The following is a 47,630-nucleotide window of genomic DNA, read 5'->3' as shown; positions in this document are numbered from 1 at the left end:
CAATTCTTTCCTTAGGACGAGTGATCGGAAGTATCGAAAAAAAGGTTGGTGGAAGATCACGCTACTTCATCAATATCTCTATTGGAAGTTGGCCTTTCTTCATTTCTTCGGAAATGAATGAAGATTCTCCGAAAATATAATTTTACATTTCAGAATATTTTTTTGAGAAGATTTATCGGAGACGATTTTTTGATTTTAGATTTCTCTGAAAAAGAACTTTCTATTCTGTTTAGCAAGATCCGACAGATCCTATTCAAGCAAAGACGCCCGGTTTCATAAAAATACTTAAGAATTAATTAATTATCTAATATATCATTTATATTCAAGCCTGGAATCCATTTGTCTTATGGGTTCCATCGCAATAAGGCTTATTTGCAGAACCTCCGCATCGACAGAGATAAGCTTCGGTAACTCGATTGATTGTTCTTCCCGTTCCGGAGCAGGGCTCCAAACTTCCGGTAATTTTCAGAGGGCCGTTCCGAGTCGGCTTGACGATCAATTTTCCGTTTCTCATGGGAAGCGGGGTCGAATCCTGAGTTTTAGGTTCACCAGTCGCATGGAAATCGATTTGATTATGACTCGAATCACAAAAGGGTTTATTTTTGGAGGCCCCACATCTGCATAACGTTACGCGAAACCCTGGATCTTCTTGACCGGTGATTTCCAGATCCGCGTGAACTGCAAGAGGACCGTTCTCGCGAACTCGAAGCAAATTGATGATCGGCGCCTTTTCATTTTCCGACTCGGCAAGGGCCTCGTATCGAATCGCACCGGAAGGACAATTCAACGCTAAGTTTTGAATTTCTCCGATGCTCGCCTTATCAGGATAGATCCAATCTCCTTCTACATTCGGAACAAAAACATCGGGTCTACTAAGAACACAATTCCTAGAATGAATACATTTTTTTCCATCGAAGACTATGTTTGATTTTTTTCCTTTGACGATTTCCATTTTTAGACTCCTTCTTCCGAGCCTCAAAATCATAACTCAATTTTAGAATAAACCAAGCGGAATCATTTTCTAAAATTGATTTCCTCTTCCGGAGAATCGATTAAAAAAGAATACGCAGATTTCAGTACGGATTAGAATTCGGAGAATAGAGGATCGTTATGGGTTTGCTTTGGGGTTTTATCGGAGTTTTTATTTTTAGCCTTACTCTTCCGGCAACGAAGTTGACCGTTGGACATTTCGATCCGCTTTTCATCGGTTTGGGCCGAGCAGTTCTTGCGGGAATTCTTGCGATCCTTGCGTTGAAAATCACGAAAAACCCTCTTCTACCGATCGTGATTCTCCCTCGCTTGATTCTTGTTGCCTTAGGCGTTGTCATCGGTTTTCCCGTTTTTTCCGCGCTGGCTCTTCAACAGATTCCATCTTCACACGGCGCGGTGATCACCGGCATTCTTCCTCTTGCAACGGCGATCGCGGGAACCATTCTTGCAAAAGAATCGCAGACATTCCTATTTTGGATCGCAAGTTTTTTCGGCTCCGCAATCGTCATTTTTTATTCTTTTTGGAATCAGGAAGTTTCTCTTCGTTTCGGTGATCTTTTTCTTTTCCTCGCGGTTCTTTCCGCGGCGATCGGATACGCGGAAGGAGGAAGACTCTCGAAGGAACACGGAGGATGGAAAGTTATATCTTGGTCTCTTGTGGTTTCTTTACCTTTCGTAATTCTTATCTCCGCGTTTACATTTCAGAAAAACGATTTGGAAGCGCCGGCCTCCGCGTGGTTCGGTTTTTTATACACCGGAATTTTCAGTATGTTTCTAGGATTTTTCGCTTGGTACAAAGGTCTTGCAATGAGCGGAATCGGAAAGGTCGGACAGATTCAATTGATTCAACCGTTCCTCACCTTCCTTTTCTCCGCATGGATCCTATCCGAGAAGATCGACTCTTCGATGATTTTCGTCGGATTACTGGTAGGGTTCTCCATTTTTCTAGGAAGAATCCGCATCAAAAAGAAGAAAGTCGTCCTTCCGGAAACGAAATCGGATCTAATACTTTAGTACATTCTAATTCTTTAAACCTCTGTGGACATCCCGTGAGAAGTATCATCCGTTAAAATTTCAAAGGCCGCTTTTCGTCTTGAAGTCAGTTTTAAAGCGGAGACGTCCTCTTTTCTTTTCACGAAAATTTCCGCGTTTGCGATTTTGCTATTCAGACAATATTTCCATCCACCCGGAGGATTCCAATATTGAAGGCAAGCGAAGTCTTGACGATCCGCAAAGATTCTTCCCTTAATCGAAATTTCATCGGAGCTGGCTTCAAAATTCCAATCAAAGTAACGATACTTCGCGCGCCCGAATGCTCGGAGTGGATGATTGAGTTTATAATCTTTTCCTCGAAATCGAAAGACGATCGGAGTAATCGCCGGAGTCCAAATGGGACCGATCTTCAACTTCGCGGTCGCGAGTTCAAGAAAAGAATCCGCTTCTTCTTCGAATCCGACTACTTGTCCCCAAGCGTAACGATCCGTATGTTTCGATCCCCAGTTATGATTGTGACTTCCGATCCAATCTTGAAGTTGAATCTCTTCCGTTCCAAGTTTGAGTGTTCCCGAAATTCGAATCCAAGGATTTCCGACTAACACCTTCGCTTTTGGAAATCCCCCTTCGTATAGATTTTCGGGAAAAAGAAAAAGTGGCGGGCTTCCTCCGGAAATTTTCAGATCCCAGAAAAAATTCTCAGTGCCTTTTTTATTTCCTGCCTTTCCGTTCAGAAAAAAATCCGTCAGCTCGGAACCACCGATCGAAATCAAAAGAGGAGAAGACTGAAACGAACAAGAGGAGATCGGAAATTCCGATTTGGAAACGAAATGAGAATTTTTTTCTCCGTCAAAGTAGATCGCCCAAAGTTCTCCGATCGCTTTTTCAGGATATCCTTTGGGAGAAAAAATCGTATAACGTATCCAGACGGCTTTTGGAGAAGAAGGATGGTTCGCTCTTACAAACCAGCTTTCATAGTGACCACCTTTGTCGTTTGCCCTGAATCTTACGTGATTAAAATTGGATCCGATTCCGCCCATTTCTTTTTCCTCTAACTTTTCACGATTTCTTTTTAAGAATTTTGCGGTCTCTTTTCAAGAAAGAAACCCGGTTCTTATTAAACGAAACGCCTTTGTCTCTCAAGAAGAATTCCTTTTTTGAATTCGAATTTTTTCATTCGAAAGTTCGCACAAGCCACGTTTTACGCATCCAGATTTGATTCGAATCGTTCGATTTCGCGAATCCGGCCCTAACTTTTTTATCCGTTTCGATTCGCATTCTTCAGGTTATACGATCCGAATCAAGAACTAAGGAACGGAAACCGATCGAAAGTAGATTAAGGACGCATGATGAATATGGAATATTAGAAATAGGAAACTCGGAAGTAGCATATGCCAAATTTTATACTTCCAAGGAAAATAATAGCTGTCGATCATAAAGGCGATTCCGATCAGCCAAAACAAAGGAGTATAAGCCGGAGCGATAAAAATCGGATAACAACGGATAAACGACTGGTCCGAAAAATAAATCAACAGCATCCAGGAAGAAAAGTAAAGACCAATGCCGACTGTATACAAGAGAAGTCCGATTCTTCCTCTTTTCGAATTTATGTCGAGTTTCGCGAAGAGCGGGAGTGAAAAAAGAATCAGTCGAAAAATATTCTCACCGATCTGAATCAGAGCCGGAATATTGTGGTTGAATTCGCGAGGTTGATACTCAGGTGGCAACTTTGAAGTCAAAAGAACATTCCAGAAGAGAATGGGTAAAATCGGAACGTATCCGTTCGAGATCATATTTCTGATTCGATTCACTTTCAAGAATGTCCTGAATACAAAGTCCGTTTTCGAAAAGAATAAGATTGGAAGAATAAAAGGTCAATTACATAGCAAAAAAAAGATCGGAATTCCGTTTTCGATACTGAGATACTTGTTCTTCTTTTTGAAAACTTCGATGGATCGACAGTCCTCACCGTAAACCCGGTAGCACTCCGATGGTTTCTTTCGGATTTCCATTTGTATGAGCTTACTACGTTAACAAAGGATAGACGACTTTCGATCGGCTCGTGCGAAGGAGATCATTTCGTCACTTCGCAAGTTACGATCACTTGTCGTTTCGAAAACAAAATCCGGAAAGGTATCCATTCGTTAAATAGGATTGGTAAAACGTTTTTAGCGATTCTTATGGCCTTAGAAAGAGTTCAAGGGATTCTTACGAAAATTCGTATTCCGAGAGACGATTCACCTTCCTTTTTACGAAATGTGAAAACGGGATCCAATTGAGAATCCCATTCTTATTTTATGGATTTAATATATTCACTGAATTGAATGTATAAAATTAAAAATTTCCGTTTTCAGTTGAAAGAATCCTGGTTCTTCGTAAGGAAAATGTCCCGCACCTTCTAAAAGGACGAACTTCTTTTTCCCCGGAATCCGGCCAAAAAAATCTCGACTGAGTGCCAACGGAGTCCAAGGGTCGATTCCTGGATGCGCTAAAAGAATCGGACAAAGGAAAAAGGATTCCGGTTCCAACTTGGGCTGAAATTCCGTAATCGTCCTTAACCAACGAAAACTGACCTTCGCCCCGCCTGCATACGGATCTTCCGAGAATACTTTAGAAAAATCCGGATCGTTGGTAATAAGTTCCATCTTACTGAACCATCGAATCGGAACATAAAGATCGTTCGTGATCATACTCAGCCACGAGGTAAAGGGAGTTCCCAAAATTCTTAAAACACGATTGGTGGCAACGGCGTCTTGAACCTCGGTTTTTCTGAGGTCCGCGAGGGTCGTCACGATCAATCCTTGAACGTTTCCATTTTCGGCGGCCGCATGGTAGGCAAGCATACCTCCAATACTCAGACCAAAGAGTATGATTTTTTTCTCGGGTATTCTTTCTGATTCTATCAAGTCGCTTAACAATAGAACCCAGTCTTTGTATTCCATTGTAAAATCGGGATCTGTAAGGGTTAGGCCGAAGCCAGGTAAGTCCGGGGCCACCACCTCGCATCCAAAATCGTAAACTGGTTTCGCCAGAGAACCGAGAACGCGTCCGTTACCTCCTCCGCCATGAATGAGTATTATCTTACACTTCGACTTAGGATTCTCATATCGATCCAGATGAATCCTGAGTCGATTCCAGGCCCAGTATTCCTCCTTTGGGAGTTTACCATCTTTGACCTTTAAACTTTCCGGAAGAAATTTTTGGTATCTCTGCCAATGAGTTGTATTCAAATAACTTCCTCCTCTTTCGGAAGGAAACGTTCCACAATGACAAAAAGTAAGAATTCCCAAAAGGGCGATTTTCAGTTTCATACTTTTCAGGGTTTCCTAAAATCCCCTCCTTTGTATATCGGGAAAAGGATCGTCTTTATTTCTAAACTATACAGGTGTCAATTTTTATGTCCGAAAAAATAGAAAAACAATACAACACGATCATCGAAGCCTTTCTTGTTCGCTTTCTCAATGTGGAATATTCAAAGATTACGATCGGAGACATCGCGGAGGATTCCGGAATGACGAGGGCGAATTTTTACAGCTACTTCACTGGCAAAGAAGAACTTCTCTGGAAGACGTTCCGATCCGTATTTTTAGAAACCAACGAGAAGGTAAAAGAATTGGATGATAGAACGTTATTGTCCGATGGAAAGCCGCTCACATTCTATCTTTTTGAAAACGTAAAAAAAAATCGAGAATTCTACAGAAGAATTTTCCAGGAGAATATTCCATACGAATTTCATATTAAACTTTCCGATTTCTTATCGGAAGAATCTTACCGGACTCATTCAACGCTGAGAGATAGATACACGAATCCCTTATTTCCTTACCGTTACGTTTCGCATTATCTTTCCGGAGCCGTACTCGGTTTACTATCCCATCTTTTGAGAAACGACTTGGATTGGGATTCGGAAGCGATCTCGAATTGGTTTACTTCGCTCGCAGTACCAGGAATTTCCGATCAACTAAAAAGTGATTGAGGAAGAGCCCAGATTCTCAATCCGAAGAATTCATTCCGGTAATCTGAACTTTGGAAGTGAAAGGTTATAACGAACCGCGACAATACGAATGAGGACGACGAGAAAAACGGAAAAACCCGTATTCCAGTTTTCATTTATATTCAGATATTGTAATGCTACATAGAGAGTCGCTCCGGCAAGACAGGCGGTCGCATAGATTTCCTTTCTGAAAATAAGCGGGACCTCGTTGATCAGAGTGTCGCGAATTACTCCTCCGAAGATCGCGGAAACCATTCCTAAGATCACCGAGCCAAACGGGTTGACTCCGGCGAGTAGCGAAATTTTTGTCCCGATCACCGTATAAATACCGATACCGATCGAATCAAAGATGAAAATTTCTCGGCGAAAACGAACCCAATAGCGCGCAAAAAGAATCGTCAATACGAACCCAAAAAAGATCGCCCAGAGGACGTTTTGATCTCGAACCCATGCGACAGGATAATTTCCGAGCGTGATGTCGCGGAGCGTTCCTCCTCCGATCGCGGTAATGAATCCCGTAAAAAAGGCGCTGAAGATATCGTTGTGATGCCCCTTTTTTTCCGCCGCCGCCAAGGCTCCGGAAATCGCAAAAAAACCCACACCGATAAGTTCTATATAATATGATAAATCCATAATGTTTCTTAATTTTAGAATTGAATCCGGCGCTTCGTTTTAAATTTTTTAAAGAATTTCGTCTTTCTTTGTCAAGGCATTCCAAAGGAAACGTTCTTCCGATTTGGAAAATGAAACGAATGCAACCGAAATTCTATCTCGAACGGACTTGAAGTCCGAATTCAACCTTTTTTTCGATGAAATTCATTTCATCGGACCATGAGAATTCGAATCTTTCCGGCAAGGATGGATTCTCGAAAGAAAATTCTAAAACCGATGAAAAGGATCGGAGAGACTTTGAAATTCAAAAATTTTTTTTAGACGTCTTTTCAACCGGATAAATGTCGAATCAATTCCGAAAGGGTTCGAATGTCTCCGTCTTCTTTTTTTAAGTAGGATCTCCAACCGAGCGATTTCGGAACCACGACGTCGAGTTCGAATTTGTCTCCGCAATAAACCAGAGATTCGGGAGGAAGATTGACGAGCCTCATCGCTTCTTCGAAAATTTTCGGAGAAGGTTTTTCGTATCCAAATTCCGCGCTTACGATTACAGGATTCAAATGTTCTAATATCTTTTTAGAATTCAAAAGATTTCTGAGACGATGATCCCAGTTGGAAATAACTCCTAAACCCCAGCCTTCTCTTTTACAAAAGTCCTTGAGTTCCCAAAATCCCGGGTCAACTTCCCAGAGTTCCGGATCGGCAAATCGATTGTAAATGACAGGGAACGCCTGTTCCAGAGGAACACTTTCCGGAATTCTCAAGAGAAAGTCGTTTAATAATTCTTTCCACCACCCCGGAGTTCCGCCCGGATGAAACTGATATTTATCGCGATGATCGGGCGGAGCTTTTTCGTTCATCCGATGCCACGCTTCCGAGAATGCCTTTCGAAAAATTTCTCCGGCATTCTTTTCCTTTTTCAAGCCCGCGTCCAAGAGGATCTCAAGATAAGTTTCTCCCGCGGCTTTTTTTAAATGAAGAATGGTGTCTCCCACATCCAGAAATAAATATCGATTCTGATTCACAAGACTGAGTTTATGAGACCCGGTTGTTTTTGCATCCAGGTTTCGAAAGAGATTCTTCTAAAATCAAAAAGGACTTGTAAGAGAAATTCTAAAGTCCATTCTAAGAATCTATGTCAGGTTCAAACTTTTCCATTGGAATCTTTATCTTTCCGGGCGTCACACAACTTGACTTCACCGGTCCGTTCGAAGTGTTCTCGAGGATCCCGAAAGCAAAGGTATTCCTCTTTGCTCAAACGAAGGAAACGATCACTACGGAATCGGGAATGAAATTTATACCCGACTATGATTTCGCGAATTGTCCTGATCTGGATATTCTTCTCGTTCCGGGAGGTTCGGGAACGACGCACCTGATGGAAGATTCCGAAGTGTTAGAGTTTCTCAGAAAGAAAGCCGAGAATTCTAAATTTATCACTTCGGTTTGCACAGGTTCCTTGGTTCTTGCCGCGGCGGGACTTTTAGATGGTTATAAGGCGACTACGCACTGGCTTTCCTTGGATGTCTTAAAATTATTTCCAATTCAGATTTCGAGTGAACGTTTTGTAAAGGATCGGAATCGAATCACGGGTGGTGGCGTGACCGCGGGAATCGACTTTGCCCTTTTTCTCACTGCGGAGTTTTTCGGAACGGAACTTGCCGAAGAAATTCAATTGATGATAGAATACAATCCGGCGCCTCCTTTTACATCGGGCCATCCCACGACCGCAACTTCCCATCTCGTGGACAAGGTGAAGGGAAGTCGGGAGACAGCGCAGAATCGAAGAAAGGCGGCGGCGATTCGAGTTTTGGAATCTCGTTCTAAGTCGTAAGAACTCGGATTTTTCTGAGAAAAGGGGAAATGTGGGAACTCCCCCTTTTTTCCAATTCAAAGAAGAGCGTCCAGTTTCCGAGACGGCTTTCGCTTTTTCCTATCCTCTCCGTGATTCAAATTCCTTAGCAAAACGGCGATTCTAAGATTAAGAGACATAATTCTTCCCTCCACTTTGGAATGTGGGAGCTCTCACGTTTCTCTTTCACGAGAAAGTCTTGACTTTTAGTTACAAATAACGTTTTTTGTTATTTGTAACTAAAAGGAGAATCCAGATGAAACAAAAACAATTAGGTAAGAATGGCCCTCAGGTTTCGGAAGTCGGACTCGGATGTATGGGAATGTCGGACTTCTACGGGAACAAGGAGACAAGGGACCGAGCTGAAAGCATTCGGACGATTCACGCGGCCTTGGATGCAGGAATCAATCTTCTCAACACCGGAGATTTTTACGGAATCGGACACAACGAACTCCTCATCTCGGAAGCACTCAGGTCCACTTCTTCAAAACCTTTGATCAGCGTAAAATTCGGAGCGCTCCGAACTCCTCAAGGCGGTTTTAGCGGATACGATGCAAGACCGGCCGCGGTGAAAAACTTCGCGGCGTATTCTTTGGTTCGCTTGGGAGTCGATGTGATCGACATCTATCAGCCTTCTCGTGTGGATCCGAACGTTCCGATCGAAGAAACCGTTGGAGCGATTTCGGAACTCATAAAAGAAGGAAAGGTGCGTTTCTTAGGTCTTTCGGAAGCTTCTCCGGAAAATATAAGAAGGGCGCATAAAATTCATCCGGTGACGGCACTCGAGATAGAATATTCTTTGGCGACGAGGCTGATCGAAAAAGAAATTCTTTCCACTGCGAGAGAACTTGGCATCGGAATCGTTCCTTATGGAATTCTCTCTCGCGGATTACTCTCCGGAAAAATTTCAGGAACTCTGCAAGAAGGAGATTTTAGATCCCATTCTCCCCGCTTTATAGGAAAAAACCTTGAATCCAATCTGGAGCGGGTCAATGTGCTTCAAGAACTTGCTAAGGAAAAGAATTGCACGCCTGCACAACTCGCGATCGCTTGGGTTCTTCACCAAGGAAACGATATCGTTCCTTTGTTGGGATCGACAAGAACGAGTAGTCTCAAAGAGAATTTAGGAGCGCTATCGATTGAATTGAGTCCGGAAGAATTGAGAAGAATGAGCGATTCTTTCCCGGAAGGATCTTTTCAAGGAGATCGTTATCCGGCCCCTCAGATGCAGACGGTAGCAAAATGAAGTATGCCCAGAACAGGCTTAACGCCGGAAGAACTCTATAACAAAGCGCTCGATTCCACGGAAACCGAAATTCGTAAGAATGGAGTCGAGCGTTTGAAACTGACGGACATCGCGAGAGATCTCAAGGTCAGTCATGCGGTTTTATATAAATTCTTTTCGGACAAACAAGCCCTTCTGGACGAAGTTTCCAAAAGATGGTTGGATCGAATCGATCGGGAATTGGAAAGAATTTCCGCGAAAGAAGAACAGGTCGATGAAATCCTGAAAGAATGGTTTCTCACTCTTCATTCCATGAAACGAAAAAAAATTCTCATGGATCCGAAACTCTTCGGCGCTTTCAATCTTTCCGCTGAAAAAACGAGGCCTTTCGTCGTTTCCCACCTTGCCACGATGTCGCGACTTTTGGAAGACTTGATTTCGAAGGGAATGAAATCCGGAATGTTTTCTTGTACGAACGCTAAGGAAGGCGCGAGAATTCTTTTTCAAGGAACCGCGGCTTTCCATCATCCGAGACTTGTTTTGGAATCGATTGAAGAGGAAAGAACCCCTCTTTTGGAAAAGCTCCTGGACACACTGATCTCCGGTTTGAAAACGAAACCCTCTGAGAAATCGAAAAAGTAGGAACTCCATCGTTTAGAACCGAGGAAGATTTTTCTAAAAAAAAGTAAGAATTCCTACGTCTCTTGTTCCGACAAACGAGTTAATCAAAACGACCTCTGCGAAAAAATGTATCTTCTCCTTTCGGATATCAATGCATAGAATCTCTCATTTCAAGAAGAATCCACGGATGAGCGTATTTCGAAAACGGCTTTGAAATCTGGGTTTCGTTTTGAAACCCAAGAAATGCGGGAACTCCCCGATTTTCTTTCCAAGAAGCCTTCTTTTTTCCAGAGCCGGCGATTCGATCCAAATTTTAGAATCCCTCAAAATAAAAAATTCAAATCGCTTTGATAGGAGTTCCCACATCCATTCCATATTTAGAATATTCTAAATTCATTTTAAATAAAAAAGGAACCGAACAAAAAGTCAGTTTCGAAATCCGAAGACCCAAATTTTAAAATCCGTTTTTCTCTCACGACCATCGATCAATGCGAAGGGTGAGAATGAAGGTGTGGTTCGTCCAAATCCTTCCAGAGCGCGGAATTTCCGATCGTAATCGAAGACTCGTGAATCTCCCGTAAGAACTCTTCTTCTTTCGCTGGATTTTTCTTCTTGTCCTTTGAATCGAGGGATTCTTTTAGACTCGCAAGAATTTTATCCAAAAGAAAATTGATCGGCTTGTCCCAAATCGCTGACGTAGTAACGATCACGATTCTTCTGTGAGGAATCACATAAACGAATTGGCTCCCCTTTCCATTCGCCATAAACGTTTTTTTCCCCTCGAATTGATGAGTCCAGAGTTGATATCCGTAGTTCTGCGCCGCACCCGGCTGGATCGCCTGCTTGACCCATTCCGGTTTGAGAATTCTCTTACCTCGAAACATTCCACTGTCGAGATATAACATTCCCAACTTCGCCATATCGATCGGCTTCAATCGAAGACCAAAACCGGCGGTTTGTCTTCCGGAAGGAGAAGTATACCATTCGTAACCTTTGAAATCGAGCCAAGAGAAAAGAGTCTTTTCAGCAAATTGTAGAAGGGTCATTCCGGACTTATTTTCCAGAACTGCGGCGGCCAACTGAGAATCTCCGTTACTATAATCAAACTTGGTTCCCGGTTTATCTTTTACTTCGGGCAACAATGCGATCACGAGCGGATCTTCGGCGGTTCTGATATCGTCTCTTTCCGGAAATTCGGACCAACGCATTCCGGAAGCCATGTGTAAAACGTCCCTCAGACGAAGTGATTCTTTTCCTTCCAGGAGTGGAAAAGGGAGATTTCCAAGAGATCGAAGGGAGTTCATCACCGGTTCGTCGACGGTTTTTAGAACTCCTTCTAAATTAAGAATTCCTAATAGAGTCGATGTCACCGTCTTAGTCACTGAATAAACGCTATGATTGTGGTTTCGAGTAACTCCGCCCGCGTAACGTTCCATTACGAGTTTTCCATCCTTGACAATCAAAAGAGAACGGACTTCGATTCCTTCCTCTCGAATAGATTTTGATAAACGAATCAGAGGAATCGAATCTAAAGAGACGTCTTCCGGAAGCGCGATCGGAAAACCCTCGAAAGGAGTTCGATCCAATTGTTTCGGAGGGAAGGAACGAGAAACCGTCTTTAAACGAACCTCTCCCTCCGGCTGAGTGGAAGCGCAGGAAAGGATACATCCGATCCAGATTAGAATAAGCCAATTTCTCATAGATTCATTCAATCTTGAATAATAGACTTGCAAATCGATTCTTTTTCTTTTGAAAATTATTTTTTTGAAATTTCTTTCCTCAATTCCTGTAGTTGATTCTATTTGATCCGTTTTCGAACCGAAGGCAACTAACTTGAAAAAATGAAAACTCCGTATAATTTCCAATCCATTTGTCAAAATGCTTGGCTACCAAATCCAGCAAGAGCGACAAATGAGTGGGTAAGAACGCAAAAACAATTTTCAGTACATCGGAGACTTCAATTTGAATTTGTGTCGCTTTTTTACGATCTTTTGAAACAATCAGGGAAGAGTCGTTCCAACCTCAATCAGATGAATTCAAGATGCATTCAACATTGTTTTCTGATATTCCTCCTCCTTATTCAAATCACCGGTGTCTCATGTCTTATGCGAGTCGACTGGGATGGTAACGATAAGAATCTAAAAAAGGCGCCCTCGCCCGACGCCTTTCCAACCGCCGAAGAAGCGAATCTCACTCAAGCGGAACGTGCTCGCCTGATCAAAGAAGGGAAACGAACCTCATTCGGACCGGAAGGAATGGAACTGGTACACGGAGGAGATCCTAATTTTTCTTATGAAAAGGCTTGTACACAACTTCTTTCCAAGTGTCAGGGAAATTGTATGGAAGAATGGTACCCCTTTACTTCCATCTTCCTTCCGATCATCGGTTATCGAAGCGCAAAACAACGTCAGTGTATGGATCGATGCAATCAATTTTGCAATCTTCCTCTACCGAGTAGAATCCTTTCGGGAGAAACAAGAACCTTTCCTACGAACCCCGGACCTCAACCACAATGAATCTTTTTCGGCGAAGTACATTCGGAAAATCGCGGATTGTTTTCAAAATTCTTATCTTCCCGTTTTGTATCCTTGTTCTTGCAAATTGTATTCGGAACACTCGTTCGTTCGAAACATCGAAGCCAACAAAAGCAAAAGCCGATTCACATTCTGAAATGACGGTCACACAAATTCGATCCGGCTCGGGAAATTCGGATTCGGACAAACCCACATACAAAGACGGTCGAGAAGTGATTGCAACTTCCAGAGAATTCGAACCGAATCCGGCGTTCCTCGGAATCGAATTGGAAGAAACGGAAGAAAATGAAGAATCAAAAGAAAAACAGAAAGGACCCGCGGAGGAAATCAGAGATCGTCATTCACAAGAAGCCTGGAAATACTCTTGTATATTCCTCCATCCCGATTGCAAAAAAGGATGTAAAAGAAGTCTCAATCTTATGAGCAGTTACGTTCAGACTTCCAACTCAGAGGTGTTAGCCGAATGTGTTCAGAATTGTATTTCTAACTGTACTGGCTATTTCGAAGAAACCCGAAGAAGAAGCAGAGGACCACGTTCCTCACAACCTCGGACCCGATAACCACAATCCTGAATTTTATAACGTCATTTCAACTTATAGAATGAAAACTTCTTGCCAAAGCGAACAAAGGAATCATTGTTTCCCTCCGGAGAAACCATGGCTGACTCAAACGAAATCATAGTATTTACCACACTCAGTGATCGCGATCTTGCAGAGATTCAAATATCGGAAATGCTCCAAGAAGGCATCATCATTTCAGGAACTATTTTTCCGGATGTTACTTTAATGTACCAATGGGACGGGAAAATCGCGATGGATACGGAAAACAAGATTATGATCAAAGCAAGAGCGGATCAATATTCTAAAATAGAAGAATATATCATGAAACAACATCCGTATCTCGCACCGGAAATCATTCGGATGGAAGTCAGCTTTGGATCGGAAAATTACAAAAAATTCATCAAAGCAAAGATAGAAAAAGCGGGTTAATCCCCGCTTCCCAATAAATTCCTCATTACCCTTCCGATAATCTGCGGATCCAGAATTAGCGCGAACGCGATTCCGCACAACGCACCCCAAAGATGCGCATCGTGATTGATTCCGTCCGACTGAGAACTCTTAGAAGAATAATAAGTATAAGCCAAATACAATACCGCGTAGATCGCTCCCGGAATCGGGATCGGAATAAACATCATATAAAGAGAAAGGCCCGGATAAAAGAGAACCGTCGCGAATAAAACTCCACAAACTCCTCCGGAAGCGCCTAACGTAGCATAAAGCGGATTATCCGTATTCTTTCTCCAGGAAATTATACTCGTTATCAAAATTGTTCCGAGATAAAAGAGCGTGAATTTGACCGGGCCGACCGTCTGTTCCAAATTCTTACCAAAAGAATAGAACGAAACCATATTAAAAATCAAATGCATCCAATCCGCGTGGATAAAACCCGAGGTCAAGAGCGTATAATAATTCTTATCCCTTTCGAGCCGATAAGGTGTAAGAATGAATTTTCGAAGTTGGGTTTCTGATGAAAAACACCAGACGCTGATGCCGAAGGTGACGAGACAGATCAATATTGTAATCAAAACAAGTTCCTGTGTTTCTATTTTTCGATCGATGGATCTTCTATATGAATGGAAAGCATTTTATCTCTTAAAATCGCCGCTCTTTCAAAGTCCAGATCTTTGGCGGCTTTCATCATTTCTTCGTGAAGTTTTTCTTTGAACACTGCTTTGTCCGGAAATTTCTTCGGATTGAATTTCTTTTCGATATCTTCCAGAATCAGATCTTCGGAAGTTTGCTCTTTTTCTTCCCTTTCAATGATATCGCCTACGTCCTTCTTGATCGTAAGAGGAGTGATTCCGAATTTGGTGTTATGATCTTCCTGGATTTTTCTACGTCTTTTCGTTTCGTCGATCGCTTTCGCCATCGAATCCGTGATACGATCCGCGTAAAGAATCGCCTTTCCGTTTACGTTTCTCGCGGCGCGTCCGATCGTCTGTATGAGAGATTTATAATTCCTTAAAAAACCTTCCTTATCCGCGTCCAAAATGGCGACCAAAGAAACTTCGGGAATGTCCAATCCTTCTCTCAAAAGATTGATTCCTATCAAAACGTCGTAGATTCCTTTTCTTAAATCGCGAATGATCGCAACTCGATCCAACGTTTCCACTTCGGAATGGAGATACGCGACTTTTAAACCGATCTCTTCGTAGTAATCGGTCAGGTCTTCGGACATTTTTTTCGTCAAGGTCGTCACGAGAATTCGTTCTCCCGCGTCGATTCGTTTCCGAATTTCCACGAGAAGATCTTCGATTTGATTTTTTGTGGTTCGAACTTCGACGATCGGATCCAAAAGCCCGGTAGGACGAATGATCTGTTCGACCGCTTTCGAACTTTTTGCCAGTTCGTATTCAGCCGGAGTCGCTGAAACGTAAAGAGTCTTCGGAGTCAACTTTTCGAACTCGTCGAAGTTGAGAGGCCGGTTATCGAGAGCGCTCGGAAGACGAAACCCAAAGTCGACTAACGTTTGTTTTCTCGCCTTGTCACCGGCGAACATTCCCCCGATCTGCGGAATCGTAACGTGGGACTCGTCTACGATCAGAAGAAAATCTCCGCGAAAATAATCGATCAAACACGCGGGTCTTTCCCCTTCCTTTCTACCGGTGAGATGTCTGGAATAGTTTTCGATTCCATTACAATAACCCATCTCCTGCAACATTTCCATATCGTAATTCGTGCGGGAGACGATCCTTTCAGCTTCGAGTAGTTTTCCATTTTTACGGAAGAATTCGGCCTGCGCGTCCACTTCCGCTTTGATGTTTTCTACCGCTTCCTTCACTTTCGGACCGGACGTGATGAAGTGTTTCGCAGGATAAATATAAGCTTTTTCTAATTTAATAATCGTCTGCGCAGTGACCGGATTGATTCTGCTGATGGAATCGATCTCGTCTCCGAAAAATTCGATTCTGATTCCGTCCGTATGATACGCGGGATAAATTTCTATGGAATCTCCGCGAACTCGGAAATTCCCTCTGGAGAAGTCGATATCGTTTCGATTGTATTGAATGTGAAGAAGTTTTCGGATGACCGCGTCTCTTTCGATCGTATCTCCGACCTTCAGAGAAACCACGGAATTGGTGTATTCTTCCGGAGAACCCAAGCCGTAGATACAGGAAACAGAACTCACGATCACGACGTCGTCTCTTTCCAATAACGAAGAAGTGGCTCTCAATCTTAGTTTATCGATTTCTTCGTTGATGGAACTGTCCTTTTCGATAAAGGTATCGGAGGAAGGGACGTAGGCTTCCGGTTGATAGTAGTCATAATAAGAAACGAAATATTCCACTGCGTTTTCAGGAAAGAATTCCTTGAATTCGCGGAACAACTGGGCCGCCAAAGTTTTGTTATGCGACAAGACCAAAGTGGGAAGTCCCAAAGTTTGGATGACCTGTGCCATCGTAAACGTTTTTCCGGAACCGGTGACGCCGACCAGAGTGATCTTCTGTTCCCCTTTTTGAAAAGCGGTTCCGATCGTTTCGATCGCCTTGATCTGATCACCGGCGGGTTGATAGGCGGAATGAATTTTAAAAACTGCGGACATATTTGTTAAGAAAGTTTTTTCTTGGCGTTGAACTGAGCTTGTTTTCTTCCTTCCAAGATTTCCAGATCGAGTTCGTCAAAAAGTTTTTGCATCACCATCATACCGCGCATGAGCGTGGCAGTGGAAGAAAACTTTCCTCTTTCAATATCCTGTTCCAAGTTCAACTCTTTGAGATTGTTTACGATTTTGATGAATAATGTCTGGGAACGATCGATGGAATATTCCACTTCGACCTCGGTTCCGTCTCCGTATTTTACCGCATTCTCGACGGCTTCGAGAGCTCCGATACAAAGATCCATTACGATATCGTCCGGGGTTCCCTGATTTTTCAAAAAGAATTCAAGACGACTCCGAACGTATTGCATCGGTTGAAACGCGATTTTTCCGAGAAAAACATAACTGTCCTTAGACGGTAGTTTTTTTCCCTGAGTTTGATCCGGATGAATGTGAAATTCTTTCTGATTGAACTTATTGTGTTTTGCGAATCCGGAATTCACCAAAGATTCTAAGATTGTCGCGACGACGGAGTTTTCGGTATCCGGTTCGTCCTTAAATTTGCGGAGAGTTTCCATCCGAATCCAAGCGTAAAAATCGTTTACGGTTCCGGTCAACCCCTGAGAGAGCATCGACTGAATTTGCTTTTCGATTTCTTCTCTTGTGAGGTGAAAGCTCATACTTTATCCATTTAGATGCAGAATTCTGAAAGTGTAAATCCGTTTTTACCAGGACTTAATTTGACGCATCGCTTCATAGGAAATCACAGCGACTGAATTGCTTAGATTCAAACATCGGGAGGAATCTTCCATCGGAATTTTTAAGATCTTTTCCTCATTCCAAGATTTTTTCATTTCCGCGGGAACTCCCGAAGTTTCGTTTCCGAAGAGAAAAGCGTCTCCGGACTTATATTTCACTGACGTATAAGAACGTTGTCCGTGAACGGAAACCAGATACAAATTCGAATCGGAGGGAAGAACCGCTTTATATTCTTCTAAAGAAGAATGGAGTGAAATTTTTACTTTATCCCAATAATCCAAGCCCGCGCGACGCGCGGCCTTTTCGGAAAGATCGAAGGATGCTTGTCCGATGATATGAAGATCCGCTCCCAACGCCACACAAAGTCTTGCGATGTTTCCGGTGTTGGGAGGGATTTCCGGTCTGTAGAGACCTATATGCAGAGACATAGAATCATTTTTTCTTATTCTTATTCAAAGAATTCTGAAGAATCGCCCCGAAGGAACTCGTAGATCCACTTGTGTCCGTACTCAAGTAACCGCTGTAGTCCATTCTTTCCTGAATTTCCTTCGCTTTCTGAATCGAAAGGGAAATCTGTTTTCTCTCGGGGTTGACCTCCATTACAAAAACGTCAACTACGTCTCCTGGTTTAAAACTCTGAGTCAAAGGAATTCGATTCGAAATTCCGGTTTCTCTTCCTGGAACGAGACCGTTGAAATGATCGTCTAACTTTACAAAAAGTCCGAAGGGTTTGAGAGAATCCACCGTTCCTTTCACGATGTCCCCTTCTTTGAACGGAACCGTCTGCGCCCAAGGGTCTTTCAAAAAGTCTTTTACGGTAAGAGCGATCTTTTGAGTTTCCCAGTCGATCCGGAGAACTCGAGCGCGCAAGGTCTGACCAACTTGAAATTCTTTGTCGAGTTCCGGATTCTTCTTATACGTTGCTTCGGAGATGGGAATGAGGGCGCTGAGTCCGTCCATCTCCACGATGAGCCCGAAGTTCTGGATCGTCTTGACTTTGCAGGTGACGAACATCCCTTCTTTCAATTCTTGTTTGAGAACTCCGAGTTTTGCTTCCTTCGCTCGATCGGAAATTTTTTTCTGAGAGACGATGAGTTTACCTCTGGTCCCGATATCCTGAATCAAAAACTTGAGTCGTTTCCCGACCAAACCCGACTTCTTTAATTCGGGATCGATTTGAGAGAAAGGACAGAATGCGGTAAACTCACCGATCTTGACGTCGGCTCCGGATTCTCCTTCGGAAATAAATTGACCTAAGACCGGAATCTCAGCTCTTTTAGCGATTTCTAATAGATCTTTGTTGAGGGATTCTCCGCTGAGACAAGTCGTGAAGTGAATGTCTCCGTGATCTTCCCTTAAAAAATACGCTTCGATTTCGTCTCCCGGAGTCGGCAAACCCGCTTCGAGAAATTCTTCGGAGGAAATGATTCCTTGCGTTTTGGAATCCTTTGCGGTAACGAATATAAAATCTTTTTTGGCGGAGTTCACTACGGCTACGACTTTTGTGCCGGCTTCCATCGCTTTTTTCTTTTTAAAGGAAGCGTCTAACATTTTCTCAAAGAGTTCTTTTTCAGATTCTTTCATTTTTTCCCTCTCTTTTTTTGACTGGAAGTGGATTCCTTTTTTTCAGGCGGATAGGAAATTTCACCGGCGATCGTTTTGCGGAGTGATTTCAAATTTTTTAGACTGATCATCGGGTCTTCCGTAAATACGTTGATATAGGCGGGCTTTCCTTCGCGGATTTTTCCATCATGCGGCGCTTCTAAGAAGGAGCAAGTGGATTCGGTTGCGATTCGAATGGTCTCTTCGTTTCCCAAAACGGAGGAAAGAATTTCCATCTCTTTCCAACCGCCGATCCCCGGGTGAACATGAAGATTTCCGGTGCCTGAAGCAAGAAGTAGCCCTTGACTCAGATTTTTTTGTCTGACTAAAAAAGCAAGATAGGATTTGTATTCTCTCTCCGCATTCTCCCTTTCTTCGTCTTTTAGATTGGAAAGTTTACCGGCAAATTCGGGTTCGGGTGAAAGATTTTTCGCGAAGAACGGACTCCATTCTTTCATCGAGTTGAGATCGGTTTCCCACTCGGGAGTTCCCGCAAGTTTTTGATAGTAGTAAACGGAAAACATAGGTCCCCAGTTTAGATTTCGAAACACACCGGGAGAAATTCTTCCTGCGATTCCGTCGGGAACCGGATGAAAGAGCGTAGGAATTCCCGCGTTGATTCCCTCTAAAATGCTGAACTCGTCCCCAAAGGCGGATAACGCTAGCCTGATTCCTTCCGCGTCCGCGACCTTCTTGAGTTGATACAAGAACGGACCGTCGAAAGCAAAAGATTCCCCTTCCTGATAACGATAGAAAAGATGCACGGGAGAATTCGGTCTTTTTTTCATTCTCGCGACCGCGTCTCCGGAAGAACGTATCACCGTATAACCTGGCAGGTTTCCAAAATTCTTTGTTTCCGCGCTTTCAGCAATCCATGGAGAATCAGACTTTCGGACCCAAGGAACAAACTTGCCGGATCGTTGTGCGTCCTTGGTAAGAACCTCGACCCAAGAAGGATCTCCCACGGAAAAAACTCCGGTAAAACCGTGAGCCAAAAAAGATTGAAGAGAAAGAAAAACTCCCGCTCTATCTTTTTGTCCTCCGAGAGAATCCGTGGAAAGAGTTACGTTCGAATCACAAAATCCGGGAAGAGCGTACGACACCTTTCCGGAATAAGAACTTAACTTTTTGATCGAGATAACTTTTCCGTTTTCGATTCGAATCTCGGAAACATCCGAGTATTCTTTTTTTCCGGGAAGTAAATAACGCACACCGCTCAAAGTCAAAGACTCCGAAAAGAGCGATGGAGAGATAGACAATAGCATCAAAGAAAACGCAGTCAGCTTAAAAAGAAAGCGTCGTATCTTTGTTTCTAAAAGACGCTCCTTTTTTCCCTTTCTAACAATCACTCTCTTGACAAACGAAACAGATTCAGGAATGTTCATGGATGATGGGGCAGGAAATCCGAGATATATCCGACAATATCCGGCTAACAATTGAGAATGGAAAAATTCTTTCTCTGAAAACCCACAGGATGACTCATTCTGTCGAAGAGCATATCCAAGAGGCAGTCGGTCTGATTCTGGATAAGGTAACTCATCCTACTCTGGTTCCTACGGTTTATACTATAATAAAAGAGTTGGCAATCAACGCCTGCAAAGCAAACCAAAAAAGGATTTTTTTCGAAGAAAAAGGTCTCGATCTCAATGACGCCGCCGATTATGAAAAAGGCGTTCGCGAATATAAAAATATTTTCAGTGAAGCGATGTCCGAACTCTACGGACAGAAGGCAAGAAAGGAAGGATACTATTGCCTGATCACGTTTCATTATTCTTTCGATGGAATTCGGATCGAAGTCATCAACAACGCGCCCGTTACACAACAAGAAGAAAAATCTCTTAGAGAAAAATTAGAAAAGGGAATGCGATACAACGACATTGCTCAGTTTTATTTGGACAACGCGGACAATACGGAAGGTGCGGGAATCGGGCTTGCGCTCATTCTCATCATGCTCAAGGGAGAAGGAATCGATCCTTCTTATTTTAGAATTATCATTCGAGAAGACGTTACGATCGCAAGATTGGAAATTCCGTTGACCCCCGACTTTCAGAGCATCCGAAAATTAAATCATAAGAATTAAATGCGACTTCCCCTTTCGGTTTGTATCATCACTCTCAACGAAGAAGACAATTTAGAGCGTTGTCTCAAACCTCTGGACTTCGTTTCCGAGATCATCGTCGTGGATTCCGGATCCAAGGACAAGACCGTTGAAATCGCGAAGAAATACGATGCAAAAGTCCATGAAAGAAAGTTCGACGACTACGTAAGTCAGAAGAATTTCGCACTTTCTCTCGTAACGAACGACTGGGTTCTTACACTCGACGCCGACGAAGAAGTTTCTCCCAATCTAAAACAGGAAATTCTAAACTTATTTAAGAATGGTTTACCAAAGGCGGACGGTTATTCGACGCCAAGGCTCACCTGGTATTTAGGAAAATGGATTCGCCACGGCGGCTGGTATCCCAATCGAAGAATTCGACTTTTTGAAAAAGTAAAGGGAACGTTCGGCGGAGGTTTGGTGCATGAGACCGTTCATCTCAATGGAACATGCGAAAAACTGAATGCACCGGTTTATCATTATTCTTATAAAAATATAAGCGATCATATTCGTTATATCAACGCCTATTCGGACTTAGGTGCTCAGGAAAAATTCAGAGCCGGCAAAACCAGCGGTCTTTTTCACGCTTTTATGGAAGGATTTTACAAGGCGTTTTGGATGTATACGATCCGCTTCGGCTTCTTGGATGGGAAACAGGGCTTTGTTTTGGCTCTCTTTGGATTCTATTATAATTTCCTAAAGTATATCAAATTGTACGAATTGAATTTGAAAGATAAAAAGGAAAATTCAAAATCATAGAATGATTCCTCATAAACCCGATTGATGATGGCAAGAAACGTTGATTGCAAAACGATAAACAACGGATCGATCTCATTTCGAGATGACCATACCACTCACCCAGCAAACAACTTTTTACCGGACAAATTCTAAGAATTATTTTTGAACCGAAAAGGCGTTCGACCTTAGGAGGTTTAAGAAATCAATCCATCCAAGAGAAGGAATTCTTAGTCCCTTCTTTCTTTATTGTGATTGATACGATTCATAATGTAGAGGGCAAGCAAGCCACCCAAAAGAACCGCGAGTAAATTTACGTTTGAGATTTGATAGATGCCAAATTTAGGTGAGATTAACCAAAGAACTATGGAGCGAATAAAATCCTGAAGGAGGGAAAGGATAATCAGGGAACCAAGAAGGGCAACAATCAGCGCTCCCCAAAATCCGCCGAGAAGATCCTTACGTTTGTAGTAATAGTAATACCAAGAAAGTCCACCGGAGATTCCGACCACAAAAAGAACGTCGAGAATCGTTGTCCACCAGGGAGAGCCCGAAAAAGAAGCAAGCGGCGCCAAAAAGAGTTGTGCACCCAGTCCGTGTAAAAAAGAATCAGGTAAATTCAATAGGCTCATTCCAATACAGCATTTTCGGGAATTGTCTTTTAGTCGACTCATTTTACGACTCGCTCCAAAACTTGCTTCTTTCGGAGCAAAAAAGTCCCAGCTCCCGCACCCAATGTTCTACATTATAAGTTTCCACCGGGAGAATGGAAAACGCCGATGAATTTGATTGAAGAAACGAGCGCAATAAAAAGAGAATTTCTAGTTTGAATCAGAAAACAAATCAGCCGGCTACGACTTTTGGTATAGTCGGCTTTCCCCTTTCCCATTCCCTTTCACCACTCATTCACAATTCCATTTATAAAGATAAAGGAATGAACGCTTCTTACCAAGTTTTTGAAACGAAGGAATTCGATCAGAATATCATTCGAGAACTTCGAGAATCGGGAGTGAAGGGACTTTCGGTTACAATCCCTCACAAGGAAAAAGCCTTCGCACTCGCCGACCAAGCAGACGAACCTTCCAAAATTATGAAGGCTTCAAACACTTTGATTTTTGAGAAGAATTCCGTTCTGGCGTATAACACGGACGGAGACGGAGCGTTTCGCTCCATTTTAGAATGGTCGCCGGAATCTCTGAATCGAGGGAAAGCTCTGGTCCTAGGGAGCGGAGGAAGCGCTCGTGGGATCGCCTATAGTCTTGCTACCTCGGGAAAGGTGAAGGAGCTGATTCTTTCTTCTCGAAACGAAACGACAGGGAGAGAAATCTGTTCTTTGATCTCGGAAAATTCTTCCGTAAAAGCGGTGTTTGTCGACCCGAAGAATCTCGTATCCATTCGGGAAGAAATCTCGTTAATCGTCCATACGACTCCCTTGGGAATGAAGGGTCAATCGCCCGGACCTTTTCTCGGAGAAGAATTTTTTGATTCTTCTATGACTCTCTTTGATATCGTATACAATCCTTTGGAGACTCCTCTGGTGAAAACTGCCAAGAAAATGGGCGCGAAAATCATTCCCGGATCGGAGATGCTTTTGTATCAAGCGATGAAACAGTTCGAACTTTTTACCGGGGTGATACCGGATTCGAATGATATCGAAAAAACCAGAGAACGATTGTCTTTCGCATTAGCAAATCGATGAAAGCCGATTTTTTCGAATTCATCTCTCGATTATCCAACCTGGAGAAGACGAGAAACTTCAACGTATTCTCCGATTATTCTTTGGAACCTTTCGGGAAAATTTTAAACAAATACGGATGGGATCGGAGGAAGAAGGAAACTCTTTGTAGAATTTCCGTCGTTGGAACGAACGCAAAGGGTTCGATTACCCATTTTTTGGGAGAATACTTTCGTCTTTCCGGTTTTAAAACCGGACTCTACACTTCTCCACATCTTCTTTCCCCTTCGGAAAGAATTCGAATCGGTTCCAAAGTCGACCCCTTTCGACAAATTCAAATCGAAGAATTGAATCTTTTATTAAACGAACTACTCGAACAAGGTGCGGAATCCGATCTCAAAACGTTCTCCTTTTTCGAACTATTTACTTGTGCCGCATTTTGTTTTTTTGAAAAGGAGTCGATCGAAATTCAAATCTACGAAGCAGGATTGGGCGGAAGACTGGACGCTACGAAACTTTCCAATCCGGACGTCGTGGTCTTAGGATCGATCGGACTCGATCACAAAGAAATATTAGGAAATTCTAAAATTCAAATCCTGGAAGAGAAATTAGGAATTTGTTCCGAAAACACAAGAGTCCTTTTTGCGATGGAACAAAAAGAATCGGAACTCAATCGGAGAATCCGAGAATTCTGCGAACAGAAAAATATCCTTTGTGAATTGTTAGAGGAGGATCCACCGAACAGCGATTATCTGACTCGAAATGGGTCCTTTTCGTTCAGAGTCTGGAAAAGAATTTTGGATTCTGATTTGCTTGCGGATTCTAAAGTAGAATCGAATGTTCTAGAATTTGCCGATTCGAAAAGTAAAATTTCACTTCCTCACGGTAGATTGACCGTTTTGAGAAATTCTCCTTTATTGATTTTTGATCCGGCTCACAATCCGGATGCGTTCGCAGAGACGATTCAAAGTTTACGCTCTCTCTATCCGGATTTGCGATTCCAAATTTTTGCGGGTTTGTTAAAGGACAAAGACGGCGTGGGTATTTTGAAACTTTTGAGAGATGCGAAAGCCGAGAATTCGATTACCGGTTTTCGTTTTTTGAAAGAGGGGGGTTTTCATCTTCCAGAGAGTTGCGAAAAAAAGGAATCCATCGGCTTAGAAGAAATGCGCGCGTTTTTTCGTTCGAACGCCGGCTTTGAAAATCCGATTTTAGTCCTTGGAAGTTTTCGTTTGTTTCCCATCGTCTCCGGATGGATTTAATTCGCTTTTTTAAGAATCGAACCAATCCCTGTAATCTAAAATGCTTAAAAAATCGGACGGCTCACATTCTAATCTACGAGTGATTTCGTTGTCCAACAAGTTGAGGTGGAGGATATATCTGTAATTCCTGTGAAACGTGGGAGCTCCCTCGTTCATCGTTGTCACGAGAAAAGAATCCATTTCGATCTCTTCCAACCAGAGGAGATAATTAAAAAGATAACAGCGGGAAACTCCGTGAGCTTGAGCCAATGCCCCCAAAAGAGCCCAACTTCCCGTGCTAACACGAGCGTTGATCCTCTGCATATTCTCCTTACCTTCGCTCGCTTGATAAAGAATCTTTCCGGCTTTTTTTCCCAACCTCCTCGTTACACCCAAATACTTTCCGTATTTTCGTAAGAGATCCGGAATTCTTTTCGGAAGCCTTCTCTTTTCCGATTCGCTCAAACCCGCCAAAGTTTTTTTCGGAATCAAAAGAGTCACCGTCTCGGAATATCTTTCCTGAAGAACGGAGCGGAGTTCCTGATCTGAATCTAAAAGTAAAATCCCCATACTGAAACCATTTCCGAGGAATTTAACAATGGGCGGGAAAAATAGAAAAAAGATTAAAAAAAGAACGCGTCTGAAGAAAATAAAATCGAAAGAATCAACGGACTTGAAGAGAAATCAAAATTTCAATTTGAATTTCGCATAAGAATCCATCTCCATCGTCTGCCCCGGAATCGCAAAAGGATTGTTCACTCTCGTCGGAACTACACCGACGTCTAAGGTTTCTTCATCCAAGCCGAGAAAATAAAACGTCGCAGACAAAATCAACATCAACGCCATACCGTAAACCATAACCCCGCCGGTGACTCCCTGATGTCTGCCGAAATTTCCGGCCAGTTTCTGATACTTCCCAGCATCCGAATTTGTTTCACGAATGATCCTTTCCTCATATACATACATTGCTATAAACGTATCTTGAGGAACGACATTCGCGGCAAAAAACAAACGGGTAAGATTCACTCGACTCTCTCCGCGATCATACAACGCGTTCGCTTTTAAATTGAAATAATAATAGCCTGCGTAGAACAATAGGGTTCCATACAATGAATAGATCGAAAAGTCACTGTAAGAATGATCCAAAAAGACATTCTGTTTATTCTTGTAATAAAGTACGCTGTCACCAGGTTTTAAAACGAAGTCCAACTTCGTCTCTTCTTCCTTTTTAATTTCCACACCTTTTAAAATATCAACATGTCCTTCCATGGAAACACGAAGTCGATTGGATCCCGTCTTTACGGAAGCGCGGACCAACGGTGTTTTTCCCAAAAACTCGGAGCCGAGATAAACGTTAGCGCCTTCCGGATTGGAAGAAACCGAGATCACACCTTCTCTCGGTGTTCGGGAAAGAGTCATTTCGAAATTGCCTCCGTCCTGAACGGAAACTCGTTTTTCCTGACTCTGAAATCCATCCATATAATATTTGATCACATGGTTCCCCGGAAGAATGTCCGTTCTCTGCAAGGGGGTTTTCCCGAGAAATTGACTGTCTAAAAACACAAGAACTCCTTCCATCTCTCCCGATCGGAAAGAAAAGGAGATCGTATTTTTACCGAGAAGTTCCTTTTTGATTTCGCCGATCAATCCTTCCAGTTCTTGATAAGAGCGTCTAACGCTAGTTTTTGCTTTAAATTCTTTTTTGGAAGCGTCTTTGGAAGATCTCAGAACAAGCTTGAGCTCCATCTGAAACTCATTCTTCTTCTCATAGGTGCCGGCGAGATGATAAAAACAACCTTGTTTGTTTCCGGAAATAAAAAGGGAACTATCTTCGGGAGGAGCCTCGTTCGAAATATAGTCGATTTTTAAAGATAAGAATCTAGGATCTTTGTCAGGAGAAATTTCTTTCGCATTCTTAACCTTTTCCAGAACTTCCGCGTCCCATTCTCCCTTTCTAAGTCTTTCTCTACCGGTCGGTTTCCCGAAACCGTGTTGAATACTTTTCGGAATCACTTCCGGATCGAATATCTGAAACAAACCTTTGAGACCGGAATACAAAACACTCGCATAACCCTTACTTAAATAATCCAAACTCGCGTCGGCATTCTGATTTTTTAGCGGAAAAATACAAAGTTTTCTCTCGGTTTCAAAAGTGATCCGTTCCCTCATTCCCGCCTCCGGAAAACGATAGTAATCGTCTATCCCTTGAGCGGAAATCGAAACACTCAAAATCGATAATATTAGAATAAATGCAAATACTCTACTCATCTTCTTTTCACGTTCAAAGCGGTGACCAATCCCACGATTCCTACAATGGGAATCACCAGCGCGAGAGGCGCCGAATACGCGTAATCTCTTGCGAAAGAAATCTGTTCTCCCAACCCCGGGCCAAACCAATCGCTTCCGGCGCTGACACCAAGATAACTAAAAAGCGCCAGTGTCATAACTACCGCGGGCAATCCTGTCGTAAACAGAACTTTCAAAACAGGCATTGCCGAGGGGAAAATATGATTCCAAAACACGTTCGCCCTGGAAGCCCCGAAAAAAGTAGAAGTCAAAACATAAGGACTTCCGTCTGTTTCTCGAATTTTACTCTGAAGAGTTTCATAAGTCATAGCCCAATCTCCCAAAAGAATCGCCACAACCAAAACGAGAGGTCCGTTCCCCAGTGCGTGAACCGTGAGTAACGCGACAAGAAGAGACGGTACGGAAACAAAAACGGAAGAGATCGGAGTAAAAAACCATTTCCCAGTAAACGGAATCGAATACTGGAACAAACATACCAAGGAGCTAAATAACAAAGTAAGAATACGTGAAGGAAGAGAAAACAAAAGTGTGGAGAATGTCCCATAAGAAAAAAGACTTAGAACGTCCCTTCCCAAACGGTCGCATCCGAAAGGATGATTCCAGGCGATCGAACAAAAGCTGTCCTCCAAAAAAACTTCGGTAGGCGGGCTTTTCCAGAGAATCCCCGTGAGAACAAGAGCACCGAATAGAATTCGAAAAGAATTGCTCATGGAAATCACGAGGCGCTCTCCTTTCCGGTAAGGTTTTCCTGAAACCGAAGAGAAATTCTACTAAAAATATAAAAAGTAAGACCGCTATAAAAAAGAAGCGCGCTTAAGAGTTCGGAGTCCATTGTCTGGATCGCATAATACATGGACTTCCCGATCCCCGGAAAGAAAAAGATTTCTTCCACGATCATCGCTCCTGAAAGAAGAGAACTAAAATCCAGAAGAATCAAAACCGCCAGAAAAGGCAGAATCTTCAATAAAACATGATTCCATAATATTCTATTTTTAGAATATCCGCGAGCTCGTAAAACCTTCGCATACGGTGATTTTAATTCGACTTCCGTCAAACTCGATGCAAACTGAAAAATTCTTGCCCACACCCTTGATCCTAACGCGATCCCCGGAAGAATCACATAGGTAGTATTCCAAGATTCATAACCGCCTGGAGGAAGCCATTCCAAGCGAACGAAAAAAATCAAGAGTAGAACCACGCCGACTACAAAGACGGGCGTCGATAATACGAGATTACTTAAAAAGAAAAAAAAATTTTTGACCGTATTCTCTTCACTTCGACCGCTCCAAAGAGCCAGCGCGATCGCGAACAAACTTCCCCAACCGACGGAAAAGATCGCTAAATGTAAGGTAGGGAGCACACGGGAAGAAATATGTTTCCAAACCGATTCTCCGGAGGCCGTTTTTCCCGGTTGTAAGGTAAGAATTCCTTTTACGAAAGAAAGGATCTGAGAAGGAAAGGTTTTCCGCTCCAGGAAGGATTCTTCTTTAGAAAAGGAGGAATCCGCATAAAGATATTCTTTATTTAGAGATCGAAGATGACCGAATAGGACGGAAAAAAAAATCAGTGCGACAAGAAATAAAAAGAACCTAGAGATTTCTCCCTGCACGATTAAACATTCCGAGAAAAAGCTTTTTGAATTTCCTCAAAAGATCTAGAACGAATCAACTTCTCTCTGTCATCTTTCACGTTTAACGCTTTTGCGATTTGCGCGAGAGTCTTGATGTGTTCTTGAAATTTCGTCTTTGGAACGATCAATAAAATAAAAATATGAACCGGTTGATGATCGATGGAATCAAAATCGACACCTTCCTGATTGAGTCCCATCACACACTTGAGCTCGTCGACAAGGTTTACGGAACAGTGAGGAATCGCGACCCCGCTTCCGATTCCTGTCGACATCGATTTTTCACGGGCCAAAAGAGATTCTAAAATTTCATCCTTGTTTTCCGAGTCGATCTGATTTGTTTCCACGGCCTTTTGTAAAAGTCGCGAAATGACTTCTTCTTTGGTGCCTGCTTCCAAATTAAAAATGATCGTCTCCGGATGAAGAAGAGTCAACAATTGATTCATAGAATCGCCTCTGACTCTTTGTGTTTTTTATTCATATTCTTATGTTTGCTACGATACGAGATCATCATTCTAACCACAAACTCGGTTACTCTAATTGCCCGAAATTATCGACTCTGCTTCCCAGAAATATACGGATCAAACTGGCTTCAATGAAAAAATAGAAAACGGAATACGTGAAAAGCGGTACGTAAAAGGCAATTAAGACTTGGATGACATAAAACAAGACTCCCGTCGCCAAAACTCCGATCAAAGAATAAACCCACGCCGTGTATAAATTTCTTCCCGGAGAAGCAAAAAGAATCGCAAAAGAAATCCAAGTCGAAAGAAGGACCGGAGAGAACTCCTGAGCCAAGCTTCCCACTCCCAAAATCAATCCCAATGCGAAAAGCACGGGAATCTGAAACGCAAAAGGACGTTTTAAAAAAACGGGAACGAGAAAAAGAATCGAATAGGTTCCCATCGTTTCCAAAGAAGAAAATCTCCAAGGAGAATTCCCATCCTGAGAATAGGAAAGAACGCTGTAAAGATCCGAAATATTAGAATCGCGAAAGGAAAACCAAGGTTGGGAAGAAAGACCCGCAAAAAGATCCACTGCCGGAAGAAGAAGATAGAAAAAAAGAAAGATCAATAGTTGAATCAACGAAAGAGGAATCTGAATTCTGATGCGGGTTTCCAAAGGGGAATAAAGAACAATTCCTAAAATCCCGGCAAGGATCGCCCAAAGAACCGTACCCGGATGAATTGGAAGAAGAATGACGTAAATCCCAGAATGAACAAACCACTTCAAAGGATAAACAAGTCGCTTTATAATGAAAAATTGATAAACGAAACAAGCGGCGAGAAGAAGTCCGTAACAAATCCACAATGGCACAGTCCCAAAAAAAACGATTCCTAAAAGAAAAAGAATCGAGATCAAAAGATCCGGGAAAAAAGGATCCGATTTACGAAAGAATCCGGATTTTGTAACGAGGAGATATTCAGACATTCACCTTCTCCTTCGAATCCGATTTTACTTTTTGAATTCTTTCGCGGAGAGATATTCCGGAAGGACATAAGAATGTGCAGATCCCACATTCGATACACGCGTTAGGCGAAAACTTTCCCTGCCCCGTAACGAGAGCGATCGGGTTACATTCGAGAGGACAATTGTATGTACATTCTCCACATTCGGTACAGGGAAGTTCTTTTTGTTCTCTGATCTTTCCGGCCACAAAAAGAATCGAATGATGATTATAAATATCTAAATAATATTCCTCGGAGGAAGAATGAAATTCTCCCCCATCGAAGAAAGAATTGAACGTAAAGTTCGGGTATTCTTTCTTTTTCTCCAAAAGAAGAAAGCTAAGACTTTGTCCGTCTCGGAACTTGATCGGAGATTCTTCTTTTTTGAGTCCGCCGTTTTTGCCGACGTAGTAGATGCTGATATGCCTTTCGATAAACGGAATCTTTTTGAAAAGAGCGCGGTATAAGTGATAAAGAGTTTCCGGACCGAGGTAAAGAGTATTCTCTTTTTGAAACGATTTTTGAGAGAGGGCTTTTTTTACGAAGTATTGAGGAAAGCCCATCGGATATTCGTATTTTCGAAACGGGACCGGATTCAGGATAAAATCCTTAACGACCGCACCCGGAAACCAAATGCCTAAATATTCTAAAAATTGAATATGCAATTCTTTGAATTCTTCAATGAGAATGTTTCGAAAATCCACGGATTGCGTTTTAGTATAGGGTGAAAGAACGATCAAAGAAGAACGAAAGGTTTTAAAAAGAGTCGAAAGGCTTACTTCGGCGAAGTCCAGCGAAACCAAACCGAGCTCGTCCATTCTTTCGAGAGCTTGCTCCAACTTGAGGGAAGGATCGATTTGTGTTTCGTTGGAAAGCTGAAAACTTCCGTCTTGTACGATCTTGATCCTCGTGGAATGTTCTCCTTGGATCAAACTCGCGATTCCGTCCACCGGAGAAAGTAAGGTTCCTACGGATTGTTTTAAAAGAGGTTCGCCTGCGCGTACACGAGTGGGGAATTCTTTGAGATAGAGGGCTCCCGGTTCGGGAAAAAGCGTGAAAGGTTCTTCCAGGACGGTCTTTCGGGAAAACTTTCCGTGGACCAATCCTGGTTTGAGAGTAAAAGCGGAGGGCTTCAAAACTCTTTAGGTGAGAGTTTTCACCATGTAGATTTCGTCTTTGATCGGAAGTTCTTTCTTAAGATTTTTGATATAAGGAAGAATTTCACCCATCGGCTCATAAAACTCGCAGTTCACTTGCATACGACGAGCAACTGTAAAGTATTTATAGAGCTTTTCTTCTCCGGATCTCTTGGACCATTTTTTCTTTGTACATTTTACGCGGAGAATGTATTTGTCTGCCTCGGATTCATACTGTCTTACAGTAACGCAGTGTAGGCAATTGGCGCAGTAAACTTTCTCACTCATCGGGGTTCCTATAATAGTAGCGGTATTTTGTCAATTTTTCAGAAAAAAGTGCGAAGTCAAGCAGAAGCTCCGACAGAAAACAGCAGGATAGAGATTCCTACCCTGCTTTGTTCGACCGATTAGGCTTGAGCGGGAAGTTCTTCGGCGGATTTCTCTTTGGAAGCGCCGAAGTTCCAGAGCGCTTCTTTTAGGGAAAGATATCCTACGTAGAAGAATCCAATCGCGTAAATGACCAGGAATCCCACGATTTGCGGTTTTCCGAGCATAAAGGAAAGGACTACGGTTCCTAAACAGTAAAAGCCCATCATGAATTCTAAAACGACGTGAAAATCAAGAGGGACTGTGTATTTCAGCCTGTCTTTCAGAACGTCGGTGCTCTTCTCAATTTTGAGTTTTGGAGTGCGTTTGAAAGAAGATTGAATCCCGAGAATGGCTTCGAGCCAAGCTCTGGTGTTTACGATTGCAATTCCGGTTCCGATCATGATCAGAATCGGTAGATACACCATTCTTCTCTTCCAATCTTTGTGAAGAGTTTTTTGAGAATAGGCGTAGAAGATCATCGGGCCGATCGATCCAACGGAAAGAATCGCCGCGGTTCCCATCAAAATCTCGATCGGCAGATCGTAGAAGCTGAATCCCGACCAATAGTCCATCAAAAGCAACGGTGCGCTAAAGAGAATATTGATGATCATCAGAGGGTGAACGGAATAATTGATTAAATGAACGATGGCCTCGGATTTGATTCTCCAAGGAAGGTCCGCACGGAGAATTCTTGGAAGAAGTTTAACCGCAGTCTGAATCGATCCTTTGCACCAACGGAATTGTTGGGATTTGTAAGCGGAGATCATCGCTGGGATTTCGGCCTTACATTCGATATCTTTAAAATAACGGAATTTCCAGCCTTTCATTTCGGCGCGGTAGGAAAGATCAAAATCTTCCGTGAGAGTGTCGTGCTCCCATCCGCCGGAATCGATGATACAATCTTTTTTCCAGATTCCCGCAGTTCCATTGAAGTTCATCCAAAGGTGAGAACCGTTCCGAGCAACTTGCTCGATCATGAAGTGACCGTCGATTCCAAAAGACTGAGCTTTTGTAAGAACGTTGTAGTCCGCGTTGACATGTCCCCAACGAACCTGAACCATCCCGATTTGCGGATCTTCGAAATAAGGAACGGTTTTGATTAAGAAGTCCGGGTCCGGCATGAAGTCAGCGTCGAAGATGGCAATGTATTGACCACGGGCCACTTTCATTCCCGCTTCGAGCGCGCCCGCCTTGTAACCGGTGCGTTCCGCTCCTGTTCTATGGAGGTGATGAATGTCGAAACCGAGAGATTTATAATGTGCGATGAGTTTTCTGGATTTTTCGACCGTCTCGTCCGTAGAGTCATCGAGGAGTTGAATCTCGAGTTTATCCTTTGGATATTTGAGTGCGACGGTAGTTTCCAGTAATCGATCCACAACGTAGAATTCGTTGAAGATCGGAAGCTGAACCGTTACGACCGGAAGATTCGGATCGTTTACGTCGAGGATTCTGTCCGGTTCCGATTCGCAGTATGCATGGTTCTTTTTGTAGAGATATACCATGATATAGGTATGAATCCCGAAGAAAAAGAGAGCGACTATGTCGATCCCATAAATGGCCAAAAACAGTACAGTTACGACGGTCAGCATGATTAGCCAGGAAAAATTCTCCCGGCTAAAAGTCAAAGGGTTTTGCAGTGCATCAATTTTTTAGTTTTTTAAAATGCAAGGTCATTTTTTGTCTGAAGCCCTAATGTAGGAACTCCCAAAGCCGATATTTGGGAATGGATGGACAACAACCTCCCTGGTTGAAGTTCCTCCACTGCGAATTTTCATTTTGAAACGGACGGGGGACGAAAGTTGTACCGTCCCCTTTTTTTGTACCCCTGCGCGATTCTCTTTTTGTGAGAGCTCCCACATTTTCTGAAGAGTCCCTGTGTTCGATCGTTGCAAATCCCAAACTTTGCGGGAACTCCCCTGTTTTAGAATTCTTCGGGAGAAGGTAGGCCTTCTCTTAATAAAGTGTGAGTTCCTACTTTTTCTGAAGAGTCCCTGTCTTCGATCGTTGCATATCTCAAACTTTGCGCGAACTCCCCTGTTTTAGAATTCTTCGGGAGAAGGTAGGCCTTCTCTTAATAAAGTGTGAGTTCCTACTTTTTCTGAAGAGTCCCTGTCTTCGATCGTTGCATATCTCAAACTTTGCGGGAACTCCCCTGTTTTAGAATTCTTCGGGAGAAGGTAGGCCTTCTCTTAATAAAGTGCGAGTTCCTACTTTTTCTGAAGAGTCCCTGTCTTCGATCGTTGCATATCTCAAACTTTGCGGGAACTCCCTTGTTTTAGAATTCTTCAGGAGGAAGGTAGCGCTTCTCTTATTAAAGTGTGAGTTCCTACTTTTTCTGAAGAGATCGTAAAGTAGGATCTCGCAATCCCGGAAGAATCTCCGTTTTTCCAAAAAGCCCTGCGCAAAGGATCGAAGCGGAATCCATTCCGTCGTTTTTACGGGCTCTTTTTCCCGTTTTGAAAACGTTTCCTTAGGAATGGATTGGAGCTGAGAGCCTGGTGATCGGGCGTTTCAAAAGTAGGAACTCCCTCTTTCCAAAAAATTTTGCCCGAGCATGCGCCCGAATTCATTTTCCTATGAGACAGAATCTTCTTGTAAAAACGTCGCTTTGCGGGAACTCTTGCGGAAATGAATCCTACTCTCGTTGGTCTCTCTGTCGCATTCTTATCCGTCTTGATAGCGATTCTTCTGGAAGGGGCGCACTTCCTCTCTTTTCTCAAAATCTCAGCGCTCCTCTTGATCATCGGTGGAACCGCAGGCGCGACGTTCGCGAGTTTTTCTCTCGAGCAGATGAAGGACCTCGTCCTCAATCTCCAAGCGGCCGTCTTCCCGAAACGCAAACTGCCTCTCGGTGAACTCTTCCTTGATTTCGCAGAAAGAGCTCGTAAGAACGGACTTCTTTCTCTCGAAGACAATCTCAAATCTATCCAAGATCCTTTTCTCCAGAGAGGAGTTCAACTCATCGTGGACGGAACCGATCCTCGCGCAGTAGAAGAAATTCTTTTTGAATCCGCGATCGCGATGGAAGACAAGGAGGCAAATTCGGCGAAGATCTTAGAAACCGCAGGCGGTTTTTCTCCTACGGTCGGAATCATCGGAACCGTCATGGGACTCGTCGGGGTTCTTGAGAATTTAGGCGCGGGAACTCGCGCCCTCGGAGAAGGAATCGCCACGGCATTTATTGCGACCTTCTATGGTATCGCTTTTGCCAACCTCATCTTCTTTCCTCTCGCAAATCGTATCAAGGCCTGGTCGAAAGAACAATCCGATCGCAGACAAGCGATCATCCGAGGAGTCATTGCTCTTCAGAGCGGGGACAACCGCCGGATTCTTATGGAAAGAATGATGCCTTTTATCGGTTGAGAATTTTAGAATCTTCTAAAGTTCTTTTTTTTTTAAAAGTAGGAACTCATACTTTTTTCAAGGTCTTCAGTTCGATCTTCTTTCTTTTTCGATTCTTCCGACAAAGGATCTCTTTTTGAAACAATCCTACAAAGCAACTCCAAGTCCTTCTCGTTGCGTTCAGAAAGATTTCTCTTCTCTGAACGTTGGGAGTTCCCGCATTTTACTGAGTTCAGAAAGATTTCTCTTCTCCGAGCGTTGGGAGTTCCCGCATTTTACTGAGTTCAAAAGGATTTCGATTCTCCGAGCGTTGGGAGTTCCCACGTTTTACTGAGTTCAGAAGGATTTCTCTTTTCCGAACTTTGGGAGTTCCCGCATTCTTTCGGAATACGAACTGATTTACCTTGCTTCCTCTTTTTTATTTCGAAACGAACTTACCTTCTTCTTCCAGAGAAAAATTAAATTCTTCTCTGGAAAGAAATCGAGAAAAAGAACTCATCTCTTTAAAAAGGAATTCTTTATAAAAATAGAATCTCGATTTTTAAAAACTTCTTTTCTTTTTCCAAAGAAAGAATGGATTCTTCTTTCATGTCTTCCTCTTTACAAAAAGTTCTCGGTCCTCTTCACCTCTGGGGAATCTCGGTCGGTCTCGTCATCTCCGGCGATTACTTTGGTTGGAATTTGGGTTGGGCGCACGCAAACTTCTGGGAATTCGCCGTTGCCGTCGGTTTGGTCGCGATTTTCTATTCTACTTTCTCACTTTGTTTTACGGAACTCGCGACTTCGATTCCTCATGCGGGAGGACCCTCGGCGTACGCGCACGTTGCACTCGGTTCGATCGGCGGTTTGATCGCCGGATTTTTTACTCTCGTGGAATTTGTCCTCGCTCCTCCTGCGATTGCTTCGGCTCTCGGAGGTTACTTTCATTTTTTATTTCCCCTGATCCGTGAAGGATGGGCGTCCAACGGTTTTTTTCTCCTTCTCCTCGGAATCAATCTCTTAGGAATCAAACAGACCGCGAGGTTCGAGCTCTTCGTGACACTCACCGCGGTCTTCGGGCTTCTTTTCTATTTGATTCTTCTCTTTCCTCATTTCGATTTAGCAAAGATCACAGCAAATTCTTCTTTTTCTTTTTGGAATCTCTTTCCGGCCCTTCCTTACGCAATCTGGTTTTTTCTCGCGGTAGAAGGCGTTGCAATGGCGGCGGAGGAAGTGAAGAATCCGGAGCGCGACATTCCTCGGGGTTATCTTTCCGGAATCGGAACCCTTGTCCTTCTGGCCTTCGGTGTTCTTTTCGGAACGGCCGGGGTCATCTCTACGAACGAAGTTTCGAAATTGGATTATCCTCTTTCTTTTACATTAGGAAATCTTTATGGATCTTCCTCTTGGACGACCTTGCTTTTCACTGGAATCGGACTTTTCGGTCTCATCGCGTCTCTTCTCGGAATCATCCTCGGTTATTCGAGACAAATCTACGCACTTTCTAAAGAAGGGTTTCTTCCAAAAATTCTCTCTCGCTTGAATTCAAAAACGAAAGCTCCGAGTTTTGCAATTCTCTGCGGAGGTTTGATCGGTCTCATTTCTCTTCAATTTGGAAACACGGGAGAATTGATCACTCTCTCGGCCTTCGGAGCCTGCGGAATGTATTGTATCAGTATGATTTCCTTTTTTGTCTTGAGAATTCGAAACCCAAAGGCACCGAAGACATACCGCGCACCTTTTTATCCGGTTCTTCCGATCTTCTCCCTCGTTTTGAGTTTTGTTTGTTTTACTACATTAACTATTTATAATACATTTTTGTTTTTGATTCTCCTGGGAGGGATGATTGGAGCTTTTCTTTTGTATCTTGGGAGCAAAGGTTTTTCTCTGAGAAAAGTTCCTCATTCTTCTCTCTCCCCCGAAAAAGAGGATGGAACTCTTTCTCGAGGGGATACGGATTTTTAAATTTTTTTCGGAAGTAGGAATGTTAACGGGCGCTTCTCTTTTCGTTCATCCGTGCGGTTTTGACTTACCACTTCGGGTTTTTTGTTCCGACAAATTTTTTGTCTGATACGTTAAGTTCTCAGAATGATCCTTCCGTTTGCTAAAAAGAACGGGATGCTTCTCTCTTTTTGGGAAAGAAGGAGTTCCTACAATATTTTGATCAGGAAAACAAAAGTGGAAAGCGTGGCTTGATCGTCGTTTTTCTAAAAAAGAGGGAGTTCCCACTTTATTTTGATCAGGAAAACAAAAGGGGAAAGCGCGGCTCGATCCTCGATTTTTTAGAAAAGAAGGAGTTCCTACTTTATTTTGATCAGGAAAACAAAAGTGGAAAGCGCGGCACGATCATCGTTTTTTGGGAAAGAAGGAGTTCCTACTTTATTTTGATCAGGAAAACAAAAGGAGAAAGCGCGGCTTGATCGTCGTTTTTTAAAAAAGAGGGAGTTCCTACTTTATTTTGATCAGGAAAACAAAAGTGGAAAGCGCGGCGCGATCGTCGTTTTTTAGAAAAGAGGGAGTTCCCGCAATTTTTCCTAAAATCAACCGTTTCTCAAGATTCTTCTCTTAAAATCGAAACGAAAATTTGTGATAGTTCCTACAAGAACAGAACTATTCAATTTCTTTAACGTTTCGAGAAAATGTCCGTTCGATTCAACGCCTTGGAGTTCCCGCAATTTTAGTTTTTTGATTCAATCCTATAACCGTTTCGCAAGAAGAATGATGACATACAACTCTTCTTATAAAATCAAACTTCTCGAACGAAAACCGGATCAAACGATATCTACGTTCAATTCGGCGAGAATATCATCGAGTTCACGTTTGTCCTTGACTTCGATCAAACAATCTTCTCCGAATTCGTCGGACTCGAGACGAACCGCAAAATATCCGGCGTCGTCCTCTCCTCTCAAAAAACTCACGTCCAGATTGACCAGATCGAAATCTTCTTCCAAAACGGGAGTCAGAAGAAGGTATTGATTTTCATCGATCTCAAGCGCTTCGGCTATGATAAAAGAATGGGAATTTCCGTCTTCATCCAAAAGTTGAACCGTCTCTTGACCGGATTCTTCGTGTTCTTGAAATTCATCGTCCTGAGATAGATCTTGCACGTTATTTCCCTTTTAGTTCCCGGAATCGAATTCAAAGGGAAGTTTGTTCTTTTTAGCGAAATTACATTCTTTGCACGCGGGAACCAGATTCGCTTTGATGGACTTTCCACCTTTTGCAAGAGGAATCAAATGGTCCATCGTCAACTCCTCCGGAGGAAATTTCTTTCCGCAGTAGTGACAGATCCCGCCGGCCTTTTTCTTTTTCCACCAAGGCGTTTTACGAAGATCTTTTGCGATCTTTCTCTGTTTGGAAAGTTCTTCCTCGCTGATCCAAATGATAGGTTCTTCAGGGTCCATTCAAGAATTCTAATCTTTATAGATTCCCCAATCGGAGCCGGGGCCTGAAATCGAAAGTTTCGCGAAGGTTCCGAGATTGACCGCGGAAATTCCCTCTTGCAGACCGGAGGCCGTCAAGAATGCAGTATCTCCTTCGGAGAATTCTTCTTCTTCGATTCGGATTCTTCCTTTGAGAACGATCAGGATTTGAAAAACGGATTCTTTGTATAAGCTCGGAATTTGAAACGTTTTTCCTTCTCCGGAAACTTCCAAGGTTTCCATTAAGAATTTATCGTTTGCCGTTAGACGAAATCTCTTTCCGTCTTCCCAAGATTTGGCTTCGGGTTTCAGAATATCGTTTTCCGAAGGACCACTGTAGTCCAGAACGTCCAACGCTTTTTTAAGATGAAGTTCTCTCGGTCTTCCATAGTCGTAGACCCTGTACGTAGAATCCGAAGATTGTTGCACTTCCATCAAAAGAATTCCGGCTCCGATCGCGTGGATCCTTCCAGGATTCAGAAGAAAAGAATCCCCTTCTTTCACGGTAATTTCTCTGAGAATTTCCTCAGCGCGATTCGCTTCCACGAGGGATTGAAATTCTTCCCTTCTTGTTGCATTCGAAAAACCGCATACGAGTTTGGAACCGGGCTCCGCTTGTAAAACGGTCCACGCCTCTTTTTTACCCGCGTTGTTCGGATCGTATTTTTCCGCGTAGGTGTCGTCCGGATGCACTTGCACCGAAAGTTTTTCCTTCGCGTCTATGAGTTTGATAAGAAGAGGAAACGGTTTTCCGCGAAAGGTTTTCCCTAAGATCGCGTCCGTGTTTTGCTGATATACTTCTCGAAACGTCTTTCCCTTTAAAGGGCCGTTGCTGATCACGGAAACTTCGTTTCCGTAGTCCGAAATTTCCCAGGATTCTCCGATGTTTCCTTCGGGGATCGATCTTCCCGGATAATTTCCGAGCTTTCTTCCCCCCCAAATTCTTTCTTTGTAGATCGGATAGAATCGGATCAGCTTTTGCATAAGACCTATTTTTTACTCCCTTCCAGGAGTTCAATTTTTACTTTCAGACGATTCTTCTTAAAATGAACAAAACCGTCCGGCTTGAGACCGGTGAGATCCAGTTCATAAACTTTTCCCGGAAGAAGTTTACCGGCCTCTGCTTCCAGATTCAAATTTCGAAAACTTTTATAGGTTCCTTTTCCTCCGCAGGAATCGCAGAACACGTTAGACCCTCTGCAATCAGGACAAAGAACTCGAACCACCAGAGGAATTTTTGCGAAGATAGGAACGTTTAATTCCTCGGAAGTTAAGAGAATTCTAATATCGTAAAAGATCCCGGAATATTTTTTTCTTTCCCGGTTCCGCATCCCCGCACGAAGAAGTCCTTTTTTCGCGAGTTCGACCGCTTGACCCGCGTATAAAATCCTCGACGCGGGAATTTCTTTCGGTCGAAACGAAACTTCTCCGCTTGCGTTCTTTTCTTCGTTTGCGGATCGAAAACGAAAGAGAATTTCCGGATGTCTTGAGAGATACTGGAGGTCGTATTCTTTTCTTCGAATCGGGTGCGTGAGAATTTGATAGGAATGTGCGAATTTTTGAAAAAGATCCGAAGAGCCGGTTTCTCGATTATCGGGATGAAAGATTTTCGCCAATTCACGATAACGTGTTTTGACCTTTTCAATGGAGGAAAGAGGAGAAAGGCCGAGATTCTTATAGTGATCCGGAAACTGATTCTTAAAATCCGGATCACTCATGAGAGAGGTTCAATCCTTTGGAAGATTCTCCTGATACGGACCGCCGTTCTCCACTTCTCGAAGAGTGGTTTCCACGTCTTCCGCGCTGGTCTTGATGCTTCCTTCCACATATTTATCGATTCTACGAATGATTTCAATCAGGTTCGTTCTGTAGATACGAACGAGTTTTACTCTCTGCGCGGGTTCCCGGATCGTCGAGACATTATACACCGCTTCCTTGGTTCCTGAGTCCGTTTTTTTCTTAACTACCAACTCGATCGCATCCGAACCTTCGGTGTTGATCTTATCGTTTTTCAAAATGCTGATTTCCTCATATTGAGGTCTCATTTTGGAAATTAATGATTTCCGGCTCCAAAAGAGGATCGATTCCAATTTAATGGGAGAATTTTGCGCGCCGGCGCCCGAAACCTTCAAAACAAAACGAAGATCGAGCATATAACGATTTCTGGTTTGAGGAATTTGATCCTCGTATGCAGGAATAAATTGGCTGTAGAGATTGTCTTGGATCTGTTTTCTTCGATTTAAGAATGCGAGACGACTTTCGATCCTTTTGTGAAACTCGGCAATATCTTTCCCTAAGAGTTCCAAGTCCTTAATCTGGCCCGGTTCGTAAGGAAGAATTTTCACTTTACCGTCGGGTTCGAATTCCTGGCCCGAAATACCGGCAAAGGCGCAAATTAAAATGAGGAAATAAAATAATGTTGCTTTCATGTCAGTTTCAGGATGCCGTCCTTTTATAGTTTCGGAGGTTCTCAGATTTTCCCCATAATTTTATCAAAAATAGATTGAACTTATCGTCAAATTCTAGGAAAAGGGAAGGAAAGGATCGGTATGGAAATCAATCACAGAAAGTCAGGAGAAACAAACATAGTAAGTCTTTCGGGCAGTCTGGACATATACACATCGATCGATCTCAAAACGTTCTTCGAAACGAACGTAAACAAAGAAAACAAAAACGTAGTCGTAAATCTTGAAAAACTGAATTACATCGATTCTTCCGGAATCGGAATGTTGATCAAACAACTCAATTACGTGCAAGATCTCAACGGATCCTTCTTCATCGCAAACATGAAACCTGCGATCGAAAAAGTCTTCAAAGTCGCGGGACTCACATCTTATTTCAAGACGATCAGTCCGGCGGAATTCACTTCCAACTTCCCTTAACGGACAAAGACCGCGGCTTGCACGCTCCGTAAATATTGGCGTGTGAGTTCCAACATTTCAGAAATCAAAAAATTCTTCAGGAAAACCGGGGGAGTTCCCGCATTTTCCTCGATTCAAACGATTCTTTTTCAAAAAGAAGGAGTTCCTACTTTTTGAGAACAGAGTGAACGTTTTGCAATCGGAGTCCGCGGGAATTACGGATCAAAACATTCAGATTGGTGAACGTTGAAATTTCAATAGTTTCCGTTTGTGTGAGTTCCTACGTTTAAATCAAAAAAATTCTTCAGGAAAACCGGGGAGTTCCCGCATTTTCCAAAATACAATCCTTTTGAACGGAAGTTTCATTCTTACCAAACGAACGAAAAAGAAAACGTTACTTCGATTCCGGAGCGTGGTAATGATAAAAAACGTCCCAGATTCCCCAGAAACGACCGAGTTCACCCGCATTCGGAACCAGAAGAAAGTCCAAACGTCCTTCTATCAATTCTCCGGGATCCACCCGGAAACGAACGGGAAATTGGGAAGAATACGTGGAGGAATTTCCCGGAAAAACGACGGTCGACTTTAAGACCCCGTTCACAAAAATTCTTAGATCCCGAGGTTTGAGACCTTTCGGGCGCTCCGTGTATGTGAACTGCGTTAGATCCATTTGAACATAGAGGGGTTCGTTTCGAGAAGGATCGGCGGTGAGATAAAAGCGGAGACCATCTTCCGGAATCATTCTACAAAGTCCGTTCTGGAGTTTTCCCGTCCCGGCGCCGGGCGCAAAATCCGAGCGATCCCGGACTAATTGAAGACCGTTGTGAATCGCCCAAGTGGAAAGTTCGGCGTAGGTTCGAAAATCTTCCGTTTGGAGAGGTGCGCCCTCTTCTCCCTGATGATCGAAGTTGATGAATTTTTTAAATTTCGGATTTTCTTCCGATTGGAGAAACCCCGTACTGGTAAAAATTAAACAGAGAGAAAAGAATACGAATCGGTAGAAAAACATCTACTTATAGTATCGACAGGATCGGGAAGAATTTGATCACAATCCATACACTTGAAAGAGCGGGAAAATCAATTCATTCTCCTTGCGTAGTCACCTTGGGAAATTTTGACGGGATTCATCTCGGTCACCAGGCGCTCCTCGATCGGGTTCTCAAGGTTTCAAAAGAAAGCGGCCTTTCCTCTTGCGTCGTCACCTACGATCCGAATCCGGCGATCGTCTTAGGAAAAAATCCCGAAATGAAGAGTCTGATGACTCTCAATGACAAAGAAGAATGGATCCGCAAACAAGGGATCGATTTTTTGATCGTCCTCCCTTTCAACGCAGAACTTGCGGAAATGAGCGCGGAAACGTTCTTGGAAGAGATTCTTCTCAAAGAATTAAAGACCAAGAAGATCGTGATCGGATACAACCATTGTTTCGGAAAGGGAAGAAGGGGAAACTACGAACTTTTAAAAGAATATGCAGAAACGCTAAACTACACCGTGGAAAGGGTGGATCCGGTTTATCTGGGAGAAATCAAACTCTCGAGTTCTTACGTGAGAGGACTGATCGGGGAAGGAAACGTGAGAGAAGCGAAAAATTGTCTCAATCGTTTTTATTCTATAACCGGAGTCGTGGTCGGAGGACATAAACGTGGAAGGGCGATCGGATTTCCGACTGCGAACGTAAAGCCGGACGCGAACATTCTTCTTCCCGGAGTAGGCGTCTACGCGGGATATACGAACGTAGAAGGAAAAGAATATCCTTCGATGATCAACATAGGACGCAATCCTACTTTCGGAGAAAATCCTCTCACAGTAGAATCGAATATTTTTGATTTTGAGAAGGAGATCTACGACCAAACGATTCGAATCACGTTTACGGATCGGCTTCGGGACGAGGTCAAGTTTTCGGGAGTGGAAAACTTAATCTCTCAATTGAAGAAAGACGAAACCGAAGCGAGAGAAATTCTAAAGTCCCAGAGTTCTAAAAATACAATCTTTCTCTAAGATTATTTTGGGCGGCTCCGTCTTCGACGGACCGGGCTCTCCTCTTCAGTCAATCCATCCGGATTTTCCAGGAAAACAAAAAGAAAAAGAAATACGATGGATTGACTCCGAGTCGATCCCTGCCGCGTTTAAAAAAGAGAAATTTTCCCGGGATATCAAAGAACGGACTTAAAGTCCGCATCAAACGATTTTTAACATTGAATACTTTGTCGGAACAAAAGTACAGGATGAGGGAAAAAGAAAAGAACGGAGAGATTTCGAAAAAATAAAAGATAAGAAAAAACGTTCGAGGAAACGATTCTTATTCAATTCCATTGAAGAGTTTCCGAAAGTGAAAGATACGTAATATTGAATACTTCCTTCCAGGTCTCTTCGATTTCCGGAGTATGCCAAGGCCCCAACCACTCCGCCATTCCGAAAATCCAAGCTTTTTCCAGATGTAGGATGTCCTCCGGACGACCGCAGATCTTCAGACATTCGGAACCAAAATTTCGAATGGCTCTTGGGAATAAGAAATCGTGACTACAAGAAGTAACGACTTCTCTAGCCGAACCCATGAAGGTTCGAACGTCGTCCACCTTGAGGACGGTAAAGATATTTTCGTACTTAGGATGATTGAATTTCAAAAAGGCAAAGATGAGTTCCGCAAATTTTACTTTATCTAAATTGATAATTTCAAAAGACTCATGGAGACTCTGAGCTTGGTTTTTAGTCAAAGGATTCATTGTTTCGATACCATTCCCTTTTTAGAATTCAGATATCAATGATATACAAAATCGAGAAAGAGACATCTTGCTTTATAAAGTGGCGTAAACCAAAATATAAGATTGGGCAACCGAACAACGCTCGACCTTGTTCCCTTCCGAATGAGAATCAAAAAAATCGAAGGAAAACGTTCCTTTGAAATTCAATTTGGGTTCTCTTTTTGAGGAGGGTTCCGGTCCGAGCGTCTCGCTTTCGAAAACAGAAATTCTTCTCTTGCAGTTTCCTTTTCAAAGTAGGAACTCCTTCTTACCCGAGAACAAAGGGATTTCCATTATTTTAGACAAAAGAAACAAATTGATCTACATTTAATCATATATTATCTCATATAGCGGAAATTTTTCTTTTATACTGATTGAATCGAATTCTCCCTCGAAAATCCTTTGAGTTACTTTTTTCTCAGGAGATTCGGAATGGTTTCAAAATTTGGCAATAGGAGATCTCGGTTTTTCTTACCGGGTATTTTCTTCATTCTCACCTTGTTTGGAGATTCGGCAATTTGGGCGGTGGACGGTTTGACGCGAAACGCAATCAACGCGAGATACGAAGCACTTGCGGGCACCAATACCGCGTTAGGCGGTTCTCCAGTGGATGTAGCGTTGAATCCCGCAAATCTATCTCTCACGAAAGGTAAAAAGATAGAATTCGGTTTGGGAAATTCTACGATCTACAATCGTTATCAAGATCAATTCTTAGATTCCAATCCGAGTTACGTTTATAATAACGATAAGAAAAGTCAGGTCAACGCACCCGCACCTTATATCGCGCTTAAACTTCCGGTAACGGATAGTATCGATTACGGAGTTGCACTTTACATTCCCGGTGGAGCGATCGGAGGAGTGGATAAGATTACGAGAAACACTCCGAACGGACAATCTCTCAATGATTGGGCCGGAATCAATATTCCGGGTCCGATCGGAGATTCGAAACAAATCAAAGAATCGAACTCAAATCAGTTTGCAGTTGTAAAACTCGTGAACGGTCTTTCTTTTAAGATCGGAAATTTATCTCTCGGGGCGAGTATAGAGGCCATCTACGGAACACAAAAACTGAATCAAAAATACTATGACATCACAGGAACGGTTGAAATTCCCGGACAAGGATATTATTACGAGAGTAGCAAGAAGGCGTTTACGATCGGAGGTGTCGTCGGGGCCAACTATGCAGTCACCGAACGTTTCAGAATCGCCTATTCCTATCAAGCCCATTCTTCCATTCCTTTGAATGGTCATTATCAGATCGGCCTTAACAATCCGTACTATTACAGAAGAACAGGGGTTTCCTATAATTTTGATCTTCCCGAAAAACATTCATTCGGTTTTTCTTATGGACCTGAAAATATCAAGATCGCAGTGGATTTAATCTACACGAACTACGGTTCGTATCTCAAAAAGGCAAATCAGAAACTCGAAGACCCTTGGCTCCCTACCCCCTTCGGTAATTTAGCGGACGCGGACGCACATCTCAATTTCCGAAATCAAGGCGGGGTTCTGGTCGGATTCGAACATAAACTTTCGGATTCTTGGATCTACAGACTCGGCTATTCTTACAATTCGCTTGCGATCAAAAGTAACGGCTTGGGCGGAACCACCGGAGGATTTTTCTCCGTCTATCACGTGTTCGCGGGAGGGATCAGTTATCTCTTCGATAAATGGAGTTTGGATTTGGGAGTCAGTTATAACGGCCCCAAAAATCACGTGAACGGCGCGAAGGGAACCGATTGGGACTTCTCTCATTCGATCAAAACGGGACCAACTTCATTTAACAATGCAGGGTATTCGTACGGAGCGGAATCTACGATTCTTGCAGTCAATATCGGAGCGACGAAATCCTTTGATTAAAACCGATCTCCCCTTGATTCGAATTCCATTCGATCGAGGGGAATCTCCCCTTTCCCATAATAAATCTCCTTAAAACCGATTTTATCTTTTCACCGGAATCAAAAACAATTCCACACTCTTTTATAAGAAATTATTTATTTCCAATTTTTAAAAGTATTTAAGATTGGAAAATTCCAGTCATTTGTTAGGAACAAAAAGTTCTATTCACACATACGATTGTAAGATCGCGGATTTGTGAATGATTAGAATTTTTTGAACCTTTTGGAATTGAATTTTCGTTTTTGGGACTTCGCAAAGGTAGGAATAAAAACACGTTTTGTTCCGTACGTTCGTTTTGTTTCTTTATCTTCAAAAAGATTGGTATTTTTATAAAGAACCATTTTATAGTTTCAAATTCCTCGTCAAAACCAATAATAGGATTGAAATTCCGATTCTCTCAATCGGCTCGTTTAGGTGATCTTTATCCTATCATTTCGAGGTCTTAACAGATTTCATTCATATGAATTATTATCTTTTTTTCCCAATGATTGCTTTGCTTGCGAATACGATTTTTATCGCCTTCGTTTACGCAAGACGCACGGGCAATCCGATCATTCGTTCTTATCTGATTTATTCCACTTCGCTAAACGCCTGGCTTTTCACCTATATTTTTACCTGGTCCTATCTTCCCGAATCGTGGATGACTTGGGCGTTCAAAATTCTTTCCATCACTTGGCTTCCAGTGGGAGCACTTTACTTAGAATTCGTTTATACGTTTCTCAATCGTTCCCCCGGATTGTTTCTTTGGTTTTTTCGCATCGGAGTTCCAGTCTCTTATCTTCTCACGCTTACAACTGATCTAGTTGTGAAAGGAAGTATTCATTATTATTGGGGATACGAAAACGAACCCGGACCCGTTTATCATATAGTAATCCTTTCGTTCGTCGCGCTCCCCGCTTTTATCGGCTTAGGCATTCTCGCGAAATCTTTTTTTTCTTCACATAAAAATCAGAGAAAACAAATCGGACTCGCCATCTTCGGTTCCATGGTCGCGATGTGTCTCAGCTTTTATTCGGAGATCATCCAAGTGGACGAACAAGGCAGAATTCTTTCCGTACCTTGGACTCCAATGGCGATCGTAATTCAGTCTTTTCTAATATTTGTCGCCATCACAAAATACGGTTTTTTAAGAATCAATATCGAAGGTCTGGCCGTAGAACTTTTCAAAGACATTCACGACGGAATGATCTTGGTAAAACAGGACCGCTCTCTTTTTTTCATGAACGATTCTGCGACTAAAATATTAGGAATTTCAAATATTCTTCCCTCCCATTTTTATCCTTCCGATTATTTCCGCGGTTATCAGGAGAATCCCAATCACCTTTCCAAAGAATATCAACCGATCTTCAATCCAAGTTGCAAAGGTGTAGAACTCACGAGATCCAATATCGAATTGACCGGAAACGAAAGAGGTTATCTTTTTATTTTAAGGGACATTACTGAAAAAATAGATTCTCGAGAAAAGATCGAAGCGATTTATACCGCTCTCAGCAAGGATCTCGAAATCGCAAAGATCGCGCAAACATCGGCGATCTCCACTAAGTTTCCGGAAAATCCACGTTATAAATTCCATTCCCATTTTCAGCCGTTCGAATTGGTGGGAGGAGATTTTTTCAGGGCACTGGAACGCACAGATGGGAAATTGGATATTTTTTTTGCGGACGTTTCCGGACATGGGATTTCCTCAGCGATGGTAGCGGGTATGCTTTCGATTTCCTTCCAGCTCGTCTCCGAGAAAAATTCGGAACCGAAACAAGCTCTCGAAAACATCCAGAACTTGCTCCTCGGCGCAGTCCTCAATCATCACATTTCCGCGGTGTATCTTTCTTTCGATCCAAATACAAAAATATTAAAATATTCTTATGCAGGACATCATCCAATCCTGATTTTTCGGGATGGAGAAGTTATTTCGTTAGAAGGTTCCGGAAGAATTCTACTGGTCACTCCGGAAACGGACTTATCAAATTATTCCTTTCA

Annotated in this window: 49 protein-coding genes and 1 pseudogene (2 of these 50 cut by a window edge); 20 read left to right on the top strand and 30 right to left on the bottom strand. The window is 42.8% G+C overall.

What is annotated here, in order from left to right; genetic code table 11:
• Positions 1–121: the 3' end of a glycosyltransferase gene (locus DLM75_RS06450; RefSeq protein ID WP_118967628.1), read on the top strand. Its footprint begins 494 nt before the window's first position; 121 of the gene's 615 nt are visible here — the last part of the coding sequence; the start codon falls outside the window, past its left edge; it ends in the stop codon at positions 119–121.
• 201 nt (positions 122–322) lie between these two features.
• Here DLM75_RS06450 and DLM75_RS06445 read toward each other — a convergent pair whose 3' ends face one another.
• Complete coding sequence (locus DLM75_RS06445; RefSeq protein ID WP_118968015.1) at positions 323–952, bottom strand: CDGSH iron-sulfur domain-containing protein; 630 nt, start codon at positions 950–952, stop codon at positions 323–325.
• A gap of 158 nt (positions 953–1,110) precedes the next feature.
• Here DLM75_RS06445 and DLM75_RS06440 point away from each other — a divergent pair, with 158 nt between their 5' ends.
• Positions 1,111–2,004, top strand: a complete 894-nt coding sequence (locus tag DLM75_RS06440) for a DMT family transporter (protein ID WP_118967627.1) — start codon at positions 1,111–1,113, stop codon at positions 2,002–2,004.
• A 14-nt stretch (positions 2,005–2,018) separates the two neighbouring features.
• On the opposite strand, the gene DLM75_RS06435 is transcribed toward DLM75_RS06440, so the two are convergent.
• From DLM75_RS06435 to DLM75_RS06415, 3 genes are all read right to left on the bottom strand, one after another.
• Complete coding sequence (locus DLM75_RS06435) at positions 2,019–3,023, bottom strand: hypothetical protein (protein ID WP_118967626.1); 1,005 nt, start codon at positions 3,021–3,023, stop codon at positions 2,019–2,021.
• A gap of 267 nt (positions 3,024–3,290) precedes the next feature.
• The gene (locus DLM75_RS06430) at positions 3,291–3,794 is read right to left on the bottom strand and encodes a hypothetical protein (protein ID WP_147456611.1); all 504 of its coding nucleotides are present in this window, start codon (positions 3,792–3,794) and stop codon (positions 3,291–3,293) included.
• Between the two features lie 501 nt (positions 3,795–4,295).
• Positions 4,296–5,294: an alpha/beta hydrolase gene (locus tag DLM75_RS06415; protein ID WP_118967622.1), complete on the bottom strand. Its 999-nt coding sequence runs from the start codon at positions 5,292–5,294 to the stop codon at positions 4,296–4,298.
• Between the two features lie 86 nt (positions 5,295–5,380).
• Between DLM75_RS06415 and DLM75_RS06410 the strand changes: the two genes are divergently transcribed.
• Complete coding sequence (locus DLM75_RS06410) at positions 5,381–5,956, top strand: TetR/AcrR family transcriptional regulator (RefSeq protein WP_118967621.1); 576 nt, start codon at positions 5,381–5,383, stop codon at positions 5,954–5,956.
• 30 nt (positions 5,957–5,986) lie between these two features.
• On the opposite strand, the gene DLM75_RS06405 is transcribed toward DLM75_RS06410, so the two are convergent.
• Together DLM75_RS06405 and DLM75_RS06400 are read right to left on the bottom strand one after the other, a co-directional pair.
• Positions 5,987–6,607: a trimeric intracellular cation channel family protein gene (locus tag DLM75_RS06405; protein ID WP_118967620.1), complete on the bottom strand. Its 621-nt coding sequence runs from the start codon at positions 6,605–6,607 to the stop codon at positions 5,987–5,989.
• Positions 6,608–6,915: 308 nt separating this feature from the next.
• A complete protein-coding gene (locus tag DLM75_RS06400; RefSeq protein ID WP_118967619.1) occupies positions 6,916–7,611 on the bottom strand; it encodes an HAD-IA family hydrolase in 696 nt (231 codons plus the stop codon).
• A 110-nt stretch (positions 7,612–7,721) separates the two neighbouring features.
• On the opposite strand from DLM75_RS06400, the gene DLM75_RS06395 reads away from it, so the two are divergent.
• From DLM75_RS06395 to DLM75_RS06385, 3 genes are all read left to right on the top strand, one after another.
• The gene (locus DLM75_RS06395; protein ID WP_118967618.1) at positions 7,722–8,417 is read left to right on the top strand and encodes a DJ-1/PfpI family protein; all 696 of its coding nucleotides are present in this window, start codon (positions 7,722–7,724) and stop codon (positions 8,415–8,417) included.
• Positions 8,418–8,691: 274 nt separating this feature from the next.
• Entirely contained in the window at positions 8,692–9,681 is a 990-nt protein-coding gene (locus tag DLM75_RS06390) for an aldo/keto reductase (RefSeq protein WP_118967617.1), read from the top strand.
• 3 nt (positions 9,682–9,684) lie between these two features.
• Positions 9,685–10,302, top strand: a complete 618-nt coding sequence (locus tag DLM75_RS06385) for a TetR/AcrR family transcriptional regulator (RefSeq protein ID WP_118967616.1) — start codon at positions 9,685–9,687, stop codon at positions 10,300–10,302.
• A gap of 464 nt (positions 10,303–10,766) precedes the next feature.
• Here the strand turns inward: DLM75_RS06385 and DLM75_RS06380 are convergent, their stop codons facing one another.
• A complete protein-coding gene (locus DLM75_RS06380) occupies positions 10,767–11,981 on the bottom strand; it encodes a serine hydrolase domain-containing protein (protein WP_118968014.1) in 1,215 nt (404 codons plus the stop codon).
• 330 nt (positions 11,982–12,311) lie between these two features.
• On the opposite strand from DLM75_RS06380, the gene DLM75_RS06375 reads away from it, so the two are divergent.
• The 3 genes from DLM75_RS06375 (at position 12,312) to cutA (ending at position 13,804) form a co-directional block, all read left to right on the top strand.
• Complete coding sequence (locus tag DLM75_RS06375) at positions 12,312–12,797, top strand: LIC_10730 family protein (protein WP_167731736.1); 486 nt, start codon at positions 12,312–12,314, stop codon at positions 12,795–12,797.
• Positions 12,798–12,952: 155 nt separating this feature from the next.
• Positions 12,953–13,375: a hypothetical protein gene (locus tag DLM75_RS06370; protein WP_147456610.1), complete on the top strand. Its 423-nt coding sequence runs from the start codon at positions 12,953–12,955 to the stop codon at positions 13,373–13,375.
• 96 nt (positions 13,376–13,471) lie between these two features.
• The gene (gene cutA, locus DLM75_RS06365; protein WP_118967614.1) at positions 13,472–13,804 is read left to right on the top strand and encodes a divalent-cation tolerance protein CutA; all 333 of its coding nucleotides are present in this window, start codon (positions 13,472–13,474) and stop codon (positions 13,802–13,804) included.
• Here the strand turns inward: cutA and DLM75_RS06360 are convergent.
• From DLM75_RS06360 to DLM75_RS06335, 6 genes are read right to left on the bottom strand one after another with little or no spacing between them, the layout of a single operon-like run.
• Positions 13,801–14,400 (bottom strand): rhomboid family intramembrane serine protease, encoded by a 600-nt coding sequence (locus DLM75_RS06360; RefSeq protein WP_118967613.1) that lies wholly within the window; start codon positions 14,398–14,400, stop codon positions 13,801–13,803. The genes cutA and DLM75_RS06360 overlap by 4 nt on opposite strands.
• A gap of 17 nt (positions 14,401–14,417) precedes the next feature.
• A complete protein-coding gene (uvrB, locus tag DLM75_RS06355; protein ID WP_118967612.1) occupies positions 14,418–16,418 on the bottom strand; it encodes an excinuclease ABC subunit UvrB in 2,001 nt (666 codons plus the stop codon).
• Between the two features lie 5 nt (positions 16,419–16,423).
• The gene (locus DLM75_RS06350) at positions 16,424–17,092 is read right to left on the bottom strand and encodes an ATP-binding protein (RefSeq protein ID WP_118967611.1); all 669 of its coding nucleotides are present in this window, start codon (positions 17,090–17,092) and stop codon (positions 16,424–16,426) included.
• 45 nt (positions 17,093–17,137) lie between these two features.
• Entirely contained in the window at positions 17,138–17,599 is a 462-nt protein-coding gene (locus tag DLM75_RS06345) for a tRNA (cytidine(34)-2'-O)-methyltransferase (RefSeq protein WP_118967610.1), read from the bottom strand.
• A 4-nt stretch (positions 17,600–17,603) separates the two neighbouring features.
• Entirely contained in the window at positions 17,604–18,755 is a 1,152-nt protein-coding gene (locus tag DLM75_RS06340; protein WP_118967609.1) for a S1 RNA-binding domain-containing protein, read from the bottom strand.
• The gene (locus DLM75_RS06335; protein ID WP_118967608.1) at positions 18,752–20,158 is read right to left on the bottom strand and encodes a hypothetical protein; all 1,407 of its coding nucleotides are present in this window, start codon (positions 20,156–20,158) and stop codon (positions 18,752–18,754) included. The genes DLM75_RS06340 and DLM75_RS06335 overlap by 4 nt, the downstream gene beginning before the upstream one ends.
• Before the next feature lie 2 nt (positions 20,159–20,160).
• Here DLM75_RS06335 and DLM75_RS06330 point away from each other — a divergent pair, with 2 nt between their 5' ends.
• The gene (locus tag DLM75_RS06330; RefSeq protein WP_100784854.1) at positions 20,161–20,853 is read left to right on the top strand and encodes a histidine kinase; all 693 of its coding nucleotides are present in this window, start codon (positions 20,161–20,163) and stop codon (positions 20,851–20,853) included.
• Positions 20,854–21,630: a glycosyltransferase family 2 protein gene (locus DLM75_RS06325; protein WP_118967607.1), complete on the top strand. Its 777-nt coding sequence runs from the start codon at positions 20,854–20,856 to the stop codon at positions 21,628–21,630.
• Between the two features lie 206 nt (positions 21,631–21,836).
• Here DLM75_RS06325 and DLM75_RS06320 read toward each other — a convergent pair whose 3' ends face one another.
• The gene (locus tag DLM75_RS06320) at positions 21,837–22,229 is read right to left on the bottom strand and encodes a hypothetical protein (protein WP_100785034.1); all 393 of its coding nucleotides are present in this window, start codon (positions 22,227–22,229) and stop codon (positions 21,837–21,839) included.
• A gap of 203 nt (positions 22,230–22,432) precedes the next feature.
• Here DLM75_RS06320 and aroE point away from each other — a divergent pair, with 203 nt between their 5' ends.
• Positions 22,433–23,305 (top strand): shikimate dehydrogenase, encoded by an 873-nt coding sequence (gene aroE / locus DLM75_RS06315; RefSeq protein WP_118967606.1) that lies wholly within the window; start codon positions 22,433–22,435, stop codon positions 23,303–23,305.
• Positions 23,302–24,543: a folylpolyglutamate synthase/dihydrofolate synthase family protein gene (locus DLM75_RS06310; RefSeq protein ID WP_118967605.1), complete on the top strand. Its 1,242-nt coding sequence runs from the start codon at positions 23,302–23,304 to the stop codon at positions 24,541–24,543. Before aroE ends, DLM75_RS06310 begins: the two co-directional genes overlap by 4 nt.
• Before the next feature lie 9 nt (positions 24,544–24,552).
• On the opposite strand, the gene DLM75_RS06305 is transcribed toward DLM75_RS06310, so the two are convergent.
• From DLM75_RS06305 to DLM75_RS06265, 9 genes are all read right to left on the bottom strand, one after another.
• Positions 24,553–25,092, bottom strand: coding sequence for a DUF1564 domain-containing protein (locus DLM75_RS06305; protein ID WP_118967604.1), 540 nt, complete (start codon positions 25,090–25,092; stop codon positions 24,553–24,555).
• 114 nt (positions 25,093–25,206) lie between these two features.
• Positions 25,207–26,790 carry a PEGA domain-containing protein gene (locus DLM75_RS06300; protein ID WP_118967603.1) on the bottom strand — a complete coding sequence of 528 codons (1,584 nt, stop codon included), beginning with the start codon at positions 26,788–26,790 and terminating at the stop codon, positions 25,207–25,209.
• Complete coding sequence (locus DLM75_RS06295) at positions 26,787–27,548, bottom strand: ABC transporter permease (RefSeq protein WP_167731732.1); 762 nt, start codon at positions 27,546–27,548, stop codon at positions 26,787–26,789. Before DLM75_RS06295 ends, DLM75_RS06300 begins: the two co-directional genes overlap by 4 nt.
• Positions 27,545–28,438: an ABC transporter permease subunit gene (locus tag DLM75_RS06290; RefSeq protein WP_118967602.1), complete on the bottom strand. Its 894-nt coding sequence runs from the start codon at positions 28,436–28,438 to the stop codon at positions 27,545–27,547. Before DLM75_RS06290 ends, DLM75_RS06295 begins: the two co-directional genes overlap by 4 nt.
• Before the next feature lie 2 nt (positions 28,439–28,440).
• Positions 28,441–28,902 carry a PTS sugar transporter subunit IIA gene (locus tag DLM75_RS06285; protein ID WP_118967601.1) on the bottom strand — a complete coding sequence of 154 codons (462 nt, stop codon included), beginning with the start codon at positions 28,900–28,902 and terminating at the stop codon, positions 28,441–28,443.
• Positions 28,903–28,987: 85 nt separating this feature from the next.
• Positions 28,988–29,887: a hypothetical protein gene (locus DLM75_RS06280; protein WP_118967600.1), complete on the bottom strand. Its 900-nt coding sequence runs from the start codon at positions 29,885–29,887 to the stop codon at positions 28,988–28,990.
• Positions 29,880–31,040, bottom strand: coding sequence for an oxidoreductase (locus tag DLM75_RS06275; RefSeq protein WP_118967599.1), 1,161 nt, complete (start codon positions 31,038–31,040; stop codon positions 29,880–29,882). Before DLM75_RS06275 ends, DLM75_RS06280 begins: the two co-directional genes overlap by 8 nt.
• A gap of 6 nt (positions 31,041–31,046) precedes the next feature.
• The gene (locus tag DLM75_RS06270) at positions 31,047–31,328 is read right to left on the bottom strand and encodes a hypothetical protein (protein ID WP_004459036.1); all 282 of its coding nucleotides are present in this window, start codon (positions 31,326–31,328) and stop codon (positions 31,047–31,049) included.
• A 119-nt stretch (positions 31,329–31,447) separates the two neighbouring features.
• The gene (locus DLM75_RS06265; RefSeq protein WP_118967598.1) at positions 31,448–32,998 is read right to left on the bottom strand and encodes a cellulose synthase family protein; all 1,551 of its coding nucleotides are present in this window, start codon (positions 32,996–32,998) and stop codon (positions 31,448–31,450) included.
• On the opposite strand from DLM75_RS06265, the pseudogene DLM75_RS24980 reads away from it, so the two are divergent.
• The 3 genes and pseudogenes from DLM75_RS24980 (at position 32,921) to eat (ending at position 36,695) form a co-directional block, all read left to right on the top strand.
• A pseudogene (locus DLM75_RS24980) lies at positions 32,921–33,102 on the top strand (hypothetical protein). The gene DLM75_RS06265 and the pseudogene DLM75_RS24980 sit on opposite strands and share 78 nt — an antisense overlap.
• Positions 33,103–34,037: 935 nt before the next feature.
• Positions 34,038–34,772, top strand: a complete 735-nt coding sequence (locus DLM75_RS06260) for a motility protein A (RefSeq protein ID WP_118967597.1) — start codon at positions 34,038–34,040, stop codon at positions 34,770–34,772.
• A gap of 567 nt (positions 34,773–35,339) precedes the next feature.
• Positions 35,340–36,695 carry an ethanolamine permease gene (eat, locus tag DLM75_RS06250; RefSeq protein WP_118968011.1) on the top strand — a complete coding sequence of 452 codons (1,356 nt, stop codon included), beginning with the start codon at positions 35,340–35,342 and terminating at the stop codon, positions 36,693–36,695.
• 806 nt (positions 36,696–37,501) lie between these two features.
• Here eat and DLM75_RS06240 read toward each other — a convergent pair.
• The 5 genes from DLM75_RS06240 to DLM75_RS06220 are packed head-to-tail and all read right to left on the bottom strand — an operon-like array spanning position 37,502 to position 40,581.
• Complete coding sequence (locus DLM75_RS06240; RefSeq protein ID WP_118967594.1) at positions 37,502–37,837, bottom strand: DUF1292 domain-containing protein; 336 nt, start codon at positions 37,835–37,837, stop codon at positions 37,502–37,504.
• A gap of 12 nt (positions 37,838–37,849) precedes the next feature.
• On the bottom strand, positions 37,850–38,134 hold the full coding sequence (locus DLM75_RS06235; RefSeq protein ID WP_118967593.1) for an HNH endonuclease: 285 nt from the start codon (positions 38,132–38,134) through the stop codon (positions 37,850–37,852).
• 9 nt (positions 38,135–38,143) lie between these two features.
• On the bottom strand, positions 38,144–39,136 hold the full coding sequence (locus DLM75_RS06230; protein WP_118967592.1) for a type I phosphomannose isomerase catalytic subunit: 993 nt from the start codon (positions 39,134–39,136) through the stop codon (positions 38,144–38,146).
• 5 nt (positions 39,137–39,141) lie between these two features.
• Positions 39,142–39,870, bottom strand: a complete 729-nt coding sequence (locus DLM75_RS06225; RefSeq protein ID WP_118967591.1) for a J domain-containing protein — start codon at positions 39,868–39,870, stop codon at positions 39,142–39,144.
• Between the two features lie 9 nt (positions 39,871–39,879).
• Positions 39,880–40,581: an LIC_12936 family protein gene (locus DLM75_RS06220; protein ID WP_118967590.1), complete on the bottom strand. Its 702-nt coding sequence runs from the start codon at positions 40,579–40,581 to the stop codon at positions 39,880–39,882.
• A gap of 120 nt (positions 40,582–40,701) precedes the next feature.
• Between DLM75_RS06220 and DLM75_RS06215 the strand changes: the two genes are divergently transcribed.
• The gene (locus DLM75_RS06215) at positions 40,702–41,034 is read left to right on the top strand and encodes an STAS domain-containing protein (RefSeq protein ID WP_118967589.1); all 333 of its coding nucleotides are present in this window, start codon (positions 40,702–40,704) and stop codon (positions 41,032–41,034) included.
• A 373-nt stretch (positions 41,035–41,407) separates the two neighbouring features.
• Here the strand turns inward: DLM75_RS06215 and DLM75_RS06210 are convergent, their stop codons facing one another.
• Positions 41,408–42,022, bottom strand: a complete 615-nt coding sequence (locus tag DLM75_RS06210; RefSeq protein ID WP_118967588.1) for an LIC10729 family protein — start codon at positions 42,020–42,022, stop codon at positions 41,408–41,410.
• 32 nt (positions 42,023–42,054) lie between these two features.
• Between DLM75_RS06210 and DLM75_RS06205 the strand changes: the two genes are divergently transcribed.
• A complete protein-coding gene (locus DLM75_RS06205; protein WP_118967587.1) occupies positions 42,055–43,011 on the top strand; it encodes a bifunctional riboflavin kinase/FAD synthetase in 957 nt (318 codons plus the stop codon).
• A gap of 305 nt (positions 43,012–43,316) precedes the next feature.
• Here DLM75_RS06205 and DLM75_RS06200 read toward each other — a convergent pair whose 3' ends face one another.
• The gene (locus DLM75_RS06200; protein ID WP_118967586.1) at positions 43,317–43,736 is read right to left on the bottom strand and encodes a globin; all 420 of its coding nucleotides are present in this window, start codon (positions 43,734–43,736) and stop codon (positions 43,317–43,319) included.
• Positions 43,737–44,186: 450 nt separating this feature from the next.
• Here DLM75_RS06200 and DLM75_RS06195 point away from each other — a divergent pair, with 450 nt between their 5' ends.
• On the top strand, positions 44,187–45,614 hold the full coding sequence (locus DLM75_RS06195) for an OmpP1/FadL family transporter (RefSeq protein ID WP_118967585.1): 1,428 nt from the start codon (positions 44,187–44,189) through the stop codon (positions 45,612–45,614).
• 499 nt (positions 45,615–46,113) lie between these two features.
• On the top strand, positions 46,114–47,630 hold the 5' portion of the coding sequence (locus DLM75_RS06190) for a SpoIIE family protein phosphatase (RefSeq protein WP_118967584.1). It continues 223 nt past the right edge of the window; the window shows 1,517 of its 1,740 coding nt (coding positions 1–1,517); its start codon is at positions 46,114–46,116; its stop codon lies beyond the right edge, outside the window.

The sequence above is a fragment of the Leptospira stimsonii genome (genome assembly GCF_003545885.1).
GTDB lineage: Bacteria > Spirochaetota > Leptospiria > Leptospirales > Leptospiraceae > Leptospira > Leptospira stimsonii.
Note: the sequence above shows the minus strand (reverse complement) of the source record. Positions and strands in the feature narration are given on the sequence as shown.

Bases quoted from the DNA above. Each gene is read 5' to 3' on its own strand.
- DLM75_RS06445 (WP_118968015.1), bottom strand. From the start codon at position 952: ATGGAAATCGTCAAAGGAAAAAAATCAAACATAGTCTTCGATGGAAAA.
- DLM75_RS06440 (WP_118967627.1), top strand. From the start codon at position 1,111: ATGGGTTTGCTTTGGGGTTTTATCGGAGTTTTTATTTTTAGCCTTACT.
- DLM75_RS06435 (WP_118967626.1), bottom strand. From the start codon at position 3,023: ATGGGCGGAATCGGATCCAATTTTAATCACGTAAGATTCAGGGCAAAC.
- DLM75_RS06415 (WP_118967622.1), bottom strand. From the start codon at position 5,294: ATGAAACTGAAAATCGCCCTTTTGGGAATTCTTACTTTTTGTCATTGT.
- DLM75_RS06410 (WP_118967621.1), top strand. From the start codon at position 5,381: ATGTCCGAAAAAATAGAAAAACAATACAACACGATCATCGAAGCCTTT.
- DLM75_RS06405 (WP_118967620.1), bottom strand. From the start codon at position 6,607: ATGGATTTATCATATTATATAGAACTTATCGGTGTGGGTTTTTTTGCG.
- DLM75_RS06395 (WP_118967618.1), top strand. From the start codon at position 7,722: ATGTCAGGTTCAAACTTTTCCATTGGAATCTTTATCTTTCCGGGCGTC.
- DLM75_RS06390 (WP_118967617.1), top strand. From the start codon at position 8,692: ATGAAACAAAAACAATTAGGTAAGAATGGCCCTCAGGTTTCGGAAGTC.
- DLM75_RS06385 (WP_118967616.1), top strand. From the start codon at position 9,685: ATGCCCAGAACAGGCTTAACGCCGGAAGAACTCTATAACAAAGCGCTC.
- DLM75_RS06380 (WP_118968014.1), bottom strand. From the start codon at position 11,981: ATGAGAAATTGGCTTATTCTAATCTGGATCGGATGTATCCTTTCCTGC.
- DLM75_RS06375 (WP_167731736.1), top strand. From the start codon at position 12,312: ATGAATTCAAGATGCATTCAACATTGTTTTCTGATATTCCTCCTCCTT.
- DLM75_RS06370 (WP_147456610.1), top strand. From the start codon at position 12,953: ATGACGGTCACACAAATTCGATCCGGCTCGGGAAATTCGGATTCGGAC.
- cutA (WP_118967614.1), top strand. From the start codon at position 13,472: ATGGCTGACTCAAACGAAATCATAGTATTTACCACACTCAGTGATCGC.
- uvrB (WP_118967612.1), bottom strand. From the start codon at position 16,418: ATGTCCGCAGTTTTTAAAATTCATTCCGCCTATCAACCCGCCGGTGAT.
- DLM75_RS06350 (WP_118967611.1), bottom strand. From the start codon at position 17,092: ATGAGCTTTCACCTCACAAGAGAAGAAATCGAAAAGCAAATTCAGTCG.
- DLM75_RS06345 (WP_118967610.1), bottom strand. From the start codon at position 17,599: ATGTCTCTGCATATAGGTCTCTACAGACCGGAAATCCCTCCCAACACC.
- DLM75_RS06340 (WP_118967609.1), bottom strand. From the start codon at position 18,755: ATGAAAGAATCTGAAAAAGAACTCTTTGAGAAAATGTTAGACGCTTCC.
- DLM75_RS06335 (WP_118967608.1), bottom strand. From the start codon at position 20,158: ATGAACATTCCTGAATCTGTTTCGTTTGTCAAGAGAGTGATTGTTAGA.
- DLM75_RS06330 (WP_100784854.1), top strand. From the start codon at position 20,161: ATGATGGGGCAGGAAATCCGAGATATATCCGACAATATCCGGCTAACA.
- DLM75_RS06325 (WP_118967607.1), top strand. From the start codon at position 20,854: ATGCGACTTCCCCTTTCGGTTTGTATCATCACTCTCAACGAAGAAGAC.
- DLM75_RS06310 (WP_118967605.1), top strand. From the start codon at position 23,302: ATGAAAGCCGATTTTTTCGAATTCATCTCTCGATTATCCAACCTGGAG.
- DLM75_RS06305 (WP_118967604.1), bottom strand. From the start codon at position 25,092: ATGGGGATTTTACTTTTAGATTCAGATCAGGAACTCCGCTCCGTTCTT.
- DLM75_RS06300 (WP_118967603.1), bottom strand. From the start codon at position 26,790: ATGAGTAGAGTATTTGCATTTATTCTAATATTATCGATTTTGAGTGTT.
- DLM75_RS06285 (WP_118967601.1), bottom strand. From the start codon at position 28,902: ATGAATCAATTGTTGACTCTTCTTCATCCGGAGACGATCATTTTTAAT.
- DLM75_RS06280 (WP_118967600.1), bottom strand. From the start codon at position 29,887: ATGTCTGAATATCTCCTCGTTACAAAATCCGGATTCTTTCGTAAATCG.
- DLM75_RS06270 (WP_004459036.1), bottom strand. From the start codon at position 31,328: ATGAGTGAGAAAGTTTACTGCGCCAATTGCCTACACTGCGTTACTGTA.
- DLM75_RS06265 (WP_118967598.1), bottom strand. From the start codon at position 32,998: ATGCTGACCGTCGTAACTGTACTGTTTTTGGCCATTTATGGGATCGAC.
- DLM75_RS06260 (WP_118967597.1), top strand. From the start codon at position 34,038: ATGAATCCTACTCTCGTTGGTCTCTCTGTCGCATTCTTATCCGTCTTG.
- eat (WP_118968011.1), top strand. From the start codon at position 35,340: ATGTCTTCCTCTTTACAAAAAGTTCTCGGTCCTCTTCACCTCTGGGGA.
- DLM75_RS06235 (WP_118967593.1), bottom strand. From the start codon at position 38,134: ATGGACCCTGAAGAACCTATCATTTGGATCAGCGAGGAAGAACTTTCC.
- DLM75_RS06230 (WP_118967592.1), bottom strand. From the start codon at position 39,136: ATGCAAAAGCTGATCCGATTCTATCCGATCTACAAAGAAAGAATTTGG.
- DLM75_RS06225 (WP_118967591.1), bottom strand. From the start codon at position 39,870: ATGAGTGATCCGGATTTTAAGAATCAGTTTCCGGATCACTATAAGAAT.
- DLM75_RS06220 (WP_118967590.1), bottom strand. From the start codon at position 40,581: ATGAAAGCAACATTATTTTATTTCCTCATTTTAATTTGCGCCTTTGCC.
- DLM75_RS06215 (WP_118967589.1), top strand. From the start codon at position 40,702: ATGGAAATCAATCACAGAAAGTCAGGAGAAACAAACATAGTAAGTCTT.
- DLM75_RS06210 (WP_118967588.1), bottom strand. From the start codon at position 42,022: ATGTTTTTCTACCGATTCGTATTCTTTTCTCTCTGTTTAATTTTTACC.
- DLM75_RS06200 (WP_118967586.1), bottom strand. From the start codon at position 43,736: ATGAATCCTTTGACTAAAAACCAAGCTCAGAGTCTCCATGAGTCTTTT.
- DLM75_RS06195 (WP_118967585.1), top strand. From the start codon at position 44,187: ATGGTTTCAAAATTTGGCAATAGGAGATCTCGGTTTTTCTTACCGGGT.